The sequence below is a fragment of the Pseudomonas sp. v388 genome, assembly GCF_003935425.1.
In the GTDB taxonomy this organism is placed as follows: domain Bacteria; phylum Pseudomonadota; class Gammaproteobacteria; order Pseudomonadales; family Pseudomonadaceae; genus Aquipseudomonas.
This window is the reverse complement of the sequence record NZ_RHQN01000003.1, coordinates 340120-397790: the sequence shown is the minus strand read 5'-3', so window position 1 is coordinate 397790 and position 57671 is coordinate 340120. Positions and strand designations below refer to the sequence as shown.

Below are 57671 nucleotides of genomic sequence, written 5' to 3'. Positions count from 1 at the left end.
CGGCGAGCTGGTGGGTGCGGTGATTACCGTTCCTGCGTATTTCGACGATGCCCAGCGCCAGGCCACCAAAGACGCCGCGCGCCTGGCCGGTCTCAATGTACTGCGCCTGCTCAACGAGCCTACTGCGGCTGCCGTTGCCTATGGGCTCGACCAGAAGGCCGAAGGCGTCGTGGCAATCTACGACCTGGGCGGCGGTACATTCGATATCTCGATCCTGCGCCTGACCGGCGGTGTGTTTGAAGTGCTGGCCACCGGCGGCGATACCGCGCTGGGCGGCGACGACTTCGATCATGCCATCGCCAGCTGGATTGTTGCTGACGCCGGCCTGTCCGCCGACATGGACCCGTCCGTGCAGCGTCGCTTGCTGCAAATCGCCTGTGACGCCAAGGAAGCCCTGACCGACGCCGAGTCGGTCGAAGTGGCTTACGAGGGCTGGGCCGGCGTGCTGACCCGCGACGCCTTCAATGCCCTGATCGAGCCGATGGTCGCTCGCAGCCTGAAGTCCTGCCGTCGTGCGGTGCGCGACTCCAACGTCGAGCTGGATGAAGTCAAGGCCGTGGTCATGGTCGGCGGTTCCACTCGCGTGCCCCGCGTTCGCGAGGCGGTCGCCGAGTTGTTCGGTCGCCAGCCGCTGACCACCATAGACCCGGATCAGGTGGTCGCCATCGGCGCCGCGATCCAGGCCGACACCCTGGCCGGCAACAAGCGTGACGGCGAAGAATTGCTGTTGCTCGACGTGATTCCGCTCTCGCTGGGGCTGGAAACCATGGGCGGGCTGATGGAAAAGGTCATTCCCCGCAATACCACCATTCCGGTGGCGCGCGGTCAGGAATTCACCACGTACAAAGACGGCCAGACCGCCATGATGATTCATGTGCTGCAGGGCGAGCGCGAGCTGATCAGCGACTGCCGTTCCCTGGCACGCTTCGAACTGCGTGGCATTCCGGCCATGGTGGCAGGTGCGGCAAAGATTCGTGTCACTTTCCAGGTCGACGCCGATGGCCTGCTCAGCGTTTCGGCGCGCGAACTGGCATCGGGCGTCGAGGCGAGCATTCAGGTCAAGCCGTCCTACGGGCTGACCGACGGGGAAATCACCCGCATGCTCAAGGATTCCTTCGAGTACGCCGGCGACGACAAGGTTGCCCGCGTGCTGCGTGAACACCAGGTCGATGCCGAACGCCTGCTCGAAGCTGTGCAGGGCGCCATGGACGCCGATGGCGAGCGCCTGCTCGATGAAGAAGAGCGCATGGTGATCAACCTGGAGATGGACCAACTCCGTGAACTGATGCACGGCACCGATGGCCATGCCATCGAGCAGCAGACCAAGCGTCTGTCGCAGGTGACCGACGCATTTGCCGCCCGACGCCTTGATTCGACGGTCAAAGCCGCGTTGGCCGGGCGCAACCTGAATGAAATCGAGGATAACTGATGCCGCAGGTCATTTTTCTGCCCCACGCCGTGCTCTGCCCGGAAGGGCTGGTTGTAGAGGCCGAGCCCGGCATCTCTGTTCTGGAGCTGGCTCATGAGCACCATATCGAGATCGAAAGCGCCTGCGGCGGCGTCTGCGCCTGCACCACCTGCCACTGCATCATCCGCGAGGGCTTCAACTCCCTGGAAGAAGCGGACGAGCTGGAAGAAGACATGCTCGACAAGGCCTGGGGCCTGGAGCCGCAGTCGCGTCTGTCGTGTCAGGCGGTCGTCGGAAATGAAGACCTGACGGTTGAAATTCCCAAGTATTCGCTCAACCATGCGGCCGAAGCCCCGCACTGACAAGGAGCTGTCACATGAGTCTCAAATGGGTCGATGTGCAGGAAATCGCCATCCAGCTGGCCGAACGGCATCCGGATATCGATCCGCTGTCGGTGAACTTCGTCAAGCTGCGCAATCTGGTCATGGAGCTGCCTGAATTCGACGACGATCCGGCCCGCGGCGGGGAAAAAGTCCTCGAAGCGATCCAGACGCTCTGGATCGAAGAGGCCGATTGAATCAGTAACGCATGCAAGTTAGGCAATACACCGGAACCCGCGTATAATTCGCGGGTTTAATTTTTCGCTTCAATCACTGTTTCTGGAGTTTCACCATGGCTGTTCAACGTACTTTCTCCATCATCAAGCCTGACGCCGTTGCTAAAAACGTAATCGGCGAGATCACCACTCGTTTCGAAAAGGCCGGTCTGCGCGTCGTTGCTTCCAAGCTGAAGCAACTGTCCAAGGCTGAAGCTGAAGGTTTCTACGCTGAGCACAAAGAGCGTGGCTTCTTCGGTGACCTGGTTGCCTTCATGATCTCCGGTCCTGTTGTCGTTCAGGTTCTGGAAGGTGAAAACGCTATCGCTCTGAACCGCGAGCTGATGGGCGCTACCAACCCTAAAGAAGCTGCTGCCGGCACCATCCGTGCTGATTTCGCTGAGTCCATCGACGCCAACGCTGTTCACGGTTCCGATTCGGAAGCAGCCGCTGCTCGCGAAATCTCGTACTTCTTCGCAGCTACCGAGGTAACCACTCGCTAAGGTCTGCCGACCTGCGAGTGAAGGGTGAATTCATGATTGCATCGACTGGTAAAACTAACCTGTTGGGTCTGACTCAGCTGGAAATGGAAAAATTCTTCGACTCTATCGGGGAGAAGCGCTTCCGTGCCGGTCAGGTCATGAAGTGGATTCACCACTTTGGCGTCGACGATTTCGACGCCATGACGAACGTCAGCAAGGCCCTGCGCGAAAAGCTCAAGGCCTGTGCCGAAGTTCGTGGTCCCGAAGTGGTCAGCGAGGACATTTCCAGCGACGGCACCCGTAAGTGGGTGGTGCGCGTGGAGTCCGGCAGCTGCGTCGAGACCGTCTACATCCCCCAGGGCAAGCGCGGCACCTTGTGCGTTTCGTCCCAGGCGGGCTGTGCCCTGGATTGCAGTTTCTGCTCCACTGGCAAACAAGGCTTCAACAGCAACCTCACCGCCGCCGAAGTCATCGGTCAGGTGTGGATTGCCAACAAATCCTTCGGCAGCGTCCCGGCAACCGTCGACCGTGCCATCACCAACGTGGTGATGATGGGCATGGGCGAGCCGCTGCTCAATTTCGATAATGTCATTGCCGCCATGCATCTGATGATGGATGACCTGGGCTATGGCATTTCCAAGCGCCGGGTGACGCTGTCCACCTCCGGCGTGGTACCGATGATCGACGAGCTGTCCAAGCACATCGACGTCTCGCTTGCCCTGTCGCTGCACGCGCCCAACGACGCGCTGCGCAACCAGCTGGTACCGATCAACAAGAAGTATCCGCTCCAGATGCTGCTCGAGTCGTGCCGCCGCTACATGTCCAGCCTGGGCGAGAAGCGTGTGCTGACCATCGAGTACACCATGCTCAAGGACGTCAACGACAAGGTCGAGCACGCGGTCGAGATGATCGAGCTGCTCAAGGACACGCCTTGCAAGATCAACCTGATCCCGTTCAACCCGTTCCCGCACTCCGGGTACGAACGTCCGAGCAACAACGCAATCCGTCGCTTCCAGGATCTGCTGCATCAGGCCGGCTACAACGTGACCGTGCGTACCACGCGTGGTGAAGACATCGATGCCGCCTGCGGCCAGCTGGTCGGTCAGGTCATGGACCGCACCCGTCGCAGCGAGCGCTACATCGCGGTGCGTGAGTTGAGCGCTGATGCCGATCTGGCTTCAGGCGCAGCCACCCGAACCTGACTGCGAACCTGACTGAGAGGGACCCCATGTCTGTGCGCATTCCATTGGTGCTATGTCTCGTCATCTTGCTGGTGGGCTGCGTATCGACAGGCAACGTCAACCCGCTCTCCACCAGTCAGGGCCGCGATCAGGCACGCGACGCGTATGTGCAGCTTGGGTTGGGTTACTTCCAGCAAGGGCAGACCGAGCGGGCCAAGATCCCGCTCAAGAAAGCCCTGGAGCTTGACAGCTCCGATCCGCAAGCCAATGCCGCCCTGGCGCTGGTGTTCCAGACCGAAATGGAACCTGAACTCGCCGATCAGTACTTTCGCAAAGCCCTTTCCGCCAGCGGCAACGACGCGCGGATCGTCAATAATTACGGCAGTTTCCTCTACGAACAGCAGCACTATCCCGAAGCGTATGAGCGTTTTGAACAGGCAGCGGCCGATAACCTGTATCCTGAGCGGTCCCGGGTGTTCGAAAGCCTTGGCATGACGGCGTTGAAGCTGGGCAAGCGCGATGTGGCCCGCGAGCATTTCACCAAGGCCCTGCGTCTTGACCGCCAGCAACCGCGTTCACTGCTGGAAATGGCTGAGTTGTCTTACGAAGACGGGCAATATGTGCCGGCGCGTGATTTCTACGACCGTTTCAGCCAGTTGAGCGAGCAGAACGCACGCAGCCTGTTACTCGGCACCCGGTTGGCCAAGGTCTATGAAGACCGTGACAAGGCAGCCAGTTTTGGTTTGCAATTAAAAAGACTTTATCCCGGTACGCCGGAATATCAGCAATACCTGTCGGAGCAAAGATGAAAGCGGCGCATCCCGAAGTTGTGGCAACCACTCGCCTGAATCCTGGAGAAACCCTGCGCCAGGCCCGTGAGAGCAAGAACTGGTCGCTGCCAGATGTCGCTCTGAGGATGAACCTTACCGTGGCGTCCCTGGGCAACCTGGAAAACGGTCAATTCGAAAAGCTGCCGGGCCATACCTTTGCCCGCGGCTACGTTCGCGCCTACGCCAAGTTGCTGGGCCTGGATCAGGCCGCGCTGGTCGATCAGTTCGACCAGTACACCGGCACCGACGGCAAGGGCAGTTCGGTCCATGCGCTGGGTCGTATCGAAGAGCCGGTGCGCCTTTCCCACAATATCCTGCGTATCGTCAGCCTGTTGTTGTTGCTGGTACTGGTGGGTGGCGGTTTCCTGTGGTGGCAGGATCAGGCCACGTTGCGCGGCAAGGACTCCGGCCTGAACCTTGAGCACGTTGAAGTCGAGAGCGCCGATGGCACGACCCAGATCCACCCGCTCGACGAGCCGGAAGATCAGGCCGTGGTCGAGAACCAGAACACCAACGAAGCGCCGCTCGCATTGACGCCGAGCACGCCGCTGGCCGATAGCCCTGCGCCATCGACCAGCGCCTCGGCGCCGTCGACACCTGCCCAGTTGCCTGCTCAGGTCCCGACTCCAGCGCCCGCGCCCTTGACGCCTCCGGCAGCCACCGCCACCGCGCCTGCCACGCCGGCCGTGCCGGTCACGCCGCCGGTCGAGCAGGAAGCGCCGACGCCGGTCCTGGCCGGTTCCGGTCAGGTCAAGGTTCAGTTCACCGCCGATTGCTGGACCCAGGTCACGGACGGCAACGGCAAGGTCCTGGCCAGCGGTCTGAAACGCAAGGGCGAGAGCCTGGACATCAGCGGCAAGCCGCCGCTGTTGCTGCGCCTGGGCTATGCCCGCGGAGCGCAGGTCAGCTATAACGGGCAGCCTGTTGATGTGGCCCCTTTCACCAGCGGCGAAACTGCTCGCCTGAAGCTAGGGCAATAATTCATGCACGGCCAATCCCCAATCAAGCGTCGCGAATCCCGAAAAATCTGGGTCGGTTCCGTGCCGGTCGGCGGCGATGCCCCGATCGCCGTCCAGAGCATGACCAACAGCGACACCAATGACGTCGATGCGACCGTCGCGCAGATCAACCGGCTCGAAGCTGCCGGCGTGGATATCGTGCGTGTCTCGGTTCCCGACATGGATGCCGCCGAAGCGTTCGGCCGCATCAAGCAGCGCGTCAAGGTGCCGCTGGTTGCCGACATCCACTTCGACTACCGCATCGCATTACGGGTCGCCGAACTGGGCGTGGACTGCCTGCGCATCAATCCGGGCAACATCGGCCGTGAAGACCGCGTTCGTGCGGTGGTGGATGCCGCTCGCGACCGTGGCATCCCGATTCGTATCGGCGTCAACGCCGGTTCCCTGGAAAAAGACCTGCAGAAGAAGTATGGCGAGCCAACGCCCGAAGCGCTGGTCGAGTCGGCCTTGCGCCACGTCGAGCACCTGGAACGGCTGAACTTCCCTGACTTCAAGGTCAGCGTGAAAGCGTCCGACGTGTTCATGGCTGTCGCCGCCTACCGCCTGCTGGCCAAAGAGATCGTCCAGCCGCTGCACCTGGGCATTACCGAAGCGGGTGGCTTGCGCTCCGGCACGGTGAAATCCGCAGTCGGGCTGGGTATGCTGCTTGCCGAAGGAATTGGCGATACTATCCGCATCTCGCTGGCCGCCGACCCGGTCGAAGAAGTGAAGGTCGGCTACGACATTCTCAAGTCGCTGCACCTGCGTTCCCGTGGCATCAACTTCATCGCCTGCCCGAGCTGTTCGCGGCAGAACTTCGATGTGGTCAAGACCATGAACGAACTGGAAGGGCGTCTCGAGGATCTGCTGGTCCCGCTGGACGTCGCCGTGATCGGCTGCGTGGTCAACGGCCCCGGCGAAGCCAAGGAAGCGCATATCGGCCTTACCGGCGGTACGCCCAACCTGATCTACATCGACGGCAAGCCGGCGCAGAAGCTGACCAATGACAATCTCGTGAATGAGCTGGAACGCCTGATTCGTGAGAAAGCGGCCGAAAAGGCCGCAGCCGACGCCTCGGTCATCGTGCGCGGCTAACCCAGATTGCTAAGGATTTTTTGTGAGTAAGTCTCTGCAAGCCATTCGTGGCATGAACGATATCCTGCCCGAGCAGACTCCGTTGTGGCGTCACTTCGAAGGCACGGTCGCGGGTCTTCTGGATAACTACGGCTATCGCCAGATCCGCATGCCGATCGTCGAGTTCACCGACCTGTTCAAGCGCTCCATCGGCGAAGTGACCGATATCGTCGAGAAGGAGATGTACACCTTCGCCGACCGTAACGGCGACTCCCTGACCTTGCGCCCCGAAGGCACCGCCGCCTGCGTGCGTGCAGTGCTGGAACACGGCATTACCGGCGGCGGCCAGGTTCAGAAACTGTGGTATATCGGCCCGATGTTCCGCCACGAGCGTCCGCAGAAAGGCCGCTATCGCCAGTTCCACCAGATCGGCGTGGAAGTGTTCAACCTCGACGGTCCGGACATCGACGCCGAGCTGATCGTGATGACCTGGCGCCTGTGGGGCCTGCTGGGCATCCGCAATGCCGTCAAACTCGAACTCAACAGCCTGGGCACCAGCGAAGCCCGTGGTCGCTATCGTGAAGCGCTGGTCGAATACCTGACTGCGCGCCTCGACCAGCTGGACGAAGACAGCCAGCGTCGCCTCAAGACCAACCCTTTGCGGGTGCTGGATACCAAGCACCCTGAAACCCAGGCCGTGCTGGTTGACGCGCCGAAGCTGGCCGATTACCTGGATGACGAATCGCGCATCCATTTCGACGGCCTCAAGGCGCGGCTCGATGCGGCCGGTATTCCGTACGTTATCAACCCCAAGCTGGTGCGTGGCCTGGATTATTACAGCAAGACGGTCTTCGAGTGGGTGACCGACCAGTTGGGTGCCCAGGGCACGGTGTGTGCGGGTGGTCGTTACGACGGCCTGGTCGAGCAGATGGGCGGCAAGCCTACCGCAGGCGTTGGTTTCGCCATGGGCATCGAGCGTCTGGTGCTGCTGCTTGAAACCCTGGAACAGATCCCGGAAGAGATTTCCCGCCAGATCGACGTCTACGTCTGCGCCTTCGGCGAAGCGGCCGAACTGGCCGCCTTGACCCTGACCGAACAGGTACGTGACCGGTTGCCGCAGCTGCGTCTGCAGGTCAATGCCGGCGCGGGCAGCTTCAAGAGCCAGTTCAAGAAAGCCGACAAGAGCGGCGCGTTGTATGCGTTGATCCTTGGCGAAGAAGAACTGGCCCAGCGGATCATCGGTGTCAAACCCCTGCGCGGGCAGGGCGAACAACAGAATATTGCCTGGGATGCTCTGTCCGAGCACCTGGCCTCCTGCGTCGTGCAGGGTTGAAGCTGATTAACAGCCGATTTAGCGAATAGGAGTATTGGGGTGTCGGGTACTGAAGATGATGAGCTGGCGGGAATGAAGGACTGGTGGCAGCGTAACGGCAAGCCTCTGGTGACCGGTGCTCTGCTGGCGTTGATCGTGGTCCTGGGCTGGCAAGCCTGGCAGCGATACCAGACCAACCAGTCGCAGGGCGCCTCGATCCTTTACCAGCAACTGCTGGAAACCGCGCTGACGCCGAGCGGCCAGGCCGATACCGCGCAGGTTGCGCAGATCGCCGGCAAGCTCAAGAGCGAGTTCGGTGGAACCACCTACGCGCAATTTGGTAGCCTCTTCGTCGCCAAGGTGGCGGTGGACAACGGCAAGCTCGATGACGCCGCGGCGGAACTGAAGGCCGTTGCCGACAAACCGGCCACCGCAACGCTGGGCGAAATCGCCCGTCAGCGTCTTGCCCGGGTACTGGCCGCGCAGAACAAGGCCGAAGAAGCGCTCAAGCTGCTCGCCGGTGACGCCGATAAAGCGTTCCTGGCCGGCCGTGAAGAACTCAAGGGTGACCTGTTGGTACAACTGGGTCGTACCGACGAGGCACATGCTGCATACCAAAAGGCCAAATCCGCCCTGTCTGAAGAAGCAGCGGTAGGCGGCCTGCAAATGAAGCTCGACGATCTGGCGAAAGGGGATGCGTGACGTGATTCGTTGGAAACATGCAGCATTGCTGGCTCTGGCCATTCTGGCCGCGGGTTGCAGCAGCAACAGCAAGAAGGAACTTCCGCCGGCCGAGCTGACCGACTTCCAGGAAGAAGTCGTCCTGCAGAAGCAGTGGAGCCACTCGATCGGTGACGGTCAGGGCGAAACCTACAACATGCTGGTCCCGGCCATCGAAGGTGACCGCATCTACGCCGGTGATGTGAACGGTCTGGTGGAGTCCCTGGACCGCCTGACCGGTGACGTGATCTGGAAGAAAGACCTGGAACTGCCGGTTTCCGGTGCCGTTGGCGTTGGTTACGGCATGGTCATGATCGGCACGCTCAAGGGTGAAGTGGTGGCCCTGGACGCGTCGTCCGGTGAAGAAAAATGGCGCGCCCGCGTGACCAGTGAAGTCCTGGCTCCGCCTGCGACCAATGGTGACGTGGTGGTCGTGCAAACGCAGGACGACCGCGTGATCGGACTCGATGCCGCCACCGGCAGCCAGCGCTGGATCTACGAAAGCACGCCTGCCGTCCTGACTCTGCGTGGCACCGGTGCTCCGCTGGTCACCAATCGTCTGGCGATTGCCGGCCTTTCGACCGGTAAAGTCGTGGCGCTGGATACTGCCAACGGTGTTCCGGTCTGGGAACAGCGCGTTGCCGTTCCCCAGGGTCGTTCGGAACTGGAGCGCGTCGTCGACATCGACGGCGGTCTGCTGCTGTCCGGCGGCACCCTGTACGTGGCCAGCTATCAGGGCCGCGTAGCGGGTCTGGATCTGGAAAGCGGCCGGGTACTCTGGCAGCGTGACGCTTCCAGCTACTCGGGTGTAGCGCAGGGCTTTGGCAGTGTCTATGCGACACTGGCGTCCGGCACGGTCGAAGGCATCGACGAGCGTTCTTCGAGCGCGCTGTGGAGCAACGAATCGCTGGCGCGTCGCCAATTGGGCGCACCGGAAGTGTTTTCCAGCTACGTGGCGGTCGGCGACATGGAAGGCTATCTTCACCTGTTGAGCCAGGTGGATGGTCGTTTCGTGGGCCGCGAGCGCATTGACAGCGACGGCCTGCGTGCGCGTCCGCTGGTAGTTGGCGACATGATCTACGTGTATGGCAACAGCGGCAAACTGGAAGCCCTGACCATCAAGTAAGGATTGTCCAGGCCCGGCGCTTCGCGTGCCGGGCGACCTTGCTTATGCAAGGCTGCGGCCCCTGTTGGTGCCGCTCCGAACTCCGGCCGCTGCCCCGCAGCGGCTTTTGTATTTTCTGAAATAACGAAGTGGAGAGCCGCATGGTTCCCGTAATCGCCCTGGTGGGTCGACCGAACGTCGGCAAGTCCACCATGTTCAACCGCCTGACCAGGACCCGCGACGCCATTGTCGGCGATCTGTCCGGTCTTACCCGTGATCGCCAATACGGAGAGGCGAAGTGGCAAGGGCGCTCCTATATCCTGATCGACACCGGCGGTATTTCCGGCGACGAGCATGGCATGGACGAAAAGATGGCCGAGCAGTCGCTGCTGGCCATTGAAGAAGCCGATGTCGTGCTGTTCCTGGTGGATGCCAAAGCTGGCTACACCGCTGCGGACCAGATGATTGGCGAGCACTTGCGCAAGCGCAACAAGCGTTCCTACGTGGTTGCCAACAAGATCGACAACATCGACGAGAACCTGGCACGCGCCGAGTTCAGTCCGATGGGTCTGGGCGATGCGATTCCGGTCGCCGGCGCTCACGGTCGCGGCATCTCGCAGATGCTGGAAATTGCCCTCAAGGAATTTCCACGCGATGACGACGATCTTGAAGACGGCGAGATCGAAGACGTCGCCGAAGGCGAGGAGGCCAAGCGCATTCCTGGCCCAAGCGAGAAAGACGGCATCAAGATCGCCATCATCGGCCGCCCGAACGTGGGCAAGTCGACACTGGTCAACCGCATGCTCGGTGAAGACCGGGTCATCGTGTACGACCAGCCGGGCACCACACGGGACAGCATCTACATCCCGTTCGAGCGCAACGAAGAGAAGTACACGCTGATCGACACCGCCGGTGTGCGCAAGCGCGGCAAGATCCACGAGGAAGTCGAGAAGTTCTCGGTGGTCAAGACGTTGCAGGCCATCAAGGATGCCAACGTGGTGATTTTCGTGATGGACGCCCGCGAAGGCGTGGTGGATCACGACCTGAACCTGCTGGGCTTTGCCCTGGAATCGGGCCGCGCCATCGTGATCGCGCTGAACAAGTGGGACGGCATGCTGCCGGGCGAACGTGACTACGTGAAGACCGAGCTGGAACGCCGCCTGTTCTTCGTTGACTTCGCGGACATCCACTTCATCTCCGCTCTGCACGGCACCGGCGTGGGCAACCTGTACAAGTCGGTACAGAACTCCTTCATGTCCGCCGTGACCCGCTGGCCGACCAGCCGCCTGACCCAGATTCTGGAAGACGCCGTCAGCGAACACGCCCCGCCGATGGTGGGCAGCCGCCGCATCAAGCTGCGTTACGCTCACCTGGGTGGCGCCAACCCGCCGTTGATCGTGATTCACGGTAACCAGGTCGAGAAAGTGCCCAAGTCGTATGTGCGCTATCTGGAGAACACCTACCGTCGCGTGCTGAAGCTGGTGGGTACGCCGATCCGTATCGAGTTCAAGGGCGGCGAAAACCCCTACGAGGGCAACAAGAACACGCTGACAGACCGCCAGGTCAACAAGAAGCGTCGGATGATGTCCCACCACAAGAAGGCCGACAAGAAGCGTCGCGACAAGCGTTGATTTCTTAGGGCCTCTCATGAAAAAGGCGTCTGGCACTGTGCCGGACGCCTTTTTTTATGCTCGCGCGATGGGCTATTCTGCCTGACCCCGTGCCGTTCTGTTGCCGGGCGGATTGCAGGGAAGAGGCTCTTCATGATCGACAGCAAGCTGCCCAATGTGGGCACCACCATCTTCACCGTCATGTCGCAATTGGCGGCCGACACCGGCGCCATCAATCTGTCTCAAGGCTTTCCCGATTTCGACGGCCCGCAAGCCTTGCGCGAAGCGCTGGCCCGACGCGTAGCCGAAGGCTTCAACCAGTATTCCCCGATGACCGGCTTGCCCGTCTTGCGCCAGCAGGTGGCGGCCAAGATCGCCCGCAGTTATGGCCGCCAGGTCGACTCCGATAGCGAAATCACCATCACGCCCGGTGCTACTCAGGCGATTTTCTGCGCGATCCAGACGGTGATCCGGCCTGGCGATGAAGTGATTGTTTTTGACCCGTGCTACGACAGCTACGAGCCATCGGTCGAACTGGCCGGCGGGCGCTGCGTTCACGTGCAGCTCAACCCTCGAACGTTCGCCATCGACTGGCAGAAACTCAGCGATGCATTGAGCCCGCGCACGCGCATGATCGTCATCAATAGCCCGCATAACCCCAGTGGTGCGTTGATTACCCGGGCCGATCTGGATCAACTGGCGACGCTGATCGCCGAACGCGATATCTACCTGATCAGCGACGAGGTGTATGAGCATCTGGTGTTCGACGGCGTGAGCCATGCCAGTGTGCTGAGTCACGAAGCGCTGTATCAGCGAGCGTTCGTGATCAATTCATTCGGCAAGACCTACCACGTCACCGGCTGGAAGACCGGCTACGTGGTAGCGCCGCCTGCGCTGACCGCCGAGCTGCGCAAGGTTCATCAGTATGTGAGCTTTTGCAGCGTGACCCCGCTGCAATATGCCTTGGCCGATTTCATGGCCGAGCAGCCGCAGCATGTCGAGGAGCTGCCAGGGTTCTATCAGGCCAAGCGGGATTTCTTTTGCGATCAACTTGCCGCATCGCGCTTCAGCTTCACGCCCTCGGCGGGCACCTATTTTCAATTGGTGGACTATTCGCAGATTCGTCCGGACCTCAACGACGTGGACATGGCGTTGTGGATGACCCGTGAACACGGTGTGGCGAGCATTCCGATCTCGGTGTTCTACCAGACTCCACCCCAAGGGCAGCGCTTGATCCGGCTGTGTTTTGCCAAGCGAGAGGAGACGCTGCGTCAAGCGGCGGAAAAGCTATGCGCGATCTGAGCCAACTACCCAACCTGAATATCGCCCTGATCCAGACCACCCTGGCGTGGCACGATCGCGAGGCCAATCTCGAGCATTTTGAGCACCTGCTGGATCAGGCGGCGAATGCCGAACTGGTGATCCTGCCGGAAATGTTCACCACCGGTTTCTCCATGGAGTCCGAAACGCTGGCAGAGCCTGAAGGCGGCCCGACGTCGGTATGGCTGCTCACCCAGGCCAAGCGCATCGACGCGGTGATCACCGGCAGCGTGATCGTTCGCGCCGCCGACGGCAGCTACCGCAATCGCCTGCTCTGGGCGCGTCCCGATGGCAAGTTGCAGCACTACGACAAACGCCACCTGTTCCGCATGGCCGATGAACATGAGCATTACAGCGCGGGTGAGGAGCGGGTGATCTTCGACCTCAATGGCTGGCGTATTCGGCCGCTGATTTGCTATGACCTGCGTTTTCCGGTCTGGAGCCGGGCGGTGCAGGACACCGACCTGCTGATTTACACCGCCAACTGGCCGGGTGCGCGGCGGCAGCACTGGAACCGCTTGTTGCCTGCACGGGCCATTGAAAACCTGTGTTACGTCGCGGCGGTCAATCGGGTCGGCACCGATGGCAAGGGCTTCGAGTACACCGGCGACAGCCAGGTGCTGGATTTCCAGGGTGACACCCTGCTCAGCGTGGCGGAAGCCGATGGCGTGTTTCAGGCGACCCTGAGCAGCGCAGACCTGCATGGCTATCGCACGCGCTTTCCGGCGCATCTGGATGCCGACCGCTTCGACATCGGATGAAATGCTTCAGAATATTACGGGCCGGTCGATACAGGGTGCAGACCAACAGGAGTTCGACATGACTACCATCAACACGTCTTCGCTTAGCCCATACAATGCTTCGCTTTCGCTGACCGTGAAGAACCAGGCGGCGCAAGAGCAGGCGGCTACCGGCACCAGCACTGAGAAGGCCGGCGCTACCGTTTCCCTGGCTGGCGCACAGGCAGGCGGTAAAGCGGGCGGCGCGGCCGGTGGCGGTTCTGCGACCTCTTCATCGACCGAAGAAACCATCGCCAAGATCAAGGAGCAGATCGAAGCAGCCAAGAAGGAATTGGCCAAGCAGCAGGCCCAACTGAGCGCTGCGCAGAACGGCAGCGGCACCGATGAAGAAAAAGCGCAGAAGGTGATGGCGATTCAGGTGCAGATCTCGTCGACCAATGCGACGATCCAGACGCTGCAGGCCACTTTGATTACCCTGACGACTCAGGGTGGGGTCAGCACGACGGCCTGATAGCGGGCGGGTGTTCGAGCAAAAAAACGCCCGGCTGATATCCGGGCGTTTTTTATGCGGAACATGCAGAGGTCAGGCTACTCGTTCACATTCATGAATTTCTTCGCCCACTCCACATAATCCTGCGGCTGGGTGTAGGTGTGGGTCAGTTCGGTGGCGCTCATGTCGGTGGCGCTGGTCAGAATCTGCCGTTGTTCTCTCAGGCAGTCGTAAGTGGCCTTGATGGCCGCGAAGTACGCGGCGTGGCCATCCACGCAAATGCGCACGCCCATTTCTGCCAGGCGCGCATTGTCGTGCAGTTCGGGGTTGCCGTAGGTCACCAGCATCAACGGCACGGTCACGCCTTCGGACAACTGCGCCAGGTGCTCGAAATCGCGCACGCCGACGATGGTGATGCCATCCGCGCCCGCAGCCTGATATTGCTGAACACGGCTGACCGCTTCCTGCACCGGAATGATCGCCGCGTTGGTGCGGGCGAAGATCGACAGTTCCGGGTCAACCCGTGCTTCCAGCGCCGCACGAATCTTGCCCACGCCTTCGGCGGTGGTGATCAGGTCCGTCGACTTGCGGCCGAACTGCGCCGGCAGCAACGTGTCTTCGATGGTCAACGCCGAGATGCCGGCGCGTTCCAGCTCGATGACGGTGCGCATGACGTTCAGGGCGTTGCCGTAGCCGTGGTCGGCGTCGGCGATGACCGGCAATTGTGCGACGCGCCCGATGCGCGTGGCCTGCTCGACGAATTCGCTGAGGGTGATCAAGGCGAAGTCGGGGGCGGCGAGTACCTGCAGGGAGGCGACCGAACCGCCGAGGATGCCGACTTCAAAGCCCAGGTCTGCGGCGATACGCGCAGACATGGGGTCGAACACGGAAGCTGTGTGAAAGCAGGAATTCGAGGAGGTCAGCGCGCGAAAGTCACGGCGCAGATCCTGATGGGAAGCCTTAGGCATAATCGCTCCAAATGTGATTGGATCAGCTCAGCGTTACCGAGGCCGATGGGTTCTTCAATGCATGGGTGGTCGGCCCGCGCATTCTTTTCGTCCGGATATCAAAACAATAGTCGTCGTGGTGTTTGGAAAAAGATTGCTGCTCAAAGAGGCAGTCGTTCAGGCCCCGACGGCGAATGATTTGCCGTCGACACTACTCTGTACAGAGTGCCCGAACCAGGTAAAGGCAGCATGCTACCACAGCATAAATGAAAAAGATTATGCCGAAATGGGCGCTGTTATGCGGATCATGCAAGACCGTAATGGCCGGGGTTTGGCAGGGCAGGACGGGGGTTGGCGAGGACAAGGAGATCGACGGGCGGGCGCCCGCCGACCTGTGCAAAGACCGTCAGGCAGCCTTGGCTTGCGCTTGGCTCAAGGAGCGATTCAGCGCGCTGAACAGTGCGCGGAAACTGGCGGTGGTGATGTTTTCATCGATGCCCACGCCGTGTACCGCACGGTCGCCATTGACCCGCAGTTCGATGTAGGCCGCAGCCTTGGCAGTGGTGCCCGAACCGATGGCATGTTCGTTGTAGTCCATGATTTCCACGGAAACCGGCAGGCCGGCAACCAGCGCTTCCAGCGCGCCCTTGCCCTTGCCGCGCCAGTGCTGGGTTTCGCCGTCGACATGCACTTCGGCATCCACCGCGCTGTTGCCGTTCTCCTCTTGCAGCCTGTGGCTGATCAAGGCGTAAGGCGTGTTGGCCTGCAGGTATTCACGGCGCAGCAGCGAGTGGATCTGCTCGGCGGTCATTTCCAGGCCCAGGCGGTCGGTTTCGCCTTGAACCACCTGGCTGAACTCGATCTGCATGCGGCGCGGCAAGGAGATGCCATATTCCTGCTCCAGCAGGTAAGCGATGCCGCCCTTGCCGGACTGGCTGTTGACGCGAATCACTGCTTCATAGCTGCGACCGATATCGGCCGGGTCAATCGGCAGGTACGGCACCTCCCACAGGGTGCCTTCCTTCTGCTGGGCAAAGCCTTTGCGGATAGCGTCCTGGTGAGAGCCGGAGAACGCGGTGTGCACCAGGTCGCCGACGTAAGGCGCGCGCGGGTGAACCGGGATCTGGTTGCACTCTTCGACGACCTTGCGCACGCCGTCGATGTCGGAAAAGTCCAGTTGCGGGTTGATGCCCTGGGTGTAGAGGTTCAGCGCCAGGGTGACCAGATCCACGTTGCCGGTGCGCTCGCCGTTGCCGAACAGGCAGCCTTCGACACGGTCTGCGCCGGCCATCAGGCCCAGTTCGGTGGCAGCCACGCCGGTGCCACGGTCGTTGTGGGTGTGCAGGCTGATGATCACGCTGTCACGACGGTTGACGTGGCGGCAGAACCATTCGATCTGGTCGGCGTAGACATTGGGCGTCGACACCTCAACGGTGGCCGGCAGGTTGAGGATGATCTTGTTGTCCGGCGTCGGGTTCCAGACGTCGATCACCGCGTCGCAGACCTCCTTGGCGAACTCCAGCTCGGTCGCGCTGAAGGTTTCCGGCGAATACTGGAACGTCCACTGGGTTTCAGGCTGCTGGGCGGCGTACTTCACAAACAGCCTGGCGGCATTGACTGCGATCTCCTTGACGCCGGCCTTGTCCTGATTGAACACGATGCGGCGGAAGGACGGGCTGGTGGCGTTGTACAGATGCACGATGGCCTTCTTGGCGCCGCGCAGGGATTCGAACGTGCGAGCGATCAGGTCTTCGCGGGCCTGGGTCAACACCTGGATGGTGGTGTCGTCCGGGATGTGGCCTTCTTCGATCAGCGAGCGCACGAAATCGAAGTCGGTCTGCGAGGCGGAAGGGAACGACGCTTCGATTTCCTTGACGCCGACCTTGACCAGGGTCTTCCAGAAACGCAGTTTCTTGGCTGCGTCCATCGGCTCGATCAGCGATTGGTTACCGTCGCGCAGGTCAGAGCTGCACCAGATCGGCGTCGCGGTAATGGCCTTGGAGGGCCAGGTGCGATCAGGCAGATCGATGGTTGGAAAAGCACGGTACTTCGTCGAGGGATCTTTGAGCATGGTCATGGACGGAATCCTTTGTACTGAATGGGCCGATAAGAGGCGGCCAACCATAGAAGGGCAATGCAGGGTCGAGGCACCGCGATCTAGCCCGGCAGTCGTGCGCTGACCAGGCTGAGGCACCGATGCTGGCGCGAAATGATGAGGGTATGGGACGTATTCATGAGGCCAACCGTAACCATTGGCCCGAAGGTTGGCAAGCACTTGGAAAAAATTGAGATAAATCCTCGAAAAAGAGGTTTTTCGGGATTTATCTGTCGCATTAAGTCGGTGTGTTGATTTTTAATTGTTGTGCAGTATTAGCGTGCGCAATGTGTGGCTGGACGAATACTGCTATCGGTGGGAGCGACCTTGGTCGCGAAGAGGCCCGGAACAGGCGCAGCATCTGTCTTGGCATTCCATTGTCTTCGCGGACGAGTCCGCTCCTACACGAGAGTGTGTACGCCGTTACTGCTAAGGCTGAAACGCGCCAATGAAAATTGCCGGATCGACCCGCGCGTCATTAAGGCTGACGTTCCAGTGCATGTGCGGGCCGGTGGCGCGGCCGGTGGAGCCGACTTTGCCGACTACGCCGCCACGCGCAACGCTGTCGCCGGTCTTCACGTCGATCTTCGACATATGGCAGAACATGCTGATGAAGCCCTGGCCGTGGTCGACGAACACGGTGTTGCCGTTGAAGAAGTAATTGCCGATCAGAATCACCTTGCCTGCCGCAGGCGACTTGATGGGGGTGCCGGCCGGGACCGCAAAATCGAGGCCTGCGTGAGGGTTGCGCTCTTCGCCGTTGAAGAAACGGCGCACGCCGAATTTGCTCGACAATGGGCCGTTGACCGGCTTGTCGAGAATCAGATTGCTGGGCGTACCTGCACTGAAGCTGCGGTAAGCGCGGATCTGCTCGGCCAGTTCGCCCTCGATGCGCTTGACGTCATCCGGATTCGGATTCACCTGACGCTTGTTCTTCAAGGTGATGCGCTGCTCCGGGTATTTCTTGCTGCCCACCGTGAAGCTGAGTGCGCGGCCGCCTGTAGACAACTGTTCGGTGCCCGGTTTGACCGTCAACGGGATGCCGACAATCGCCAGCCAGCGAACGCCTTGCTCCTTGACCACCATCACCGGCTTGCCTTGATACGTGGCTTTGGGCGCCTGCGCGCCGGTTCCCAGATCGATGACCGCCACACCGCCCGGCACCGGTTTGTTAAGGGCGCGGGTGATGAAGCTGTCGGCCTGCGCAGGCAGGCACAGCAGCAGAGCGAACAGGGGAGCAATCAGACGAAGCATCGGTCAGTCCAGTAGGGAAAGGGTCACGGGTGTGAGGTGGTTGTCTTCGACCCGCACTTGCAGCTCGCCTTCGCCAAGCTTTGCGGTCAGCCGTTGGCCGGTGCGGGTTTGCGAGGCGGCGCGGATCGCGTGGCCGCGCTCGTCGAGCAGAATGCTGTAGCCACGACCCAGCGTGGCCAGCGGGCTGACCACGTGCAACGTCTGCACTTGGCTTTGCAACTGCAACTGGCGAGTCTTGAGCCCTTCGCGCATTGCGCGGGGCAGGCGGTCGGCCAGGCCGTTCAGACGCTGACGTAGAAAACCCAGAGTGCGCCCTGGATGCTGGGCGGCGAGTCGGCTCTCCATATGCGCCAGACGCACCTGACGCTTGTGCATGCTTTGCTCGAAAGCGCGGCGCATGCGCATGTCCAGATCGTCGAGGCGTTGTGCCTGTTGGCGCAGACGTTCGCCAGGGTGACGCAGGCGACGGGACAGACCTTCCAGGCGCAGCCGCTCACGCATCAGGCGGTCCTGCATGCGGCTGACCAGCCGGCGGTGCAGGTTATCCACCCGGCGATGCAAGTCACTGGAGTCGGGTGCGAGCAGCTCGGCGGCGGCCGACGGCGTGGGCGCGCGGACGTCCGCCACGAAATCACTGATAGACACGTCGGTCTCATGGCCGACCGCGCTGACGATAGGCGTGACGCACGCGTCGATGGCGCGGGCCACGGCCTCTTCGTTGAAGCACCACAAATCTTCCAGCGAACCGCCGCCGCGGGCCAGGATCAGTGCATCGAAGCCGCGTGAATCGGCCAGTTCGAGGGCGCGAACGATCTGATTGATGGCTTCACGGCCTTGCACGGCGGTGGGAATCAACGTCAGTTCCACCCGGGGCGCACGGCGCCGGAATACGCTGATGATGTCGCGAATCACGGCACCGGTCGGCGAACTGATGATGCCGATACGTTGCGGATGCAGCGGCAGCGCAACCTTGCGCTCGGCGCTGAACAGGCCTTCTTCGCTGAGCTTGGTTTTCAGCGCGTCGAACGCCAGCCGCAGAGCGCCGTCGCCCGCTGGTTCAACCGTGTCGAGAATCAGCTGGTAATCGCCGCGTCCTTCGAACAGCGAAACCTTGCCGCGGACCTTGACCTGCAGGCCGTCGCGCAGCGCCTGGCGTACCCGCGCGGCGCTCTGGCGAAACAGCGCACAACGCACTTGCGCGCCGGCGTCCTTGAGGGTGAAGTACACGTGCCCGGAAGCCGGTCGCGACAGGTTGGAAATCTCGCCTTCCACCCAGATGCCGCTGAACACATCTTCCAGCAACACCCGGGCACGCCCGTTGAGCTGAGTGACGGTCAGGACTTCCCGGTCAAGGCCAAGTCTTGCGAAGGGGTCTTTAATCATGTGGGCATCATAATGGCAATGCCGCCGTAGCGCACTGATCCGAATCCATGGAGGAAAAATTGGCAAACATCGATGTTGTCGCAGCGTTCGGGCTGTTGGGCTTCACCCCGCTGGACTGGCTGCTGATCGAGCTGACGCTGGTCGCCGCTTATATCGTGTTCGGCATCGCCGGGTTTGGCACGGCGCTGGTTGCCGGTCCCATTCTGGTCCACTTCATGCCGCTGTCGCGGATCATTCCTTTATTGGTGCTGCTCGATTTCCTGGCGGCATTCGGCAACCTGCTGCCGTCGCGTCACGCGGTGGTGCGCACCGAGCTGCTGCGGCTGTTGCCCTGCATGGCGGTGGGTTGTGCGTTGGGTGTGACGTTTCTGCTCACTCTCAAATCTGACCTGCTGCTTCTTTTGATGGGGCTGTTCGTCACCGCCTATGCCCTATACAGCCTGGCCGTAAAAATACGACCCACCCAACTTGCTGCCGGTTGGTCGATTCCGCTGGGGACGGTGGGCGGGCTGTTCGGAGCGTTGTTCGGCAGCGGCGGATTCCTCTATGCGATCTACCTCAACAGTCGGCTGACCGACAAAAATCAGGCACGGGCCACGCAAAGCGCATTGATCAGCTGCAGCGCCATCGTGCGCCTGAGCCTGTTTCTGATTGTCGGGGTGTACGCCGACATTCCATTGCTGCTTCTGGCGATCTGCCTGCTGCCGGCCATGCTGCTGGGCTCGCTGTTCGGCCGTCACCTGACCATGAAGATGTCCCGCGAAGCCTTCGTGCGGCTGGTGACCTGGCTGGTGCTGGTCAGCGGCGTGGCGTTGATCGCGCGTTATGTCAGCGGCTGAGCGATTGGGCTTGACCTGTCTCCATGGCTGATTAAGCTGCCGCACTCGACCAGCCGCCAGCGACACGCCGCCATGAACACCCAGAGCATCATCGTCCCGCAAATCTCCACGTTCCCCGGACATGAGGCCAGGGCGCGCCTGATTCTGCGCTGGCTCACCAAGATCAACGTGGTCGAGCCGGAACTGACCACCTGCGGCCGCACCGGCAACAAGATGGCCTACGCCATTGCGCCGGGCGCACGCCGGGTCGTGGAAAACCCGCAGGCGCTGCCTTTCGGCGAAACCATCAACGGCCTGGAAGTGGTGACCAGGCGCTGTATCTATACACCGCTGAAGGATTTCGCCGAGGAGGCCGGGTGCCCGGAATGTCGCCGGGAAATCGGCGAAGTGCTGTTCGACAGTCTGGAAGACTGGATGCCCGGCCACACCGATAACTTCACCTGCCCGCAATGCCGTCACGAAGACGATATCAACGGCTTTCTGTTCCTGGACGCGTGCGGGTTTTCCAACCTGGGTTTCATCTTCAACAACTGGCTGGACGCCTCGTTCACCCAGAGTTTTCTCGACGACTTCGCCGAACGGCTGGATCGCCCGGTTTCTTTCGTCAAAGTACGGCTTTAGGCCGGTTTGAGATTGGCCTCAGGTTTGCATTGAGAAGGCAGGGGTGTATGGGTATAATGGCGCGCTTCCAATTTTCCCTCCCGGGAGCCCCCGCGATGCTGCGTATCAGTCAAGAAGCTCTAACATTCGACGACATTCTCCTAGTGCCTGGTTATTCCGAGGTGCTACCCAACGAAGTCAGTCTGAAAACCCGTTTGACCCGTGGCATCGAGCTGAATATTCCTTTGGTCTCCGCTGCAATGGACACCGTTACCGAAGCCCGTCTGGCCATTGCCATGGCTCAGGAAGGCGGTATCGGTATCATCCACAAGAACATGACCATCGAGCAGCAAGCTGCCGAAGTGCGCAAGGTCAAGAAGTTCGAAGCCGGTGTCGTCAAGGATCCAATCACCATCGAGGCTGATGCCACGGTGCGTGACCTGTTCGAGCTCACCCGCCTGCACAACATTTCCGGCGTACCCGTACTGCATGATGGCGACCTGGTCGGCATCGTGACGTCCCGTGACGTGCGTTTCGAAAACCGTCTGGACGTGCCGGTCCGCGAAGTGATGACGCCGAAAGAGCGCCTGGTCACTGTACGCGAAGGCGCCGACAAGAATGAGGTTCGCGAGCTGCTGCACAAGCATCGTCTCGAGAAAGTCCTGATCGTCGACGGCAAGTTCGCCCTTAAGGGCATGATGACCGTCAAGGACATCGAAAAAGCCAAGGCCTATCCGCTGGCGAGCAAGGACGACCAGGGTCGTCTGCGTGTCGGCGCTGCCGTCGGCACCGGCAAGGACACCGGCGACCGCGTGACCGCACTGGTTGCCGCCGGGGTTGACGTGGTGGTGGTCGACACCGCCCACGGTCACTCCAAAGGCGTGATCGACCGCGTTCGCTGGGTCAAGGAAAACTTCCCGGAAGTCCAGGTCATCGGCGGCAATATCGCCACTGGCGCTGCTGCCAAGGCGCTGGCCGCTGCTGGCGCCGACGCCGTCAAGGTCGGCATCGGTCCTGGTTCGATCTGCACCACCCGTATCGTTGCTGGTGTCGGCGTTCCGCAAATCAGCGCCATCGCCAACGTGGCGGCTGCGCTGGAAGGCACCGGCGTTCCGCTGATCGCCGACGGCGGCATCCGTTTCTCCGGTGACCTGTCCAAGGCCATCGTGGCGGGTGCGTCCTGCGTGATGATGGGCTCGATGTTCGCCGGTACTGAAGAAGCGCCGGGCGAAATCGAACTGTTCCAGGGTCGTTCCTACAAGGCTTACCGCGGCATGGGCTCGCTGGGCGCCATGTCCCAGTCCCAGGGTTCTTCGGACCGTTACTTCCAGGATTCGTCCGCCGGTGCCGAGAAACTGGTACCGGAAGGCATCGAAGGCCGCGTGGCTTACAAAGGCCCGCTGGCTGCCATCGTCCACCAGCTGATGGGCGGCCTGCGTTCCTCGATGGGCTACACCGGTAGCGCCGATATCGAAGAAATGCGCACCAAGCCCGAGTTCGTCCGCATTACCGGCGCCGGCATGGCTGAATCCCACGTCCACGACGTGCAGATCACCAAGGAAGCGCCGAACTATCGCGTTGGTTGATCCGGTTTGCGTCGTGGTTTCTGCCGCGACGCATCCCGACATGCTTTATAGCCGGGGCTGTTGACGCAGCCCCGTGTCGTTTCTGTTTTTTGACGAGAATGAGTCATGGCCCTCGACATTCACGCCCACCGTATCCTGATCCTCGACTTCGGTTCCCAGTACACCCAGCTGATCGCCCGCCGCGTGCGCGAAATCGGCGTGTATTGCGAACTGCACCCGTTCGACATGGATGACGAAGCGATTCGCGAATTCGCCCCGCGCGGGATCATCCTGGCCGGCGGCCCCGAGTCCGTCCACGAAGCCGACAGCCCGCGCGCGCCACAGGCCGTGTTCGACCTGGGCGTACCGGTCTTCGGTATCTGCTACGGCATGCAGACCATGGCTGAACAGCTGGGTGGCCGCGTTGCCGGTTCCGACCTGCGTGAGTTCGGTTACGCCCGCGTCGACGTCGTCGGCAAGAGCCGCGTGCTCGACGGTATCGAAGACCATATCGACGCCGACGGCGTGTTCGGTCTCGACGTCTGGATGAGCCATGGCGACAAGGTCACCGAAATTCCGGATGGCTTCCACGTCCTGGCCAGCACCCCGAGCTGCCCGATCGCCGGCATGGCCGACGACACCCGCGGCTACTACGGCGTGCAGTTCCACCCGGAAGTGACCCACACCAAGCAGGGCGGTCGCATCCTGTCGCGCTTCATCCTCGACATCTGCGGTTGCGAAGCCTTGTGGACGCCGTCGCACATCGCCGACGACGCCATCGCCAACATCCGCGCCCAGGTCGGCACCGACAACGTGCTGCTGGGCCTGTCCGGCGGCGTCGATTCGTCCGTGGTTGCAGCGCTGCTGCACAAGGCCATCGGCGACCAGCTGACCTGCGTCTTCGTCGACAACGGCCTGCTTCGCTTGCACGAAGGCGAGCAAGTGATGGCCATGTTCGCCGAGAACATGGGCGTCAAGGTGATCCGCGCCAACGCTGAAGAGCAGTTCCTCAACAACCTGGCTGGCGAGAGCGATCCAGAGAAGAAGCGCAAGATCATCGGTCGCACCTTCATCGAGGTGTTCGATGCCGAATCCTGCAAGCTGGACAACATCAAGTACCTGGCGCAAGGCACCATTTACCCGGACGTGATCGAGTCGGCTGGCGCGAAAAGCGGCAAGGCTCACGTGATCAAGTCGCACCACAACGTGGGCGGCCTGCCGGAGGAAATGAACCTCAAGCTGGTCGAGCCATTGCGCGAACTGTTCAAGGACGAAGTCCGTCGCCTCGGCCTGGAGCTGGGCCTGCCGTACGACATGGTCTACCGCCACCCATTCCCAGGCCCTGGCCTGGGCGTGCGGATCCTGGGTGAAGTGAAGAAGGAATACGCCGACCTGCTGCGTCGCGCGGACCACATCTTCATCGAAGAACTGCGCAAGGCCGACTGGTATCACAAAGTCAGCCAGGCATTCGTCGTGTTCCAGCCGGTGAAATCTGTCGGTGTGGTCGGCGACGGCCGTCGCTACGCCTGGGTCGTGGCCCTGCGTGCCGTGGAAACCATCGACTTCATGACCGCCCGTTGGGCCCACCTGCCTTACGAGCTGCTGGAAACCGTCAGCGGCCGCATCATCAACGAGATCGAAGGCATCTCGCGAGTGACCTACGACGTGTCGAGCAAGCCGCCGGCGACGATTGAGTGGGAGTGACCCCAAGCCCCGGCTTTATGATTAAGCCGTAGCCCGCTACACAAAGGCCGGAGACAACCCTAGGGTTTTCTCCGGCCTTTTTGCATTTACTTGGTCACATCAGCCGTCACGTCCTTCATGCCCATCAGTTTGAGCGCATCGGTCAACTGTCCCAGGTTGTCGAAAGGCCGGGCGCTGATTGCTGGCCATCTGGGCCGTTCGATGAAGAATTTGTTGTGGCTGGTCTTGATCGGCGTTCGCACCACAGAGCCTTCGGAGGCGCGGTGGATCAACAGCGGCTTGCCTGCGTTGGTATCGATGAGGAACATGCCCGGACTGAAGAGGCGTTCTTCGACGGGTAGCTCCGGATAGATCCGGCTGACGGCCATTTGCAGTCTGAAATCGCTTTTGACCAGGCTCGAAGGTGTGCCGATTTCGCCCGCCATGACTTCTCCGGGATCGGCCGAGAAGCCTTGCGGATGGTTCAGGCTGACATCCTCGACCCGGATGCCGAGGGTGCCTTCCAGTTCGCTGATACCGGGCACGCCGTTGAAGGTGTTGGCGTGGGCGTTGCCGACCAGTGCCACCCATTTGTCTGCTGGGCTCAGGTTGACGGCATCGGTGCGAATCTCGGTGTGGGCGTAGTAGTTCATCATCCTGATGCGCAGCAAGTGGTCCGGGTCATCCATGCCGGCGAGGCGATAACTGGCCATGCAGTCGATGGGCTGAATCCGGATGTGATTGTCGACGGCGGCTTTGACCAGCTCCAGAAACGTGTACTGGCCCATCGGGTCGGTTCGGTGGCCGCGGTCGAGGATCTTCAGATACTTCTCCAGGTTCTCGGGCATGCGGCCCGTTCGGGCGAAGGCTTTCAGGTCGGTCAGGTGGAAATCGTTGAGCAGGTGCTCCAGATACAGGGTGCGGACGTTGAGCTTGCTCAACAGTCGCATGTTGTCGATGAGGAATTTCTTGCTGCCGATATCGGCGTGGCTTTCGCCGATGACCAAGCCGGGAGCGTCGGCGAGCAGTTTGCGCAACGCGGCTTTGTTGGTGTCGCTGACGGCCAGCTCGGGTATGGCTGGGCGGCGTGGTAATTCCAGCTCGCGGAAGAACGTCACGGCGTCGCTGCGCAGCCGTTCCCTGATAGCCCTGAAATCCTCATAGGGATCGTGCGGTGCATCGCGTCTCATCCAATCGCCCTGCAGAACTTTGCGGTCGCCGCCGTTGGCGGCATCGAGGAGGCTGTCCTTCATGCTGTCGGGGACGTCGTAGAGGCTGGCTCTGTTCGGGTAATCGACCCGGGCTTGGCCCAGGCGCGAGGCTGCCGGGCCGCCGCCGCGCAGGCCGGTGCTGGCTTGCGCTTCCCACTGGCCGGCAGCGTTGAGGCGTATTCGCACGTTGCGGTAGAACGAAAACGGGTTGTTCGGATCGATAACGGCCCAGCTGTTCATTTCGTTGATGTATCGAACCTGATAGGCCGCGCCCCTGAGGGAAACGTAGGTGCTACCGTCGGCCAGTCGATAGATGCCGTGCATTCGCCCGCTTTCGGTCATGGGCGTCAAGCCGCTGAGCTGGACGCCGGCTTGCAGGCCGTCGAGCGGGTCGAGCTGTTCAACGGGCGCTGCATCTGGAATTGGTGTGGGCGCAGCGGGGTGAGGGCCTGCATCCGCCGCCATGGTCGGCGCGACGTCGGTTTCCGCCGTCGGCAGTTCCGGTTTGGCAGCGCCGCCCAGCAGGAAAAGACTGTTGAACAGAACGTCTACCGCGCTGGTGATGGCTCCGATCACGCCGGCCTTGCGCTCGGCGGTGGTGTGCCCGTTGACGGCCTGATCAATGTTCAAGCCCATGTCTGCCAGCCCCGCGCCCACCACTGCTAGTGCAATGGGCCAGTCAATCGCCGCCAAAGGGCCGAGAACTCTGGAGAACGCATTTAGATAGCCGATCCACATCTGCTTGCGCAGATCGCCGTTGGAGCGCAGGTACAGCTCGGCGTCGGCGTTCATGCGCTGGCGCGCCTTGTCCCTGAGCCAGGTGAACGCATCCGTCCCCAGGTCACGGTCGTGCTTGTTGAGTAACGAGGCATCGGTGGTGGGCAGCAGGTCCAGCAGGTGCTCCAGGCCAACGTCGTTGTCGCTTTCATGGCGCAATGACAGCGGAAAGTGCAAGAGGAAACGCGCCCGGTCATCCAGCTTCGCCGTTTCGCTGATAAGCCAGTCATTCAATTGGCGGTGGTCGTGGAATACATGAATTGCAACGGTTTCGCCGGGTATGTAGAGAATCTGCTTTCCGTGAGGCGTGACGATACGCAGGATATCGCTGGCTTCGTAGCCACCGATGTCGAATGCAGTGATGCGCAGGCCTGGGGATGGGGTGGCTGTCGCGCGCAGCATCGAGAACTGAACCGGCACCAGGAAGTCTCTCGCGACACCGTCGAGGATCGTTTGGAAATCGACGTCGGCCAGATGACCGCTGTGCCGCTCCTCAAGGGCCTTGGACAGGAAGTTGGCCTTGGCCAGGGCGCGGAAGTCCTCGGCGCAGGTTTGCCAGAAGTGTTCGAGTTTCGCTCGGTACTGTGCGCTGAAATCCAGCGCCCACAAATCGTTCATGACGCTCGCTGCATGCATCTTCACTTCGTTGTGTTCATCGAAGCTGTCTGTTTGCGGTCCTGCGGTGTAGAAGCCGCCTATCGAATCCAGCTCATCCCAGTAATCCTGTGCCTGGGCATCGAACCGATGCAGGACCAGCTGTGGCAAGGTCATGGACTCCAGTGGCGGGCCTGAATGCCGCCAGCCGGTAAAGGTCGCGGAGCTGCTGACGGATGAGGAAAAACGGTGCCAGTAAACGGTATCGGGCGCGATCTCCTGGCCGGTATGTTTCTTGATAATGCCACTGGCGATGTCCTGGGCCTGTTGTCGCATGTCGGGGCAGAGTTCGGCCAGTTGGCGTGCGATGGCGATCAGCCCTGTGCGGGCGCTGTCGATGCAAGATCTGGTGGGAGAAGGGGTCAAGCTCACGGCAATTACCTCAAATATGAAATGGCCCCAAGCGTGTCGCGTTTTACTGCCTCGACAGCGATACATAGTTAACGCAGCCTGCGTGGGTATAAGCCTGCCGACCTCGGATCGAGGTCGGGTGCGACAGGCTCGCCCTTATCTTTATGCGGATGCAGGTGTATCGTATTCGCCCCTCGCATCTGCTCTCAGGTGCGCCCGGCAGTCGTTCTTCGAGGTCCAATCATTCATGTCCTTTACCCGTCGACAATTCATCGGAGGTTTGGCCGGTCTTGCCGTCGTGGGGCTTGGCGCAGGGGGCGCATCGCGTTATTGGCTGGGGCGGCGCGGGCCGTGCGATGGCCATGATTTCGAATTGATCGCAGCGCCGCTGGACGTTGAGCTGGTGGCGGGATTCAAGACCCCGGCCTGGGCGTTCGGCGCTTCGGCACCGGGCACCGAGCTGCGGGTGCGCCAGGGTGAGTGGCTGCGCTTGCGCTTCATCAACCGGTTACCGGTGGAAACCACCATCCATTGGCATGGTATCCGCCTGCCGCTGGAAATGGACGGCGTCCCTTATGTATCGCAGCTGCCGGTCAAGCCGGGGGAATATTTCGACTACACGTTTCGCGTGCCCGATGCCGGCAGTTACTGGTATCACCCCCATGTCAGCAGCAGTGAAGAACTGGGGCGCGGTCTGGTGGGGCCGCTGATTGTCGAAGAGCGCGAACCGACCGGCTTCCTGCATGAGCGCACGGTCAGTCTGAAAAGCTGGCATGTGGACGAGCAGGGCGCATTCACCGAGTTCAGCGTGTTGCGTGAAGCGGCGCGGGAAGGGACTGCCGGGCGGCTCTCGACCCTGAACGGAATTCCCCAGGCGGTGATCGATCTGCCGGCCGGACAGATTACTCGGGTACGCTTGCTCAACCTGGACAATACCGTCACCTACCGGATCAACCTGCCCGGTGCCGAGGCGCGCATCTATGCCCTGGATGGCAATCCGGTCGCACCTCGGCCTTTCGGCAAGGACTACTGGCTGGGGCCGGGCATGCGCATGTGTCTGGCCATCAAGGCCCCGCCGGTCGGCGAGGAAATCGCCTTGCGCAATGGACCGGTGCGTTTAGGGACATTCTGCTCAGTCGCGAGCAGCGATGCGCCTGCCCAATGGCCGCCGGAATTGCCGGCCAATCCGGTGGCCGAGCCGGATCTGGCAAACGCCGAGAAGATCAATTTCAATTTCGAGTGGGTCGGCTCGATGTCGGTCAATACCGACAACGGCAAGCCACCGAGCCTATGGCAGGTCAACGGCCAGGCGTGGGACATCACCGACAAGACCTGCGCCGACCGACCGATCGCCAGACTGAAGCTTGGCAAGAGCTACATCTTCGAGATGCGCAACATGACCCAGTACCAGCACCCGATCCACCTTCATGGCTTGAGTTTCAAAGTGATCGCTTCCAATCGCCGCAAGATCATCCCTTATTTCACCGACACCTTTCTGCTGGGCCGAAACGAGCGGGCGCGGGTGGCGCTGGTCGCTGATAATCCGGGTGTCTGGATGTTCCACTGTCATGTGATCGATCACATGGAAACCGGCCTGATGGCCGCCATCGAGGTAGCGTGATGAGGCAGCCGCAGATCATCGATCGCAGTCGCGACCAGGATTTCATGCGCCAGGCGCTGGAGCTGGCTCGGCAGGGCGCCGTGCTGGGCGAGGTGCCGGTGGGCGCGGTGCTGGTGCAGAACGGCGAGATCGTCGGCCGAGGCTTCAACTGCCCGATCAGCGCCAGCGATCCCAGTGCGCATGCGGAGATGGTCGCCATCCGCGATGCCGCCAGGGCGCTGGACAATTACCGCCTGCCCGGCAGCACGCTGTATGTGACGCTGGAGCCGTGCAGCATGTGTGCGGGCCTGATCGTCCATTCGCGGGTGGCTCGGGTGGTCTACGGCGCGCTGGAACCCAAGGCCGGCATCGTCCAGAGCCAGGGGCAGTTTTTTACCCAGGGCTTTCTCAACCATCGAGTGCTGTATGAAGGCGGTGTGCTGGGCGAGGAATGCGGGACGATGTTGAGTGAGTTTTTCAGGCAGAGAAGAGCAGCAGGGAAGGGGTAGCGGACCCGGAACGCCTGTGGTAGCCAGCTTGCCGGCGAAATGGCCGGCACATCCACAAGAGATTTATTGCCTGCAATACCGTCTTCGCCAGCAAGCTGGCTACCGTTCGGCATTCCATCGTCGGGGCAGGCGGATGCTCAGGGCGCAGGCTGCGGCTGATTGGTCTGGGGAGACTGCGCGGGCCTGGTCTTGTCGACGGCAGGTACATGCAGGTTGCCGTCGGCGACCTGGTCGCCTTCAAGCTGCGGCTGGGTGACCCAGGTCAGGATGTCGTAGTAGCGGCGGATGTTGGCCACGAAATGCACCGGCTCACCGCCCCTGGCATAGCCGTAGCGGGTTTTGCTGTACCACTTCTTCTGGGAAAGACGCGGCAGCATCTTTTTCACGTCCAGCCATTTATCGGGATTGAGCCCCTCACTCTGGGCGAGTTTGCGGGCGTCTTCCAGGTGCCCGCCACCGATGTTGTAGGAGGCCAGCGCCAGCCAGGTGCGATCAGGCTCCTGAATCGAATCAGGCAACTGCTCCTTCACGTAGGCGAAGTACTTGGCGCCGCCTTGAATGCTCTGCCTGGCATCCAGCCGGTTGGAAACCCCCATCGCTTGCGCCGTGTTCTGGGTCAGCATCATCAGCCCGCGCACGCCGGTCTTGGACGTGACCGCCGGCTGCCACATCGATTCCTGGTAACCGATGGCGGCCAACAGCCTCCAGTCCACCTGTTCCTTCTTGGCGTACGCCTGAAAATGCTTTTCGTATTTGGGCAGGCGTTCCTGCAAGTGCTGGGCGAAGGTGTAGGCGCCGACATAACCCAGGACATCGACGTGCCCGTAGTAGCGGTCCTTCAAACGTTGCAGGGTGCCGTTCTTCTCGACCTTGTCGAGGTAGGCGTTGATCTCGTTGATCAGACTGTTGTCTTCCCCAGGGCCGACGGCCCAACGCTGCTGACGCGCATCGCCCAGGTCGAAAGCGACCCGCACGTTGGGAAAATACACCTGGTTCATCGCCAGTTCGTTAGAATCGACCAGCGTCAGGTCGATCTGGCCTTCGTCCACCATGCGCAGCAGGTCAACGACCTCGACTGCGTCGGATTCTTCATATTCCAGGCCCGGATTCTTCGCTTTCAGCTCCGCCAGTTGCTCGGCATGGCTGCTGCCCTTGAGCACCACGATGCGCTTGCCCACCAGATCACCCGGATCGGTCGGCCGGTTGCGCCCGTTGCGGTAGATGACCTGCGGGGTAACGTCCAGGTAGGGGTGGGAAAAGCGCGCCTGCAATTTACGCTTGGGGGTGTCTATCAGGCCGGCGGCGCCCAGTACCGGGCCGCCTGGCTTGTTGATCTGGTCGAAAAGGTCGTCGAGGTTGTCGGCGGTTTCGATCTTCAGGTCTACGCCCATGTCCTCGGCGAACCGCTTGACCAGTTCGTACTCGAAGCCGGTTTCACCGTTGCGATCCTGGAAGTAGGTCGCCGGGCTGTTGCGGGTGATCACGCGCAGGACGCCATCCTCCTTTACCCGCTCCAGTGTGTTGGGTTTATCCACACAGGCGCCGAGCATCAGGAAGAGTCCGGTTGCGATGAGCCATCTGGCGCAACGAGGGCGGAAATCTGATTGGGAGAACATCGGTGCAGTATACGCAAAGCGCACCCAGCGCCATATCTCGACAGTTCAGCCTGCGTCTGATAGGCGAGGGCTTTTTCCTGCATACGGACAGCGGTTTGGACACGGCGCGACATTCGGCCCTGTTCAATGCAGCCGTTATGAGTGCTCAAAGGCACGCTTTAGGCTAGAATGCGTGGCCTCAAAGCACACCCCCTTCCCGAGGCTGTCCCGAAGATGTTGACCCTGCGCGGTGCTCCTGCCCTTTCTGCCTTCCGCCACAGCAAATTGCTCGAGCAACTGAAACAAAAAGTTTCAGCTGTCAGTGGCTTGTACGCTGAATTTGCCCACTTCGCTGACGTCACTGGCGCTTTGTCCAGCGAAGAGCAGCAGGTACTCGACCGCCTCTTGAAATACGGCCCGAGCGTGCCGGTTCAAGAACCCAGCGGCCGTCTGTTCCTGGTGATTCCGCGATTCGGCACGATTTCGCCCTGGTCGAGCAAGGCCAGCGACATCGCCCGTAACTGCGGTCTGGCGAAAATCCAGCGCATCGAGCGCGGGATTGCTTTCTATGTGCAAGGCCAGTTCAGCGACGTCGAGGCGCAGGCCATTGCCGACAGCCTGCACGACCGCATGACCCAACTGGTCCTGGGCAACCACGAACAGGCCGCCGGTCTGTTCAGTCATGCCCAGCCCAAGCCGCTGACGGCCGTGGACATCCTGGGCGGCGGTCGCGCGGCGCTGGAAAAGGCCAACGTCGAACTGGGCCTGGCCCTGGCCGAGGACGAAATCGATTACCTGGTCACCAGCTTCAACGGGCTGGGTCGCAACCCTCACGACATCGAATTGATGATGTTCGCCCAGGCCAACTCCGAACATTGCCGTCACAAGATCTTCAACGCCAGTTGGGATATCGACGGCGAGAGTCAGGAAAAAAGCCTGTTCGGCATGATCAAGAACACCTACGTGATGCACAGTGAAGGCGTTCTGTCCGCTTATAAGGACAACGCTTCGGTCATCGTCGGCAGCGTGGCCGGCCGTTTCTTCCCGGACCCTGAAACCCGCCAGTACGGTGCGGTGCAGGAGCCGGTACACATTCTGATGAAGGTCGAGACCCACAACCACCCGACCGCGATCGCGCCGTTCCCGGGCGCTTCCACCGGTTCCGGTGGCGAGATCCGCGACGAAGGTGCCACCGGTCGCGGCGCCAAGCCCAAGGCCGGCCTGACCGGTTTCACTGTGTCCAACCTGAACATTCCGGGTTTCGTGCAGCCGTGGGAAAAACCATACGGCAAGCCCGAGCGCATCGTGACCGCGCTGGACATCATGATCGAAGGCCCGCTGGGTGGCGCTGCATTCAACAACGAATTCGGTCGTCCGGCGCTGACCGGTTACTTCCGTACCTTCGAACAGTCCATCTCCACGCCCCACGGCGACGAAGTGCGCGGCTACCACAAGCCGATCATGCTCGCCGGCGGTATGGGCAACATCCGTGAAGATCACGTGCAGAAAGGCGAGATTACCGTCGGCTCCAAGCTGATCGTGCTCGGCGGCCCGGCGATGCTGATTGGCCTGGGCGGCGGCGCTGCCTCGTCGATGGCCACCGGCACCAGCTCGGCGGACCTGGATTTCGCTTCCGTTCAGCGGGAAAACCCTGAAATGGAGCGTCGTTGCCAGGAAGTCATCGACCGTTGCTGGCAGCTGGGCGACAAGAACCCGATCAGCTTCATCCACGACGTGGGCGCCGGTGGCCTGTCCAACGCGTTCCCCGAGCTGGTCAACGATGGTGGCCGTGGCGGCCGTTTCGAACTGCGCAACGTGCCCAACGACGAGCCGGGCATGGCCCCGCTGGAAATCTGGAGCAACGAATCCCAGGAACGCTACGTGCTGGCGGTCGGTGTCGAGGACTACGAGCGCTTCAAGGCCATCTGCGAACGCGAGCGTTGTCCGCACGCGGTTGTCGGTGAAGCCACTGCCGAGCCGCAACTGACCGTGACCGACAGCCATTTCGGCAACAGCCCGGTGGACATGCCGCTGGAAGTGTTGCTGGGCAAGGCGCCGCGCATGCACCGTTCGGTGGAGCGCGAAGCCGAGATCGGCGACGACTTCGACCCAAGCACGCTGGACCTGGAAGAAAGCGTACAGCGCGTGCTGCGTCATCCTGCCGTCGCGAGCAAAAGCTTCCTGATCACCATCGGTGACCGCAGCATCACCGGCCTGGTTGCCCGCGACCAGATGGTCGGCCCGTGGCAGGTTCCGGTTGCCGACGTGGCCGTGACCGCTACCAGTTTCGACGTCAACACCGGCGAAGCCATGGCCATGGGCGAGCGCACGCCGCTGGCGCTGCTGGATGCTCCGGCGTCCGGGCGCATGGCGATCGGCGAAACCCTGACCAACATCGCGGCTTCGCGCATCGAGAAGCTGTCCGACATCAAACTGTCGGCCAACTGGATGTCGGCTGCCGGTCACCCAGGTGAAGATGCGCGCTTGTACGACACCGTAAAAGCGGTCGGTATGGAACTTTGCCCAGAGCTGGGCCTGACCATTCCGGTGGGCAAGGACTCCATGTCCATGAAAACCCGCTGGAGCGACGAAGGCAGCGAGAAGAGCGTGACCTCGCCGCTGTCGCTGATCGTGACCGGCTTTGCGCCGGTGGTGGACATTCGCCAGACGCTCACCCCTGAGCTGCGCATGGACAAGGGCATCACCGACCTGATCCTGATCGACCTGGGGCGCGGCCAGAACCGCATGGGCGCCTCGATCCTGGCTCAGACCCACGGCAAGCTCGGTCGCAGCGCGCCGGACGTCGACGATGCCGAGGATCTCAAGGCGTTCTTCGCCGTGATCCAGGGCCTCAATGCCGACGGCCATATCCTGTCCTACCATGACCGTTCCGACGGTGGTCTGCTGGTCAGTACCCTGGAAATGGCGTTCGCCGGTCACTGCGGCCTGAACCTGCACCTCGACGGTCTGGCTGAAAACGCCGCCGAACTCAACGCAATCCTCTTCAACGAAGAGCTGGGTGCGGTCATTCAGGTTCGTCAGGACGCCACCCCGCTGGTGCTGGCACAGTTCAGCGCTGCCGGCCTGGAAGACTGCGTTGCGGTCATCGGCCAGCCGGTGAACAACGACAACGTCTCCATCAGCTTCCAGGGCGAGCCGGTATTCAGCGGCCAGCGCCGTCTGCTGCATCGCCAGTGGGCTGAAACCAGCTACCAGATCCAGCGTCTGCGCGACAACGCCGAGTGTGCGGATCAGGAATTCGACACCCTGCTGGAAGAAGACAACCCTGGCCTGACCGTCAAGCTGGGCTTCGACGTCAACGACGATATCGCCGCGCCTTACGTCAAGAAGGGCGTGCGACCTCAGGTTGCGGTCCTGCGCGAGCAGGGCGTCAACGGTCAGGTCGAGATGGCGGCTGCCTTCGACCGTGCCGGTTTCAACGCCATCGACGTGCACATGAGCGATATTCTCGCCGATCGCGTCGACCTCAACGACTTCAAGGGCATGGTTGCCTGCGGTGGTTTCTCGTACGGTGACGTACTGGGTGCCGGTGAAGGCTGGGCCAAGTCGGCGCTGTTCAACAGCCGCGCTCGCGACGCGTTCCAGGGCTTCTTCGAGCGCACCGACAGCTTCACGCTGGGTGTGTGCAACGGTTGCCAAATGCTGTCTAACCTGCACGAGCTGATTCCGGGCAGCGAATTCTGGCCGCACTTCGTGCGCAACCGCTCCGAGCAGTTCGAAGCGCGCGTGGCGATGGTGCAGATCCAGGAATCGCCGTCGATCTTCCTGCAAGGCATGGCCGGTTCGCGTATGCCGATTGCCATTGCTCACGGTGAAGGTCATGCCGAGTTCAAGCACAGCGATGCACTGCTGGAAGCTGATGTGTCCGGCACCGTGGCGTTGCGCTTCGTCGACAACCACGGCAAGGTCACCGAAACCTACCCGGCCAACCCCAACGGCTCGCCTCGCGGTATCGGCGGCATGACCACGCTGGACGGTCGCGTCACCATCATGATGCCGCACCCGGAGCGTGTGTTCCGTGCCGTGCAGAACTCGTGGCGCCCTGAAGAGTGGAATGAGGACGGCGCGTGGATGCGCATGTTCCGCAACGCTCGCGTGTGGGTGAACTAAGCACCATGTACAAGCTCGCCTTCTTCGTGCCGGCGAGCCACGTGGATGTGGTCAAGAGCGCCGTATTCGCTGCTGGGGCAGGGCGGATCGGCGATTACGACCACTGCGCGTGGCAAGTGCTCGGTCAGGGCCAGTTCCGCCCGCTGGAGGGCAGTCAGCCGTTTATCGGACAGAGTGGTCAGGTCGAGTATGTGCAGGAGTGGAAGGTCGAGATGGTCGTGGCCGACGAACTGATCCGTCAGGTCGTCGCTGCGCTCAAACAGAGCCACCCTTACGAAACGCCTGCCTATGAGGTGTGGCGCCTGGAAGATTTCTAGGCTTCACGTGTGCTGGCGATAAAACAGGCTGTCTTCCGGTTGCTGCCGCTGTGCGGCAGATCGCGAGCAAGCTCGCTCCTACAGGATCCGTTTGCTGCAGATTACGGCCTGATCTCGATCATCGTCCCGTCTTTCACCAGATCCCAGACTTCGCGCATGTCGTTGTTCTTCATGCCGATGCAGCCGTTGGTCCAGTCCAGAGTATGGAAATACCACTCCGGGTATTCCTCGTCCACCGGCGTGCCGTGAATCATGATCATGCTGCCCGGTTTCACCCCTTCCCGACGTGCCCGTGCCGCATCCGAAACGTTCGGATAGGAAATGTGCATCGACAGGTTGTAGTTGGTACTGGTCTTGCGCCAGTCCAGCCAGTAAAAACCTTCCGGCGTGCGCTGGTCGCCTTCCCTGAGCTTGGTGCCCAAAGGGTTTCTGCCCAGGGAAATGCGGTAGGTCTTGAGTGCTTCGCCGGCGCTGATCAATTGCAACTGACGGGCGCCCTTGAGCACCAGCACCTTGTCGATCTTGCGCTCGGACAGGCGTTCCAGGTTGATGACCTTGTCGTTGACGATCTTCTGTTCGCTGCCCTTGGGCACGATCGTCTGGGTGAAAGCAGCGTGTGACAGCGGCATGAACGTAAAGCAAAGAAAAGCGAACAACCAGCGCATTTACGGTATCCCTGATGACTCGCAGCGCGCGAGTCGATCTTGTGGTTAGGTGTCGAGCGTGGGGCGTGACGGCGGCAGGGCGCTGGTGTGAACCGGGTAAACCTGCCGTTGCCGATCTGCGAAGTAGCATTCTAGGGTACGCCTGACCGTCATGAAAGCCAGCTCTGACCACGGAATGTCAGCCTCGTCGAACAACTGCACTTCCAGGCTCTCGATGCCGGCCGCGAACTGTGTACCGCTCAGTCGGGCCCGATAAAACACGTGCACCTGATTGATATGCGGTACGTCGATCAGTGAATAGAGGTGCAACTCTTCAAGTTCGGCGCAGGCTTCCTCGACCGTTTCGCGACGCGCTGCCTGTTCCACCGTCTCGCCGTTTTCCATGAAGCCGGCCGGCAGCGTCCAGTAACCCAGGCGCGGCTCGATGGCACGGCGGCACAACAAGACCTGATCGCCCACCGTCACCAGGCAGCCTGCGACGATATTGGGGTTCTGATAATGAACGGTGTGACACTGCTCGCAGACGTAGCGCAGACGGCTGTCGCCCTCTGGAATGCGCTGGATGACCGGGTTGCCGCACTGGCTGCAGAATTTCATGGCATGGTTCGATGACTGAAGGCAGTCGCTATCTTGGCCTGTCCCCAGTCGTATCGGCAAGCTGATCTGTGGTTTGACTGTCCTACAAAGGCTTGGGCACTTGCCCGCTTTGGTGCATGATGCCAGGCAGGCAACAGATCGAGATTTCCCATGCTGGATGAGCTACTTCGCCGTGTAGGCAGTCACACGCCAGACACCCTCGTGACGGATCGGCCCTTTCCCGAGGCCGCCGTACTGGTGCCGATCACACGCAGTGACGAACCTGAGTTGATCCTGACCCTGCGCGCCAGCGGGCTTTCCACCCATGGCGGCGAAGTTGCGTTTCCGGGTGGCCGTCGCGATCCGGAAGATCCGGATCTGGTGTTCACCGCGTTGCGTGAAGCGGAAGAGGAAATCGGCCTGCCACCCGGGCTGGTGGAGATCATCGGTCCGTTGAGCCCGCTGATCTCCAAGCACGGCATCAAGGTCACGCCTTACGTGGGTGTGATTCCCGATTTTGTCGAGTACCGGCCCAACGACGGCGAGATCGCCGCAGTGTTCAGTGTGCCGCTGGAGTTCTTCCGCCAGGACACCCGAGAGCATACTCATCGCATCGATTACGCGGGTCGCAGTTGGTACGTTCCCAGCTATCGTTATGGCGAGTACAAGATCTGGGGGCTGACGGCCATCATGATCGTCGAGCTGATCAACGTGCTGTATGACAGCCGGATCAGCCTGCATCATCCACCGGAGCGCTCCACCACCTGAAGTGCCATCCATAACGAGCCGGGCGTATCAGCCCGGCCGACAGCCTGAGGAAACCGCATGAAATATCGCCTGGGGGATGCCCGCGTCCAGACCGATCCTGACAGTTGGGTGGCGCCCAACGCCGTGTTGATCGGCAAGGTCAAGCTGGAAGCGGGCGCCAGTGTCTGGTTCAACGCCGTGTTACGAGGCGATAACGAACTGATCCACATCGGTGAGAACAGCAACGTCCAGGACGGTACGGTCATCCACACCGACATGGGCTCGCCGCTGGAAGTGGGCAAGGGCGTGACCATCGGCCATAACGCCATGTTGCATGGCTGTACGGTGGGCGACTACAGCCTGATCGGCATCAACACGGTGATTCTCAACGGCGCGAAAATCGGCAAGTACTGCATCATCGGCGCCAACTCGTTGATCGGCGAAGGCAAGGTGATTCCCGACGGTTCGCTGGTGATGGGCTCGCCCGGCAAAGTGATCCGCGAGCTGACCGAGATCCAGAAGAAGATGCTTGAGGCCAGCGCCGCGCATTATGTCCAGAACGCCCGGCGCTATGCCCGTGATCTGGTGGAGCAGGAAGAGTGAGTGACGCCGTTTCTGTCAGTGAAAGACCGGTTCGCTCTCCATGCGTGAGTATCTGCGCGTTGGACGATGACGACATTTGCACCGGCTGCCAACGCAGCGGCAATGAAATCACCCGCTGGGGCCGCATGAGCAATGACGAACGCCGTGCGGTGCTGGTCCGGTGCCATGAACGCGCCAAGGCCAGCGGGATGATCCTCTAACCGCGCCAGATCGACCGCCTTCGCCAGCAAGACGGATCGCCGCCCGCGGGCTCCTACAAAATCAGCGCACCGTGTTCCTGTAGGAGCCAGCTTGCTGGCGAGTTGCCGCAGGTACTCGGCCCCACAGTCTGGCTCTCTACTGCTACCATTGGCGCCCAAATTTTTCCAGGCGCTGTTCCCATGCTTTTCCTGATCGCGTACATCGCCAGCGTTGTGTTGATCAACTTCGCGTTTTCCGCCGCTCCGCATCTGGATATCATCTGGTCGGCCTGGGGCGGCCTGGTATTTGTGTTGCGCGACATGGTCCAGACCCGCTTTGGCCACGGCGCCATCCTCGCCATGCTGGTGGCGCTGGTGCTGTCCTATATCACCAGCGACCCGACCATCGCCCTGGCCAGTGCCACGGCATTCGCGGTGTCGGAATGCATCGACTGGCTGGTGTTCACCATCACCCGCCGTCCGCTGCGGGACCGGCTGTGGATCAGCTCGGCGCTGAGCATCCCCATCGACACCTTCATCTTTTTCGGCATGATCGATGCCCTGACCGCACCGGTCTTGCTGACTGCCCTGGGCTCCAAGTTCGCCGGCGTGACGGCGGTGTGGCTGATCATGACCTGGCGTGAACGCAAGCGCGCGTTCGCCGGCTGAAGCCCCGCACGCCGGGGGTTCGTGGTAAATTGCGCGCTTTTCTCCACAGCGGTCGCTCGCATACGGCGAGCTGCCCTCGATATCTGCTCCACGAGGACCTGAGATGACTCAAATCGGAACTCCACTGTCGCCCACCGCGACTCGCGTACTGTTCTGCGGCAGCGGCGAGCTGGGCAAGGAAGTCGTGATCGAGCTGCAACGCCTGGGCGTCGAAGTGATCGCTGTTGACCGCTACGCCAACGCACCGGCCATGCAGGTTGCGCACCGCAGCCACGTGATCAACATGCTCGACGGCGCCGCGCTGCGTGCCGTCATCGAGGCCGAGAAGCCGGACTATATCGTCCCGGAAATCGAAGCCATCGCCACCACCACGCTGGTCGAGCTGGAAGCCGAAGGCTTCACCGTCATCCCGACCGCACGTGCCGCGCAACTGACCATGAACCGCGAAGGCATTCGCCGCCTGGCGGCTGAAGAGCTGAACCTGCCCACCTCGCCGTACTTCTTCGCCGACACCTTCGAGGCCTACAGCAAGGCCGTTGAAGACCTGGGCTTCCCCTGCGTGGTCAAGCCGGTCATGAGTTCATCGGGCAAGGGCCAGAGCCTGCTCAAGAGCACCGCCGATGTGCAAAAGGCGTGGGATTACGCTCAGGAAGGCGGTCGCGCCGGCAAGGGCCGGGTCATCGTCGAAGGCTTCATCGATTTTGACTACGAGATCACCTTGCTGACCGTCCGCCACGCTGGCGGTACGACCTTCTGCGCGCCGGTCGGCCATCGTCAGGAGAAGGGCGACTATCAGGAATCCTGGCAGCCACAGGCCATGAGCCCGGCAGCACTGGCGGAATCCGAGCGCGTTGCCAAGGCGGTGACCGAAGCATTGGGTGGTCGCGGCATGTTCGGCGTCGAGCTGTTCATCAAGGGCGATCAGGTGTGGTTCAGCGAAGTATCGCCGCGCCCGCATGACACCGGTCTGGTGACCCTGATTTCCCAGGACTTGTCGCAGTTCGCACTGCACGCCCGGGCGATTCTTGGCCTGCCGGTTCCGTTGATCCGCCAGTTTGGTCCGTCGGCTTCAGCGGTGATTCTGGTCGAAGGCCAGTCCACGCAGACTGCATTCGGCAACCTGGGCGCCGCGCTGGCAGAGCCTGACACGGCCCTGCGGTTGTTCGGCAAGCCGGAAGTCAACGGCCAGCGCCGCATGGGCGTAGCCCTGGCTCGCGACGAGTCCGTCGAAGCCGCCCGCGCCAAGGCAACCCGCGCATCGCAGGCAGTGAAAGTCACGCTGTAAAGCACTGTTCAACCTTCGCCAGCGGGCGGCGATCCGTCTTGCCGGCGAAGGGGTATCGCTTAACCCACCTGACTCAAATCCTCATCCCGCGTTTCCTTCAGGCACAGCACTGCCAGCACGCTGAGCAGTGCCGCTGCCGACACGTACCCGCCGACCCAGCTCAAGCCCCCCATCGCCACCAGTTTCTGCGCGAAGAATGGAGCCACCGACGCGCCGACGATTCCGCCCAGGTTGTAGGCAGCAGACGCGCCGGTGTAGCGCACATGCGTGGGAAACAGCTCCGGCAGCAGTGCGCCCATCGGTGCGAAGGTCACGCCCATCAGGAACAGCTCGATGCACAGGAACAGCGCCACGCCCCAGGTCGAGCCGTGGGTCAGCAACGGTTCCATGAGAAACCCCGACAGGATCGCCAACACGCCGCCGGCAATCAGCACCGGCTTGCGTCCGTAGCGGTCGCTGGCCAATGCCGCCAGGGGCGTGGCTGCGGCCATGAACAACACCGCAAAGCACAGCAGTCCCAGGAACGTCTCGCGGCTGTAACCCAGCGTCGACACCCCGTAGCTGAGGGAAAACACCGTCGAGATGTAGAACAGCGCATAGCAGACCACCATCGAAGCGGCCCCCAGCAGCATCGGCCGCCAGTGCTGGCTGAACGTTTCGACGATGGGCATCTTGACCCGTTCCTGGCGGGCGATGGCTTTGGCGAACACGGGCGTCTCTTCCAGCTTCAGCCGCACGTACAGCCCGACCATGACCAGCGCCGCACTGAGCAGGAACGGAATGCGCCAGCCCCATGAGCGGAACTGTTCGTCATCCAGCGTCAGGGCCAGGGTCAGGAACAGGCCGTTGGCGGCCAGAAAGCCAATGGAAGGCCCAAGCTGCGGGAACATGCCGAACCAGGCGCGCTTGCCCTTGGGCGCATTCTCGGTGGCCAGCAGTGCAGCGCCGCCCCATTCGCCGCCCAGCCCCAACCCTTGGCCGAAGCGCAACACGCATAACAAGATGGGTGCCCAGGCACCGATGGTGGCGTAACCCGGCAACACGCCGATCAGCGTGGTGCAGACGCCCATCAGCAGTAGCGACGCCACCAGTGTGGACTTGCGGCCGATGCGGTCACCGAAGTGGCCGAACAGCGCCGAGCCCAGCGGGCGTGCGAGAAAGGCGATACCGAAGGTCAGGAACGCCGACAGCATCTGTGCGGTGCCGGACGTCTGTGGAAAGAACACCGGCCCGATCACCAGAGCGGCCGCCGTGGCATAGACGTAGAAGTCGTAGAACTCGATGGCGGTGCCGATGAAGCTGGCGGTGGCGACGCGTGTCGCGGAATTGGCGGGTGGGGCCTGTTCGTCGTCTTGATCGCGAAAGGTAGATGTGCTCGTCATGCGGATTTTCCCTGTCTGCTTGCTCGGCGTCGCATGACGCGGCAAGGCCTCGTTATTGTGATTGTGTCCGGGAGTGCAGCACTGAGCAGGATAGCCCGGTAGGGCAAAGACGACGGCGTCGCTGGGGATAAGGCGCGCCGGTCGGGAGAAACGGGGCTTCAGGCTGACCGGCCACCTACGCTCGGTGCGGGTAGCACGCGTGATGGCTGGGCTGGGTAAGCCTGCGAAGTATAGGAACGCATCGGCCGCCACCACAAGAGGCCGGTGGCGTGCGTGGGGTCAGTTGAAAACCAGGTTCGAAGCGTTCTGCCACATCAGCACACGCTTGACGCGGTTGTCTTCGGTTTCCAGGATTTCCAGGCGGTACGGTCCGATCTTCAGGCATACCGGCGCCTCGGGAATGGTCTCCAGGGCTTCGGTGACCAGCCCGTTCAGGGTCTTGGGGCCATCCGAAGGCAGGCGCCAGCCCAGGCATTTGTTCAGGTCGCGGATCGACGCCGCGCCCTCGACTTCAAGGCGGCCATCTTCCTGGCGGGTGATATGCGGATTATCCAGCGCCTGTTCGCTCTCGAATTCGCCGACGATTTCTTCGAGGATGTCTTCCAGGGTCACGATTCCCAGCACTTCGCCGTATTCATCCACCACCACGCCAAGGCGCCGCTGTTGCTTGTGGAAATTGAGCAGTTGCAGTTGCAGAGGCGTGCTTTCCGGGACGAAGTAGGGTTCGTAGCAGACCGCGAGCAATTGTTCCTTGGTCAGCTCGCCGCGCGGCAGCAGATGGCTGATGTCGCGGGTGTTGAGGATGCCCTGCACCTGATTGATATCGTTGTGGTAGACCGGCAGCCGGGTATGGCGCGAAACGATCAGGCGATCGATGATCAGCGCGATGGGATCGTCCAGATTGACGCCGTCCACTTCACTGCGCGGGATCAGGATGTCATTGACCGTGATGCTGTCCAGCGCCTGGATGCCGGACAGTACGTTGGCGCGCGGGTGATATTCGTTGACACCGTCAGTGTGCGGTTGCGGATGGTCGACAGGGTCGTGGTCTGGCGAGGCCGACTTGCCGGGCAGGAACGGTCGCAGCAAGCCCTTGGCGACCGAGTCCAGTGCCCAGGCCAGCGGCCAGAGCAGTTTCATCGGCAGGCGCAGGATGGTGTTGCCGAGCATCAGGGTTGCTTCGGGGTAACGGGTGGCCAGGCGTCGTGGGAGGTACTCGACGAACACCAGCAGGATCGCGGCGCTGCCGACCCAGGCCAGGGTCGGGCCGTTGTACAGCCAGTAATCGATGGCCACCAGGGTCGCGATCACCGTGATCAGCACCGTGACCAGCGTGGTGGCCAGGACCAGGCAGCGAGGCTCGAAACTCAGTTCGGGGAAGGTGGCGGCTTCCTGGGGGTGGCGGCCGGCGCGCAGCACCTTGACCTGGGCGTGGGCGATTTCCACCGCCCTGAACAGCCCCGACCAGAGTATCAGCAGGGTCAGCACACCGAGCAGCGGGCCGATGGGCAGGTTATCCATGATCGAAGCCCGTTAAATATGCAGGATGAATTCGCGTACCAGCTTGCTGCCGAAATAGGCCAGCATCAGCAGGCAGAAACCGCCCAGGGTCCAGCGGATGGCCTTGTGCCCGCGCCAGCCGAGGCGATTGCGCCCCCACAGCAGCACGCTGAACACCACCCACGCCAGGCAGGCCAGCAGGGTCTTGTGTACCAGGTGCTGGGCGAACAGGTTCTCGACGAACAGCCAGCCGGACAGCAACGACAGCGACAACAGGATCCAGCCGGCCCAGAGAAACCCGAACAGCAGGCTTTCCATGGTTTGCAGCGGCGGGAAATTCTTGATCAGTCCTGAAGGATGCTTGTGCTTGAGCTGGTGATCCTGCACCAGCAGCAGCAAGGCCTGGAACACCGCGATGGTGAACATGCCATAGGCTAGCAGCGACAGCAGGATATGGCTGAGAATGCCGGGCTCTTCCATGATCGGCTGCACCGTACCGCTGGGCACGAACTGCGCCAGCAGGGCGGTGATGGCGCCGAGGGGGAACAGCAGCACCAGCAGATTTTCCACCGGGATGCGGGCCGTGGCGATCAGTGTCACGACAATCACCGATACGGCGATCAGGCTGGCCGAGTTGAAGAAGTCCAGGCCAAGGCCGGCGGGGCGCGCCAGTTGCGAGAAAAGCCCCACGGCGTGGGCGATGACCGCCAGCGCACCAAGCAGACAAAGCAGCCGCTTGTCGGGTTTGGCGGGCTGGCTCAGGCGGACGCCCTGATAGACGGTCGCAGCGGCATAGAGACTGGCGGCGGCGAGGCTGGGAAGCAGGCTGGGTGGCAAAGGGAACATAGATCCTGATGAACGGGCCTGAAAAGACGCTGAGTTTGGCATAGAACCGACATTCCACGAAAGACCACAGAAGCAGTCAGCGTGGTGTCCGTACCGCGGAGTCTTCGCTATAATCCGCGACCTGCTCAAGCCGCAGGCTCGTCGAGCGCCATTTTATTGCGGGCCGGGCCGCACCAACCGGGGTTCTACCAGAGCCTGAAAGGATCGCGCATGTTTGAAAACCTGACAGACCGCCTCTCGCAGACGCTGCGCCATGTGACTGGCAAGGCGAAGCTGAACGAGGACAACATCAAAGACACCCTGCGCGAAGTGCGCATGGCTTTGCTTGAAGCCGACGTCGCTTTGCCGGTGGTCAAGGACTTCGTCAATAACGTCAAGGAACGTGCGGTCGGCACCGAGGTGTCGCGCAGCCTGACGCCGGGCCAGGCGTTCGTGAAGATCGTCCAGGCCGAACTCGAAAGCCTGATGGGCGCCGCCAACGAAGACCTGGTGCTGAATGTCACGCCGCCGGCGGTCGTGCTCATGGCCGGTCTGCAGGGCGCGGGTAAGACCACCACCGCCGGCAAGCTGGCGCGCTTCCTCAAGGAGCGCAAGAAGAAAACCGTGATGGTGGTATCGGTCGACGTCTACCGTCCGGCCGCCATCAAGCAGCTCGAAACCCTGGCCAACGATATCGGTGTGACGTTCTTCGCCTCCGATATCAGCCAGAAGCCGGTCGACATTGCCCGCGCTGCTATTAAAGAAGCGAAGCTCAAGTTCATCGATGTGGTGATCGTCGACACCGCCGGTCGTCTGCACATCGACGCCGAGATGATGACCGAGATCCAGGCGCTGCATGCCGAGGTCAAGCCGGCCGAGACGCTGTTCGTGGTCGACGCCATGACCGGTCAGGATGCCGCCAATACCGCCAAGGCCTTCGGCGATGCGCTGCCGTTGACCGGCGTGATCCTCACCAAGGTCGACGGTGATGCCCGTGGCGGTGCCGCACTGTCGGTCCGTGCCATCACCGGCAAGCCGATCAAGTTCATCGGCATGGGCGAGAAGAGCGAGGCGCTGGAGCCATTCCACCCGGATCGTATCGCGTCGCGCATCCTGGGCATGGGCGACGTGCTCAGCCTCATCGAGCAGGCCGAGCAGACCCTCGACAAGGAAAAAGCCGACAAGCTGGCGAAAAAGCTCAAGAAGGGCAAAGGCTTCGACCTCGAAGACTTCCGCGACCAGCTGCAACAGATGAAGAACATGGGCGGCCTTGGCGGCCTCATGGACAAGCTGCCGAGCATCGGGGGCGTCAACCTGTCGCAAATGGGTAACGCTCAGGGCGCTGCCGAGAAGCAGTTCAAGCAGATGGAAGCGATCATCAACTCCATGACCCCTGCCGAACGTCGCGACCCGGAGCTGATCAGCGGTTCGCGCAAGCGCCGCATCGCCATGGGCTCGGGCACCCAGGTGCAGGATATCGGGCGTCTGATCAAGCAGCACAAGCAGATGCAGAAAATGATGAAGAAGTTCTCCACCAAGGGTGGCATGGCAAAAATGATGCGCGGCATGGGTGGAATGCTCCCCGGCGGCGGCATGCCGAAGATGTGATTGCGTGGCGTGCGGGCTTTCCGCGCGCGACCCTTGCGCAGGGCAACCTGCGCTAAACCCGCGTTCTGCGGGTCTCCACTTGCTGTCGAAATGACAGCTTCCTTGCAAATCTGATGGCACGCCGGCGGTCGCCGGAAAAAGTCATTTGCAAAAGGCGGGATATTCCTTAGAATATGCGGCCTTTCGGGCACCTATGCCCGCTGTGCATCTTAGATTTGCAGCACCGACTACAGGAACGATGTTCAATGCTAACTATTCGTCTTGCCCTGGGCGGCTCCAAAAAGCGCCCGTTTTACCACCTGACCGTTACCGACAGCCGTAACGCTCGTGACGGTTCCCACAAGGAACAGGTTGGTTTCTTCAACCCGGTTGCTCGTGGTCAGGAAATCCGTCTGTCCGTGAACGAAGAGCGCGTCAACTACTGGTTGAGCGTTGGTGCTCAGACTTCCGAGCGCGTTGCCCAGCTGCTCAAAGAGCACAACAAGGCTAAGGCCGCGGCCTGAGTCTTATGAGCGCGACGCCAGCATCTGCCGACGATCTGATCGTCATTGGCAAGATTTACTCGGTTCATGGCGTTCGCGGCGAAGTAAAGGTCTTTTCCTTTACCGATCCGATTGGAAACCTGTTGGACTACAAAACCTGGACGCTTCGGCGCGAGGGCAGTGTCGACAAACAGGTGGAGCTGGTCAGCGGACGCTCGCAGAGCAAGTTCCTGGTCGCAAAGCTCAAAGGTCTCGATGATCGTGAAGAAGCGCGTCTTCTGTCCGGTTACGAAATCTGCGTGCCGCGCAACCTGTTCCCTGATCTGGACGATGGCGAGTACTACTGGTACCAGCTTGAAGGCCTCAAGGTCATTGACCAACTCGGGCAATTGCTCGGGAAGATCGATCACCTGCTCGAAACCGGTTCGAACGATGTAATGGTTGTAAAGCCCTGCGCGGGTAGCCTGGATGATCGCGAACGCCTGTTGCCCTATACGGAGCAATGCGTGTTGGTAGTCGACCTGGAAGCCGGCGAGATGAAGGTGGATTGGGATGCGGACTTCTGAATGCCATGGCCAGCCTACGCATAGAAGTCATCAGTTTGTTCCCGGAGATGTTCTCCGCCATCAGTGAATACGGCATTACCAGCCGTGCGGTGAAACAGGGGCTGATGCAGCTTACCTGTTGGAATCCGCGGGATTACACCACTGATCGCCATCACACTGTGGATGATCGCCCATTTGGCGGTGGTCCGGGCATGGTGATGAAGATCAAGCCCCTTGAAGATGCTCTGGTTCAGGCCAGGCAGGCGGCAGGGGATGCGGCGAAGGTGATTTACCTGTCGCCACAAGGCCGCAGGCTGGATCAGTCGGCGGTACGCGAACTGGCGAAAGAGGAAGCGATTATCCTCATTGCCGGTCGTTATGAAGGCATTGACGAGCGTTTTATTGATGCTCATGTCGATGAAGAGTGGTCGATTGGTGACTATGTATTGTCTGGCGGCGAGCTGCCGGCAATGGTGCTGATTGACGCGGTTACGCGACTGCTGCCTGGAGCTTTAGGGCATGTGGACTCCGCGGAGGAAGATTCCTTCACGGACGGTCTGCTGGATTGCCCGCACTACACCCGACCTGAGGTGTATGCGGATCAGCGTGTTCCCGACGTGTTGCTAAGTGGCAATCACGCGCACATCCGGCGTTGGCGTTTGCAGCAGTCCCTTGGGCGGACCTACGAACGACGCGCTGATCTTCTGGAAAGCCGCTCGCTTTCTGGAGAAGAGAAGAAGCTGCTGGCGGAATACATCCGCGAGCGGGACGATAGTTAACGTATCGATGGTTGATCCATACGGATTGCCTTAGGAGCACCAGCATGACTAACAAAATCATTCTTGCCCTCGAAGCAGAGCAGATGACCAAAGAGATCCCTACCTTTGCCCCGGGCGACACCGTTGTCGTTCAGGTAAAAGTAAAGGAAGGCGACCGCGCTCGTCTGCAAGCCTTTGAAGGTGTTGTAATCGCCAAGCGTAACCGTGGCGTGAACAGTGCGTTCACTGTTCGCAAAATCTCCAACGGCGTTGGCGTTGAGCGTACTTTCCAGACCTACAGCCCGCAAATCGACAGCCTGGCTGTGAAGCGTCGCGGTGACGTTCGCAAGGCCAAGCTGTACTACCTGCGTGACCTGTCCGGTAAAGCAGCTCGCATCAAGGAAAAACTGTCCTGATACAGTTTTTCGATGCAAAAAAAGCAGCCTGAGGGCTGCTTTTTTATTGCCTGCTGTTTGATGATTGATTCCCCGCTGTGACCCGAACCGAGTAACCATGCCTGCCATCGACCACCCTCTGATAGACCGCTTTCTGGATGCACTCTGGCTGGAAAAGGGTTTGTCCGATAACACGCGTGACGCCTACCGCAGCGACCTGGCGCTCTTTCACGGCTGGTTGCAGGAGCGCAACGTGGACCTGGCTGACGCCGGTCGCGACGCGATACTCGATCATCTGGCCTGGCGTGTGGATCAGGCCTACAAGCCGCGCTCCACGGCGCGCTTTCTCTCCGGTGCGCGGGGTTTCTACCGCTATCTGTTGCGCGAAAAGCTGATCGCGGTCGACCCGACCTTGCAGATCGACATGCCGCAACTGGGCAAGCCGCTGCCCAAGTCATTGTCGGAGGAGGATGTCGAGGCATTGTTGGCCGCGCCCGATCTGAGCGAGCCTATCGGCGAGCGTGATCGCGCCATGCTGGAAGTGCTGTACGCGTGCGGCCTGCGGGTGACCGAACTGATCAGCCTCACCCTGGAACAGGTCAATCTGCGCCAGGGTGTGCTGCGGGTGATGGGCAAGGGCAGCAAGGAGCGGCTGGTGCCCATGGGCGAGGAGGCCATCGTCTGGGTTGAGCGCTATCTACGCGGTGCCCGGGACGAGCTGTTGGGCGGCAGGCCCAGTGATGTGCTGTTCCCCAGCCTGCGCGGCGAGCAGATGACCCGCCAGACGTTCTGGCACCGGATCAAGCATCAGGCGGCGGTCGCCGGTATCGGCAAGGCGTTGTCGCCGCATACCCTGCGGCATGCATTCGCCACCCATCTGCTCAATCACGGCGCGGATCTTCGCGTGGTGCAGATGCTGTTGGGCCACAGTGATCTGTCGACCACTCAGATCTACACCCATGTCGCCCGCGCCCGGTTGCAGGAAATGCACGCCAGACACCATCCGCGCGGCTGATTTCCATCGTAAATTGCGCCGAGTCTTACGTCACTCCGGGTCGGTGTTACAGGGCTTATGTGATAGGCTTTGCCGGTTTCGCAGATCGAGACCGGCATCCTTCGTCCTGATCATTGCCGGTCTGTCCGCCGCTATAGGAGTTTCCATGCGTTTGCCCCAGATTTTCGCCGCTGCCATCGTCGCGCTGGCCGGCACCTTCAGTACCTTGGCCCTGGCCGCAGCGGCGCCTGAACAAGCCATCCGCAAGACCCTTGAATCGCTTCAGCTTGAAGTGCCGGTCGAAAGCATTGCCGCCAGTCCGCTCAACAACCTGTACGAAGTCAAGCTCAAGGGCGGCCGCGTCCTGTACGCCAGTGCCGACGGCCAGTTCGTCATGCAGGGCTACCTGTTCCAGATTCAGGACGGCAAGCCGGTCAATCTGACCGAGAAGACCGAACGCCAGGCCATTTCCAAGACCATCAACGCCATTCCGGCGGGTGAGATGGTGGTCTATCCGGCGGTGGGCGAAACCAAGTCGCACATCACCGTCTTCACCGACACGACCTGCCCGTACTGCCACAAGCTGCACGAGGAAGTCGCCCAACTGAACAAGATGGGTATCGAAGTCCGCTACCTGGCATTCCCGCGCCAGGGACTGGGTTCGGCAGGCGATCAGCAGTTGCAGGCGGTATGGTGCTCCAAGGACCGCAAGGCGGCCATGGACAGCATGACCGACGGCAAGGAAATCAAGGCGGCCAAGTGCGAGAACCCGGTCAGCAAGCAATTTGAAATGGGCCAGTCCATGGGCGTCAACGGCACGCCGGCGATCATCCTCGCCGATGGCCAGTTGATCCCCGGCTACCAGCCGGCCGCTCAGGTCGCCAGGCTCGCGCTCGGCGCCAAGTAACGACATTCGTTGTCGCACGCAGACGTGCGGCTGTTTTCACGGTCGATCCAGGGTCGGCCGTTTTACGGGGAGTACATCAGTGAAACCGGTCAAAGTAGGCATTTGTGGGCTGGGTACTGTCGGTGGCGGTACCTTCAACGTGCTTCAGCGTAACGCCGAAGAGATTGCCCGTCGTGCAGGGCGCGGAATTGAAGTCGCGCAGATTGCCGTTCGTACGCCAAACCCCAACTGCCAGATTACCGGTACCCCGACCACCGCGGACGTCTTCGCCGTGGCGACCAACCCCGAGATCGACATCGTCGTCGAGCTGATCGGTGGCTACACCGTCGCCCGTGAGCTGGTGCTCATGGCCATCGACAACGGCAAGCATGTCGTGACCGCCAACAAGGCGCTGATCGCCGTACACGGCAACGAGATCTTCGCCCGAGCGCGGGAGAAGGGCGTGATCGTGGCGTTCGAGGCGGCGGTCGCAGGTGGCATTCCGGTCATCAAGGCGATTCGCGAGGGGCTGTCGGCCAACCGCATCAACTGGGTAGCCGGGATCATCAACGGCACCGGCAACTTCATCCTTACCGAAATGCGTGAGAAGGGCCGGACCTTCCCGGACGTGCTGGCCGAAGCCCAGGCGCTGGGCTACGCCGAGGCCGATCCGACCTTCGACGTCGAAGGCATCGATGCCGCGCACAAGCTGACGATCCTGGCTTCCATTGCGTTCGGTATTCCGCTGCAGTTCGACAAAGCCTACACCGAAGGCATCACCAGGCTGACCACCGCCGACGTGAACTACGCCGAAGCGCTGGGCTACCGCATCAAGCACCTGGGCGTGGCGCGCAGCACCGACAAGGGTATCGAGTTGCGGGTTCACCCGACGCTGATCCCGGCCGACCGCCTGATCGCCAACGTCAATGGCGTGATGAATGCGGTCATGGTCAACGGTGATGCGTCCGGTTCGACCCTGTTCTACGGCGCCGGTGCCGGCATGGAGCCGACCGCTTCGTCGGTGGTCGCCGACCTGGTGGACGTGGTTCGCGCCATGACCTCCGATCCGGAAAACCGCGTGCCTCACCTGGCTTTCCAGCCCGATTCGCTGTCCGCGCACCCGATCCTGCCGATCGAAGCCTGCGAAAGCGCGTACTACCTGCGCATTCAGGCCAAGGACCACCCGGGCGTGCTGGCCCAGGTGGCGAGTATCCTGTCCGAGCGCGGTATCAACATAGAGTCGATCATGCAGAAGGAAGTCGAGGAACAGGACGGTCTGGTGCCGATGATCCTGTTGACGCACCGCGTGGTCGAGCAACGCATCAACGACGCGATCACGGCCCTGGAGGCCTTGCAGGACGTGGTTGGCCCGGTTGTGCGCATCCGCGTGGAACACCTGAATTAATCGATTAGCTGCAAGCGGTAAGCCGCAAGCGGCAAGTCAGAAGCCCCATCCGCTCTGACTTGCAGCCTGCAGCTTGTCACTTGAAGCTCAAACCACAGCCCAAAGGTTTGAAGAAAATGCGCTATATCAGTACCCGCGGCCAAGCGCCTGCATTGAATTTCGAAGACGTGCTGCTGACCGGCCTGGCCAGCGATGGCGGCCTGTATGTCCCGGAAAACCTGCCACGCTTCACCCAGGAAGAGATCGCGTCCTGGGCCGGCTTGCCGTATCACGAGCTGGCGTTCCGGGTGATGCGCCCGTTCGTCACCGGCAGCATTCCCGACGCCGACTTCAAGAAAATCCTCGAAGAAACCTATGGTGTGTTCACCCACAGCTCGGTGGCGCCACTGCGCCAGCTGGGCGGTAATGAATGGGTGATGGAGCTGTTCCACGGCCCGACCCTGGCGTTCAAGGATTTTGCGCTGCAACTGCTCGGTCGCCTGCTCGACTACGTGCTGGAAAAGCGCGGCGAGCGCGTGGTGATCATTGGCGCAACCTCCGGTGACACCGGCTCGGCGGCCATCGAAGGCTGCCGTCGTTGCGACAACGTCGACATCTTCATCCTGCACCCCAACAATCGAGTGTCGGACGTTCAACGCCGCCAGATGACCACCATCTTCGGCGACAACATCCACAACATCGCGGTGGAAGGCAACTTCGACGACTGCCAGGAAATGGTCAAGGCCAGCTTCGCTGACCAGGGCTTCCTGAAAGGCACGCGTCTGGTTGCGGTCAATTCGATCAACTGGGCGCGGATCATGGCCCAGATCGTCTACTACTTCCATGCCTCGCTGCAGCTCGGTGGCCCGGCACGCTCCGTAGCGTTCTCCGTGCCGACCGGCAACTTCGGCGACATTTTCGCCGGCTACCTGGCGCGCAACATGGGCCTGCCGATCAGCCAGCTGGTCGTGGCGACCAATCGCAATGACATCCTGCACCGCTTCATGAGCGGCAACCAGTACGTCAAGGAAACCCTGCACGCCACCCTGTCGCCGTCCATGGACATCATGGTGTCATCCAACTTCGAGCGTTTGCTGTTCGACATGCACGGTCGCAATGGCGCCGCCATCGCCGGGCTGATGGATACCTTCCGCCAGGGCGGCGGTTTCAGCGTCGAGGAAGATCGCTGGACCGAAACCCGCAAGCTGTTCGATTCCCTGGCGGTCAGCGACGAGCAGACCTGCGAAACCATTGCCGATGTGTTCGCGAAAACCGGCGAGCTGCTCGATCCGCACACCGCCATCGGCGTCAAGGCTGCGCGGGAATGCCGCCGCAGTCTGGACACACCGATGGTGGTGCTGGGCACCGCGCATCCGGTCAAGTTTCCGGAAGCGGTTCTCAAGGCAGGCGTCGGCAAGGCGCTGGAACTGCCGGTCCACCTGGCCGATCTGTTCGAGCGTGATGAGCGCTGCACTGTGCTGCCCAATGACCTGAAAGCCATCCAGGCCTTCGTCAGCCAGCACGGAAATCGCGGCAAACCGCTCTGACAGAATCGTTGTGTAACAACTTTAGGCCCGCCACTTGGCGGGCCTTCCCGTTCTGGCGTGCCACACTTCGGGCGTGACATTTCATACGAGTGGGTCAGTGGTTGTGAAGCAGGTAAGCACGCAGGACGGTGTCAGGAAGACCAGCACTTTGACGATGGAAAAGGCATGGCGTGCGACATGGCTGCTACTGCTGCTGTGCATCACTCAGCAGGCTTGGGCGGCATACAATCTGCCCTTCAAACTGGGCGCTCCCTTCATCTCGCTTCCCGACCTTGAGCTGGATCAGGCCGATCGCCGATGGCTCGATGAGCGCAAGGTCCTGCGGGTCGGCATCGCCATCGCCGACTACGAACCGATCGACATCACCAGTGACCGCAATCGCTACCAGGGCATCAGCGCCGATTACCTGAGCCTGATCGGTGACGCGCTGAACATGCCGATGCAGGTGGTGGGCTACATCAGGCGGGAAGAAGGCATCTCCGCGCTGCGTGACGGTGGCATCGACATTCTGACCAGCGCCAATGGTTTCGAGCGCGGCGTCACGGGCCTGGCGTATTCCACCGAGTACATGCCCGATCGCTCGGTGGTGGTCGGTCGTGGCGACGATCAGAGCATCCTGTCCAGGCTGACGGACAAGAAGGTTGTCTTGCTCGACGGCTACGCCGATTCATCGGTGGTCCACAGCGTCTACCCCAACAGCGAAGTGATCATCGCGCCGAACCTGCACAGTGCAATGGAAGCGCTCAGTCAGGGCGAGGTAGATGCCTTCATCGGCAACGAGGTGATCGTACGCTCCTACATTGCCTTGCGTCCTTACCTGGGTTTGCAGATCAAGTCGGAAAGCGCACTGCCGCCGGTGGGCTTTGCCTTTGCCGTGCGTAACGACGAGCAGCGTCTGCTGGGCCTGATCGATCAGGCGCTGGCGGGTCTGGATGCTTCGGTGCGTCGCGAGGTCATGGCGCGCTGGACCATCGGCCTGGGAGCCGATGTGGTCGGCCAGCGGCTGATGCTTTCGGGCGGTGAGCGGGCCTGGCTGCGTCGGCGCCCGGCGGTAACCATCGTGACGACCCAGCAACCGCCCTACATTTACAAGGACCGGAACGGCCACTGGGTCGGCCTGAACGTCGACATCGTGTCACGCATCTCGCGCATGACCGGCCTGCGGTTCACCTATACGGAGGCGCAGTCCACCGAAGCGTCCCTGAACATGTTGCGCAGCGGGGAAGGGGTGATGAACACCACCCTTGCCGAAAACGCAGAGCGCCGCGAGTTTCTGGATTTCACCTACTCGTTCGGCGGTAACAGTTGGGTGTTCGTGGTGCGGGCCGACGACACCTCCAGGGTGTCGTTGAGCACCCTGCGCGGCAAGGTGTTGGCGTTGCCGGCCAAACATGCACTGGAAGAATCGATCCGGCGTGAATACCCGCAGATACGACTGCGCCAGGTCGCCACTTACGACGATGCGCGCCGGTTGGTGGAAAGCGGTGAAGCCGACGCCACGATCCAGAACGAGACGGGCGCCTATCTGTATCCGTCGGGCGGCTTGAAAGTGGGACGCAGCGTGGACGGCAAATGGTCGCCGGACCGGTTTTCGGTGGTCAAATCCCAGCCCGAATTGCTGAGCATCCTGAACAAGGCGCTGGAAGAGTTCCCCGTGGCGGAGATGCGCTCCATCCGCATGAAATGGTTGGGAGCGGTGCTGCCGCAACCGTCGCTGTGGAGCCGAATCCCGCCGTGGGCCATTTGGGTGGTGGCGCTGGCCTTGCTGGTCGGGTTGGTGTCGCTGGTGTGGAGCAGCCGCCTCAAGGTGCAGATTCGCCAGCGGTTGAAGGCCGAGCAGCAGCTTAACGACCAGCTCGCATTCAAGCGCGCGCTACTCGATGGCATGCCGACGCCCATCTATGTACGCGACCTGCAGGGCCGGCTGATTTCCTGCAATCGCAGCTACGAAGAAAGCTTCGGGGTCAGCTTCGCGCAGATGCAAGGGCGGCGTTTGACCGATGTCGACGTCATCCCCCGGCCGGTCGCCGAACAGATGCATGCCGACTACCTGAGGCTGCTGGACGACGAGCGTCCGGTATTCGCCGACCGCACCATGGAACTGAACGGCAAGCGACTCGATGCCTGGCAATGGACCGTGCCGTTTTTTGCCGCCGACGGCCAGTTACAGGGACTGCTTGGCGGATGGGTCGATATCACTGAGCGCAAGCACCTGGAAATGCAGTTGGAGCAGGCGTTGCATGATGCCGATCAGGCCAACGAAGCCAAGAGTGCCTTTCTGGCCAGTATGAGTCATGAAATCCGCACTCCCATGGGCGCCATCATCGGCCTGCTGGAGCTTGAATGCGCGCAGGCACTGCAAGACGGCAAGACACCGCCCCATGGCTTGCAGGTGGCGCACAGGTCGGCGCAGCAGTTGGTCGCCCTGATCGGCGACAGCCTGGATCTGGCCAGGATCGAAGCGGGCGGCATGCAACTGGCGCTGGCCGTGACGCCGCTGCGCGACCTGCTGGAGGAAGTCGTCGAGCTGTTCTCGGCCCAGGCGCAGGAAAAGGGTCTGGGCCTGCGCCTGGATTTCGATGAGCAGGCAGCCGGCAACTATTGGCTGGATGCCATGCGCTTGCGCCAGGTGTTGCACAACCTGCTGGGCAACGCGATGAAGTTCACCGAACGCGGCTCTGTGACCCTGAGCGTTGCTGTCATCGAACGGGCTGACGAGACATCGCGGTTGCGATTGAGTGTGCGCGACACCGGCAGCGGGATCGAACCGGATCGCCAGCAGCAGGTGTTCCAGCCGTTCACCCAGGCCAGCGACAGCACCGCTGCGCGCTATGGGGGAACCGGGCTGGGCCTGAGCATCTCGCGGCAACTGGTGGAACTGATGAAAGGCGAACTCAGCCTGCTCAGCGAGCCGGGCCAAGGCACGGAAGTGGTCATCGTGCTGACGCTGGCACGGGTCACCCGCAGCCCATCCCGCGAGGATCCGCTCAAGCAACCGACGGCGGGGGTGCGAAGCCTGCGGTTGCTGGTGGTCGACGATCTGTCCGCCAACCGTCTGGTGCTGACCCGGCAACTGGAGTTCCTCGGCCATCAGGTGCATCCCGTGGACAGCGGCGAGGCGGCATTGCAGGCCTGGCGTGAACAGGATTTCGATGCGGTGATCACCGACTGCAACATGCCCGGCGTCACCGGCTACGCCTTGACCCAAGCCATCCGCGGGATCGAGGCGCAGGAGATGCGCGAGCACTGCCCGGTCATCGGCTGCACGGCCAACGCCATGAGCGACGAAGGGGATCGCTGCCGGCGTGCCGGGATGGATGGCTTGCTGATCAAACCCCTGTCGCTGGAACGCCTGGCCAATGAACTGGACGCGCTGGTCCGCGAGCGCCTGTTCGATATTCGCACCCTGCGGCGTATGACCCAGGCCAACGAAGAGCAGATGCAGCGCTTGCTGACCGAACTGTGGAAAAACCTGGGTGACGAGCGGGACACGTTACAGGCTGCCGTCGATGAGGTGGACTGGGCCACGCTCGGCGCCGCATTGCATCGCCTCAAGGGTGCCGCCTGCCTGGTGGATGCCGTGCCGCTGGCCAAGGCATGCGCCGCGCTGGCCGGCTGTGTCGGGCAGGAAGCCCAGGCCACGCTCGCCCGGCACTGGGCTGTGCTGGCGTCGGCCATCGCCGACCTGCTGGCCGACATCGAACCGCACCTGCACCACACGCCTCGGCGCCAGCTGCAGCGATAATCGCTTCGCGCGTTTCGGACTTGTCCTATGGGGCTGTGCTGCGCGGTTGGCTAGAGTGCGCGCCACTCAGCCGGACGGCTGTCACTCGATAGGCAAGATCGTGCGCTCACTCAAAGTTCTGATCCTCGAAGACAATCCATTCCAGCTGATGGCGCTGCATCAGATGCTCAACGCCAATCAGGTATTTGATGTATTGACTGCCGACAGCGTCGACGCCGCCAAACGCGCCTTGTGCAATCGGGGAAGTGTCGACATCGCGATCTGTGATCTGCAGATGGATGGTCCGGACGGCCTGGAATTCATTCGTTACCTGGCGCAGACCCGACAAGCCCGTGGGCTGTTGGTGCTCAGCAGTGCTGCCGACAGCGTGATCGAGGCTGTCGGGCGACTGGCGCAAAGCCAGGGGCTGGAAGTCCTGGGTTGCCTGCAGAAGCCGTTATCGGCCAGCGTGCTGGGTGATCTGCTCGCCAAAGGGCTGTGGCACACCCGTCAGGAAGATGAGCCTGATCAATCGCAGCCCTGGCTGCCGCTGACCCGCGAGCAGTTGCTGACGACCGATGCCGGTAGCCAACCCGACCTGGCGGCCCTGACCGAGCAATGGACGGTCCATTATCAGCCCAAGGTGAATCTGGGCGGCGATGTGGTGGGTGTCGAAGCGCTGGTGCGCTGGCAGCACCCGCTGCTGGGACTGCTGGCGCCGGGGCGTTTCATGTCGATCGTCGAGCGCCATGGGCTGATCGAACCCTTGACCTGGCGGGTGCTGGACCAGGCCCTGACCTTTTCCGCGACCATGATGCAGCGCCACGGCGAGCCCATGCCCGTGGCCGTCAACATCGCTCCGCAGATGCTGGAACTGCCGGGGTTCGCCGAGCAGGTTCTGGTGCGGCTGGTCGAACATGAGCTGCCGGCCAGCGTGCTGACTCTGGAAATCGTCGAACAGGCCGCTGCCGATCCAGGCCATCTTCAGCTGGAAGAATTGCTGCGACTGCGCTTGCAGGGCTGCAAAGTATCAATCGATGATTTCGGCACCGGAGCATCGAACATCCAGCGCCTGCTGCAGATGCCGTTCAGCGAATTGAAGATACCCGCCGAGTTCGTGCGCGGTATGGGTGACGATCCTCGCAAGGCGGCAGTGGTCGCCGGAGCCATGCTCATGGCGCGCCGCCTGGCACTGGACGTGGTGGTCGAGGGCGTGGAGACTCTCGATGATTTTCACAGCGTGATGACCCTCGACGCGCCGACCCTGCAAGGGTATTTCATCGCCCGCCCGATGTCCGAGGAAAACCTGACACGCTGGCTGGCCGAGCGCGTGCCCGATGCCGGGCGCCCGGTCCTGCGGCACACGTTGGCTCAGGACAATCCGTGCTCCTGCAGGTAAATGAACAGTGCCGCTTCGTTGGCCAGGCCCAGTTTGCGCATGGCGCTGACTTTCTGGCTGCTGACCGTCTGTTTGCTGCGACTCAACTGCCCGGCAATTTCGCCCACCGTCTTGCCCGCCGCAAGCAGGCGCACCACTTCCA

At 61.5% G+C, this 57671-nt stretch carries 51 protein-coding genes (2 of these 51 only partly in view); 39 read left to right on the top strand and 12 right to left on the bottom strand.

All coding sequences use genetic code 11. The annotated features are described in order from the left end of the window. The 15 genes from hscA to EGJ27_RS09390 form a co-directional block, all read left to right on the top strand. On the top strand, window positions 1-1429 hold the 3' portion of the coding sequence (gene hscA / locus EGJ27_RS09460; protein ID WP_125830464.1) for a Fe-S protein assembly chaperone HscA. Its footprint begins 437 nt before the window's first position; only the last 1429 of its 1866 coding nucleotides appear in the window; the start codon falls outside the window, past its left edge; its stop codon occupies window positions 1427-1429. Then, window positions 1429-1770: an ISC system 2Fe-2S type ferredoxin gene (gene fdx, locus EGJ27_RS09455; protein WP_125830463.1), complete on the top strand. Its 342-nt coding sequence runs from the start codon at window positions 1429-1431 to the stop codon at window positions 1768-1770. The genes hscA and fdx overlap by 1 nt, the downstream gene beginning before the upstream one ends. 14 nt (window positions 1771-1784) lie before the next feature. After that, on the top strand, window positions 1785-1985 hold the full coding sequence (iscX, locus tag EGJ27_RS09450; RefSeq protein WP_125830462.1) for a Fe-S cluster assembly protein IscX: 201 nt from the start codon (window positions 1785-1787) through the stop codon (window positions 1983-1985). A 95-nt stretch (window positions 1986-2080) separates the two neighbouring features. Then, complete coding sequence (gene ndk / locus EGJ27_RS09445; RefSeq protein ID WP_007964426.1) at window positions 2081-2506, top strand: nucleoside-diphosphate kinase; 426 nt, start codon at window positions 2081-2083, stop codon at window positions 2504-2506. A 32-nt stretch (window positions 2507-2538) separates the two neighbouring features. Beyond that, on the top strand, window positions 2539-3687 hold the full coding sequence (gene rlmN / locus EGJ27_RS09440; RefSeq protein ID WP_125830461.1) for a 23S rRNA (adenine(2503)-C(2))-methyltransferase RlmN: 1149 nt from the start codon (window positions 2539-2541) through the stop codon (window positions 3685-3687). A gap of 26 nt (window positions 3688-3713) precedes the next feature. Next, the gene (pilW, locus tag EGJ27_RS09435) at window positions 3714-4475 is read left to right on the top strand and encodes a type IV pilus biogenesis/stability protein PilW (protein ID WP_125830460.1); all 762 of its coding nucleotides are present in this window, start codon (window positions 3714-3716) and stop codon (window positions 4473-4475) included. Continuing rightward, window positions 4472-5476 carry a RodZ family helix-turn-helix domain-containing protein gene (locus EGJ27_RS09430; RefSeq protein ID WP_125830459.1) on the top strand — a complete coding sequence of 335 codons (1005 nt, stop codon included), beginning with the start codon at window positions 4472-4474 and terminating at the stop codon, window positions 5474-5476. Before pilW ends, EGJ27_RS09430 begins: the two co-directional genes overlap by 4 nt. A 3-nt stretch (window positions 5477-5479) precedes the next feature. After that, a complete protein-coding gene (gene ispG / locus EGJ27_RS09425; RefSeq protein ID WP_125830458.1) occupies window positions 5480-6589 on the top strand; it encodes a flavodoxin-dependent (E)-4-hydroxy-3-methylbut-2-enyl-diphosphate synthase in 1110 nt (369 codons plus the stop codon). Between the two features lie 22 nt (window positions 6590-6611). Then, on the top strand, window positions 6612-7901 hold the full coding sequence (gene hisS / locus EGJ27_RS09420; protein ID WP_125830457.1) for a histidine--tRNA ligase: 1290 nt from the start codon (window positions 6612-6614) through the stop codon (window positions 7899-7901). Window positions 7902-7973: 72 nt separating this feature from the next. After that, the gene (locus EGJ27_RS09415; RefSeq protein WP_177522997.1) at window positions 7974-8582 is read left to right on the top strand and encodes a tetratricopeptide repeat protein; all 609 of its coding nucleotides are present in this window, start codon (window positions 7974-7976) and stop codon (window positions 8580-8582) included. Then, entirely contained in the window at window positions 8575-9726 is a 1152-nt protein-coding gene (gene bamB, locus EGJ27_RS09410; RefSeq protein WP_125830455.1) for an outer membrane protein assembly factor BamB, read from the top strand. Before EGJ27_RS09415 ends, bamB begins: the two co-directional genes overlap by 8 nt. A gap of 140 nt (window positions 9727-9866) precedes the next feature. Then, the gene (gene der, locus EGJ27_RS09405) at window positions 9867-11336 is read left to right on the top strand and encodes a ribosome biogenesis GTPase Der (protein WP_125830454.1); all 1470 of its coding nucleotides are present in this window, start codon (window positions 9867-9869) and stop codon (window positions 11334-11336) included. Window positions 11337-11468: 132 nt separating this feature from the next. Continuing rightward, window positions 11469-12617, top strand: a complete 1149-nt coding sequence (locus EGJ27_RS09400) for a pyridoxal phosphate-dependent aminotransferase (RefSeq protein WP_125830453.1) — start codon at window positions 11469-11471, stop codon at window positions 12615-12617. Further along, on the top strand, window positions 12605-13396 hold the full coding sequence (locus EGJ27_RS09395; RefSeq protein WP_125830452.1) for an amidohydrolase: 792 nt from the start codon (window positions 12605-12607) through the stop codon (window positions 13394-13396). The genes EGJ27_RS09400 and EGJ27_RS09395 overlap by 13 nt, the downstream gene beginning before the upstream one ends. 58 nt (window positions 13397-13454) lie before the next feature. Continuing rightward, complete coding sequence (locus EGJ27_RS09390; protein ID WP_125830718.1) at window positions 13455-13886, top strand: FlxA-like family protein; 432 nt, start codon at window positions 13455-13457, stop codon at window positions 13884-13886. 77 nt (window positions 13887-13963) lie between these two features. Here EGJ27_RS09390 and EGJ27_RS09385 read toward each other — a convergent pair whose 3' ends face one another. From EGJ27_RS09385 to xseA, 4 genes are all read right to left on the bottom strand, one after another. Beyond that, window positions 13964-14833 (bottom strand): oxaloacetate decarboxylase, encoded by an 870-nt coding sequence (locus EGJ27_RS09385; protein WP_125830451.1) that lies wholly within the window; start codon window positions 14831-14833, stop codon window positions 13964-13966. A gap of 385 nt (window positions 14834-15218) precedes the next feature. Next, a complete protein-coding gene (gene leuA / locus EGJ27_RS09380) occupies window positions 15219-16889 on the bottom strand; it encodes a 2-isopropylmalate synthase (protein WP_125830450.1) in 1671 nt (556 codons plus the stop codon). A 447-nt stretch (window positions 16890-17336) separates the two neighbouring features. Further along, window positions 17337-18161: a peptidoglycan DD-metalloendopeptidase family protein gene (locus tag EGJ27_RS09375; RefSeq protein ID WP_125830449.1), complete on the bottom strand. Its 825-nt coding sequence runs from the start codon at window positions 18159-18161 to the stop codon at window positions 17337-17339. A gap of 3 nt (window positions 18162-18164) precedes the next feature. After that, entirely contained in the window at window positions 18165-19544 is a 1380-nt protein-coding gene (gene xseA, locus EGJ27_RS09370) for an exodeoxyribonuclease VII large subunit (protein ID WP_125830448.1), read from the bottom strand. 59 nt (window positions 19545-19603) lie between these two features. Between xseA and EGJ27_RS09365 the strand changes: the two genes are divergently transcribed. The 4 genes from EGJ27_RS09365 (at window position 19604) to guaA (ending at window position 24252) form a co-directional block, all read left to right on the top strand. Further along, the gene (locus EGJ27_RS09365) at window positions 19604-20383 is read left to right on the top strand and encodes a sulfite exporter TauE/SafE family protein (protein WP_177522988.1); all 780 of its coding nucleotides are present in this window, start codon (window positions 19604-19606) and stop codon (window positions 20381-20383) included. Between the two features lie 72 nt (window positions 20384-20455). Next, window positions 20456-21004: a sugar ABC transporter ATPase gene (locus EGJ27_RS09360; protein ID WP_125830446.1), complete on the top strand. Its 549-nt coding sequence runs from the start codon at window positions 20456-20458 to the stop codon at window positions 21002-21004. A gap of 95 nt (window positions 21005-21099) precedes the next feature. After that, a complete protein-coding gene (gene guaB, locus EGJ27_RS09355) occupies window positions 21100-22569 on the top strand; it encodes an IMP dehydrogenase (RefSeq protein ID WP_125830445.1) in 1470 nt (489 codons plus the stop codon). Between the two features lie 105 nt (window positions 22570-22674). Next, the gene (guaA, locus tag EGJ27_RS09350) at window positions 22675-24252 is read left to right on the top strand and encodes a glutamine-hydrolyzing GMP synthase (RefSeq protein WP_125830444.1); all 1578 of its coding nucleotides are present in this window, start codon (window positions 22675-22677) and stop codon (window positions 24250-24252) included. A gap of 86 nt (window positions 24253-24338) precedes the next feature. Here the strand turns inward: guaA and EGJ27_RS09345 are convergent, their stop codons facing one another. Next, complete coding sequence (locus tag EGJ27_RS09345; RefSeq protein WP_158619344.1) at window positions 24339-27245, bottom strand: membrane-targeted effector domain-containing toxin; 2907 nt, start codon at window positions 27243-27245, stop codon at window positions 24339-24341. 226 nt (window positions 27246-27471) lie between these two features. Between EGJ27_RS09345 and EGJ27_RS09340 the strand changes: the two genes are divergently transcribed. Continuing rightward, window positions 27472-28845, top strand: coding sequence for a multicopper oxidase family protein (locus tag EGJ27_RS09340; protein ID WP_125830442.1), 1374 nt, complete (start codon window positions 27472-27474; stop codon window positions 28843-28845). Then, window positions 28845-29333 (top strand): tRNA adenosine(34) deaminase TadA, encoded by a 489-nt coding sequence (tadA, locus tag EGJ27_RS09335; RefSeq protein WP_125830441.1) that lies wholly within the window; start codon window positions 28845-28847, stop codon window positions 29331-29333. Before EGJ27_RS09340 ends, tadA begins: the two co-directional genes overlap by 1 nt. Before the next feature lie 137 nt (window positions 29334-29470). Here the strand turns inward: tadA and mltF are convergent, their stop codons facing one another. Beyond that, the gene (gene mltF / locus EGJ27_RS09330; protein ID WP_125830440.1) at window positions 29471-30949 is read right to left on the bottom strand and encodes a membrane-bound lytic murein transglycosylase MltF; all 1479 of its coding nucleotides are present in this window, start codon (window positions 30947-30949) and stop codon (window positions 29471-29473) included. Between the two features lie 213 nt (window positions 30950-31162). Here mltF and purL point away from each other — a divergent pair, with 213 nt between their 5' ends. Then, window positions 31163-35059 (top strand): phosphoribosylformylglycinamidine synthase, encoded by a 3897-nt coding sequence (purL, locus tag EGJ27_RS09325; protein ID WP_125830439.1) that lies wholly within the window; start codon window positions 31163-31165, stop codon window positions 35057-35059. A gap of 5 nt (window positions 35060-35064) precedes the next feature. Beyond that, a complete protein-coding gene (locus EGJ27_RS09320) occupies window positions 35065-35376 on the top strand; it encodes a YqfO family protein (protein WP_125830438.1) in 312 nt (103 codons plus the stop codon). Between the two features lie 101 nt (window positions 35377-35477). Here EGJ27_RS09320 and EGJ27_RS09315 read toward each other — a convergent pair whose 3' ends face one another. Together EGJ27_RS09315 and EGJ27_RS09310 are read right to left on the bottom strand one after the other, a co-directional pair. Next, complete coding sequence (locus EGJ27_RS09315) at window positions 35478-36041, bottom strand: murein L,D-transpeptidase family protein (RefSeq protein ID WP_125830437.1); 564 nt, start codon at window positions 36039-36041, stop codon at window positions 35478-35480. Window positions 36042-36086: 45 nt separating this feature from the next. Next, complete coding sequence (locus tag EGJ27_RS09310; RefSeq protein ID WP_125830436.1) at window positions 36087-36638, bottom strand: NUDIX hydrolase; 552 nt, start codon at window positions 36636-36638, stop codon at window positions 36087-36089. Between the two features lie 150 nt (window positions 36639-36788). Here EGJ27_RS09310 and EGJ27_RS09300 point away from each other — a divergent pair, with 150 nt between their 5' ends. From EGJ27_RS09300 to purT, 5 genes are all read left to right on the top strand, one after another. Then, window positions 36789-37385 carry a CoA pyrophosphatase gene (locus EGJ27_RS09300; RefSeq protein WP_125830435.1) on the top strand — a complete coding sequence of 199 codons (597 nt, stop codon included), beginning with the start codon at window positions 36789-36791 and terminating at the stop codon, window positions 37383-37385. A 57-nt stretch (window positions 37386-37442) separates the two neighbouring features. Continuing rightward, on the top strand, window positions 37443-37967 hold the full coding sequence (locus tag EGJ27_RS09295) for a gamma carbonic anhydrase family protein (protein ID WP_125830434.1): 525 nt from the start codon (window positions 37443-37445) through the stop codon (window positions 37965-37967). Continuing rightward, window positions 37964-38167: a DUF1289 domain-containing protein gene (locus tag EGJ27_RS09290; RefSeq protein WP_125830433.1), complete on the top strand. Its 204-nt coding sequence runs from the start codon at window positions 37964-37966 to the stop codon at window positions 38165-38167. The genes EGJ27_RS09295 and EGJ27_RS09290 overlap by 4 nt, the downstream gene beginning before the upstream one ends. Before the next feature lie 180 nt (window positions 38168-38347). Next, window positions 38348-38815 carry a preQ0 transporter gene (locus EGJ27_RS09285; RefSeq protein WP_125830432.1) on the top strand — a complete coding sequence of 156 codons (468 nt, stop codon included), beginning with the start codon at window positions 38348-38350 and terminating at the stop codon, window positions 38813-38815. Window positions 38816-38918: 103 nt separating this feature from the next. Further along, window positions 38919-40100, top strand: a complete 1182-nt coding sequence (gene purT / locus EGJ27_RS09280) for a formate-dependent phosphoribosylglycinamide formyltransferase (RefSeq protein ID WP_125830431.1) — start codon at window positions 38919-38921, stop codon at window positions 40098-40100. A 59-nt stretch (window positions 40101-40159) separates the two neighbouring features. On the opposite strand, the gene EGJ27_RS09275 is transcribed toward purT, so the two are convergent. The 3 genes from EGJ27_RS09275 to EGJ27_RS09265 all read right to left on the bottom strand — a co-directional run bounded on the left by EGJ27_RS09275 (window position 40160) and on the right by EGJ27_RS09265 (window position 43828). Continuing rightward, window positions 40160-41482: an MFS transporter gene (locus tag EGJ27_RS09275; RefSeq protein ID WP_125830430.1), complete on the bottom strand. Its 1323-nt coding sequence runs from the start codon at window positions 41480-41482 to the stop codon at window positions 40160-40162. Between the two features lie 279 nt (window positions 41483-41761). Beyond that, the gene (locus EGJ27_RS09270) at window positions 41762-43003 is read right to left on the bottom strand and encodes a transporter associated domain-containing protein (RefSeq protein WP_125830429.1); all 1242 of its coding nucleotides are present in this window, start codon (window positions 43001-43003) and stop codon (window positions 41762-41764) included. A gap of 12 nt (window positions 43004-43015) precedes the next feature. Beyond that, on the bottom strand, window positions 43016-43828 hold the full coding sequence (locus EGJ27_RS09265; protein WP_125830428.1) for an inner membrane protein YpjD: 813 nt from the start codon (window positions 43826-43828) through the stop codon (window positions 43016-43018). Between the two features lie 210 nt (window positions 43829-44038). On the opposite strand from EGJ27_RS09265, the gene ffh reads away from it, so the two are divergent. The 11 genes from ffh (at window position 44039) to EGJ27_RS09210 (ending at window position 57529) form a co-directional block, all read left to right on the top strand. Further along, entirely contained in the window at window positions 44039-45415 is a 1377-nt protein-coding gene (gene ffh, locus EGJ27_RS09260; RefSeq protein ID WP_125830427.1) for a signal recognition particle protein, read from the top strand. Window positions 45416-45660: 245 nt separating this feature from the next. After that, entirely contained in the window at window positions 45661-45918 is a 258-nt protein-coding gene (gene rpsP / locus EGJ27_RS09255) for a 30S ribosomal protein S16 (RefSeq protein ID WP_024685933.1), read from the top strand. A gap of 5 nt (window positions 45919-45923) precedes the next feature. Next, the gene (gene rimM / locus EGJ27_RS09250) at window positions 45924-46463 is read left to right on the top strand and encodes a ribosome maturation factor RimM (RefSeq protein WP_125830426.1); all 540 of its coding nucleotides are present in this window, start codon (window positions 45924-45926) and stop codon (window positions 46461-46463) included. Window positions 46464-46468: 5 nt separating this feature from the next. Next, complete coding sequence (gene trmD, locus EGJ27_RS09245) at window positions 46469-47221, top strand: tRNA (guanosine(37)-N1)-methyltransferase TrmD (protein ID WP_125830425.1); 753 nt, start codon at window positions 46469-46471, stop codon at window positions 47219-47221. A gap of 44 nt (window positions 47222-47265) precedes the next feature. After that, complete coding sequence (gene rplS, locus EGJ27_RS09240; RefSeq protein WP_027902605.1) at window positions 47266-47616, top strand: 50S ribosomal protein L19; 351 nt, start codon at window positions 47266-47268, stop codon at window positions 47614-47616. 97 nt (window positions 47617-47713) lie between these two features. Then, a complete protein-coding gene (gene xerD / locus EGJ27_RS09235) occupies window positions 47714-48610 on the top strand; it encodes a site-specific tyrosine recombinase XerD (RefSeq protein ID WP_125830424.1) in 897 nt (298 codons plus the stop codon). Window positions 48611-48755: 145 nt separating this feature from the next. Next, on the top strand, window positions 48756-49496 hold the full coding sequence (gene dsbC, locus EGJ27_RS09230) for a bifunctional protein-disulfide isomerase/oxidoreductase DsbC (protein WP_125830423.1): 741 nt from the start codon (window positions 48756-48758) through the stop codon (window positions 49494-49496). Window positions 49497-49575: 79 nt separating this feature from the next. Further along, window positions 49576-50880, top strand: a complete 1305-nt coding sequence (locus EGJ27_RS09225; RefSeq protein WP_125830422.1) for a homoserine dehydrogenase — start codon at window positions 49576-49578, stop codon at window positions 50878-50880. 116 nt (window positions 50881-50996) lie between these two features. Beyond that, window positions 50997-52406 carry a threonine synthase gene (thrC, locus tag EGJ27_RS09220; RefSeq protein ID WP_125830421.1) on the top strand — a complete coding sequence of 470 codons (1410 nt, stop codon included), beginning with the start codon at window positions 50997-50999 and terminating at the stop codon, window positions 52404-52406. A gap of 154 nt (window positions 52407-52560) precedes the next feature. Next, window positions 52561-56151 carry an ATP-binding protein gene (locus EGJ27_RS09215; protein WP_125830420.1) on the top strand — a complete coding sequence of 1197 codons (3591 nt, stop codon included), beginning with the start codon at window positions 52561-52563 and terminating at the stop codon, window positions 56149-56151. A gap of 100 nt (window positions 56152-56251) precedes the next feature. Further along, on the top strand, window positions 56252-57529 hold the full coding sequence (locus EGJ27_RS09210) for an EAL domain-containing protein (protein ID WP_125830419.1): 1278 nt from the start codon (window positions 56252-56254) through the stop codon (window positions 57527-57529). Here the strand turns inward: EGJ27_RS09210 and EGJ27_RS09205 are convergent. Continuing rightward, a protein-coding gene (locus EGJ27_RS09205; protein ID WP_125830418.1) for a response regulator transcription factor crosses the window boundary here: on the bottom strand, window positions 57502-57671 show its end. 493 nt of this gene lie beyond the right edge of the window; 170 of the gene's 663 nt are visible here — the last part of the coding sequence; its start codon lies beyond the right edge, outside the window; it ends in the stop codon at window positions 57502-57504. The two genes, EGJ27_RS09210 and EGJ27_RS09205, sit on opposite strands and share 28 nt — an antisense overlap.

What these genes read in the sequence shown, in the direction of transcription:
- fdx (WP_125830463.1), top strand. Translation starts at nt 1,429, where the DNA reads ATGCCGCAGGTCATTTTTCTGCCCCACGCCGTGCTCTGCCCGGAAGGG.
- iscX (WP_125830462.1), top strand. Translation starts at nt 1,785, where the DNA reads ATGAGTCTCAAATGGGTCGATGTGCAGGAAATCGCCATCCAGCTGGCC.
- ndk (WP_007964426.1), top strand. Translation starts at nt 2,081, where the DNA reads ATGGCTGTTCAACGTACTTTCTCCATCATCAAGCCTGACGCCGTTGCT.
- rlmN (WP_125830461.1), top strand. Translation starts at nt 2,539, where the DNA reads ATGATTGCATCGACTGGTAAAACTAACCTGTTGGGTCTGACTCAGCTG.
- pilW (WP_125830460.1), top strand. Translation starts at nt 3,714, where the DNA reads ATGTCTGTGCGCATTCCATTGGTGCTATGTCTCGTCATCTTGCTGGTG.
- EGJ27_RS09430 (WP_125830459.1), top strand. Translation starts at nt 4,472, where the DNA reads ATGAAAGCGGCGCATCCCGAAGTTGTGGCAACCACTCGCCTGAATCCT.
- ispG (WP_125830458.1), top strand. Translation starts at nt 5,480, where the DNA reads ATGCACGGCCAATCCCCAATCAAGCGTCGCGAATCCCGAAAAATCTGG.
- EGJ27_RS09415 (WP_177522997.1), top strand. Translation starts at nt 7,974, where the DNA reads ATGAAGGACTGGTGGCAGCGTAACGGCAAGCCTCTGGTGACCGGTGCT.
- bamB (WP_125830455.1), top strand. Translation starts at nt 8,575, where the DNA reads ATGCGTGACGTGATTCGTTGGAAACATGCAGCATTGCTGGCTCTGGCC.
- der (WP_125830454.1), top strand. Translation starts at nt 9,867, where the DNA reads ATGGTTCCCGTAATCGCCCTGGTGGGTCGACCGAACGTCGGCAAGTCC.
- EGJ27_RS09400 (WP_125830453.1), top strand. Translation starts at nt 11,469, where the DNA reads ATGATCGACAGCAAGCTGCCCAATGTGGGCACCACCATCTTCACCGTC.
- EGJ27_RS09395 (WP_125830452.1), top strand. Translation starts at nt 12,605, where the DNA reads ATGCGCGATCTGAGCCAACTACCCAACCTGAATATCGCCCTGATCCAG.
- EGJ27_RS09390 (WP_125830718.1), top strand. Translation starts at nt 13,455, where the DNA reads ATGACTACCATCAACACGTCTTCGCTTAGCCCATACAATGCTTCGCTT.
- EGJ27_RS09385 (WP_125830451.1), bottom strand. Translation starts at nt 14,833, where the DNA reads ATGCCTAAGGCTTCCCATCAGGATCTGCGCCGTGACTTTCGCGCGCTG.
- leuA (WP_125830450.1), bottom strand. Translation starts at nt 16,889, where the DNA reads ATGACCATGCTCAAAGATCCCTCGACGAAGTACCGTGCTTTTCCAACC.
- EGJ27_RS09375 (WP_125830449.1), bottom strand. Translation starts at nt 18,161, where the DNA reads ATGCTTCGTCTGATTGCTCCCCTGTTCGCTCTGCTGCTGTGCCTGCCT.
- xseA (WP_125830448.1), bottom strand. Translation starts at nt 19,544, where the DNA reads ATGATTAAAGACCCCTTCGCAAGACTTGGCCTTGACCGGGAAGTCCTG.
- EGJ27_RS09360 (WP_125830446.1), top strand. Translation starts at nt 20,456, where the DNA reads ATGAACACCCAGAGCATCATCGTCCCGCAAATCTCCACGTTCCCCGGA.
- guaB (WP_125830445.1), top strand. Translation starts at nt 21,100, where the DNA reads ATGCTGCGTATCAGTCAAGAAGCTCTAACATTCGACGACATTCTCCTA.
- guaA (WP_125830444.1), top strand. Translation starts at nt 22,675, where the DNA reads ATGGCCCTCGACATTCACGCCCACCGTATCCTGATCCTCGACTTCGGT.
- EGJ27_RS09340 (WP_125830442.1), top strand. Translation starts at nt 27,472, where the DNA reads ATGTCCTTTACCCGTCGACAATTCATCGGAGGTTTGGCCGGTCTTGCC.
- tadA (WP_125830441.1), top strand. Translation starts at nt 28,845, where the DNA reads ATGAGGCAGCCGCAGATCATCGATCGCAGTCGCGACCAGGATTTCATG.
- mltF (WP_125830440.1), bottom strand. Translation starts at nt 30,949, where the DNA reads ATGTTCTCCCAATCAGATTTCCGCCCTCGTTGCGCCAGATGGCTCATC.
- purL (WP_125830439.1), top strand. Translation starts at nt 31,163, where the DNA reads ATGTTGACCCTGCGCGGTGCTCCTGCCCTTTCTGCCTTCCGCCACAGC.
- EGJ27_RS09320 (WP_125830438.1), top strand. Translation starts at nt 35,065, where the DNA reads ATGTACAAGCTCGCCTTCTTCGTGCCGGCGAGCCACGTGGATGTGGTC.
- EGJ27_RS09315 (WP_125830437.1), bottom strand. Translation starts at nt 36,041, where the DNA reads ATGCGCTGGTTGTTCGCTTTTCTTTGCTTTACGTTCATGCCGCTGTCA.
- EGJ27_RS09310 (WP_125830436.1), bottom strand. Translation starts at nt 36,638, where the DNA reads ATGAAATTCTGCAGCCAGTGCGGCAACCCGGTCATCCAGCGCATTCCA.
- EGJ27_RS09300 (WP_125830435.1), top strand. Translation starts at nt 36,789, where the DNA reads ATGCTGGATGAGCTACTTCGCCGTGTAGGCAGTCACACGCCAGACACC.
- EGJ27_RS09295 (WP_125830434.1), top strand. Translation starts at nt 37,443, where the DNA reads ATGAAATATCGCCTGGGGGATGCCCGCGTCCAGACCGATCCTGACAGT.
- EGJ27_RS09285 (WP_125830432.1), top strand. Translation starts at nt 38,348, where the DNA reads ATGCTTTTCCTGATCGCGTACATCGCCAGCGTTGTGTTGATCAACTTC.
- purT (WP_125830431.1), top strand. Translation starts at nt 38,919, where the DNA reads ATGACTCAAATCGGAACTCCACTGTCGCCCACCGCGACTCGCGTACTG.
- EGJ27_RS09275 (WP_125830430.1), bottom strand. Translation starts at nt 41,482, where the DNA reads ATGACGAGCACATCTACCTTTCGCGATCAAGACGACGAACAGGCCCCA.
- EGJ27_RS09270 (WP_125830429.1), bottom strand. Translation starts at nt 43,003, where the DNA reads ATGGATAACCTGCCCATCGGCCCGCTGCTCGGTGTGCTGACCCTGCTG.
- EGJ27_RS09265 (WP_125830428.1), bottom strand. Translation starts at nt 43,828, where the DNA reads ATGTTCCCTTTGCCACCCAGCCTGCTTCCCAGCCTCGCCGCCGCCAGT.
- ffh (WP_125830427.1), top strand. Translation starts at nt 44,039, where the DNA reads ATGTTTGAAAACCTGACAGACCGCCTCTCGCAGACGCTGCGCCATGTG.
- rpsP (WP_024685933.1), top strand. Translation starts at nt 45,661, where the DNA reads ATGCTAACTATTCGTCTTGCCCTGGGCGGCTCCAAAAAGCGCCCGTTT.
- rimM (WP_125830426.1), top strand. Translation starts at nt 45,924, where the DNA reads ATGAGCGCGACGCCAGCATCTGCCGACGATCTGATCGTCATTGGCAAG.
- trmD (WP_125830425.1), top strand. Translation starts at nt 46,469, where the DNA reads ATGGCCAGCCTACGCATAGAAGTCATCAGTTTGTTCCCGGAGATGTTC.
- rplS (WP_027902605.1), top strand. Translation starts at nt 47,266, where the DNA reads ATGACTAACAAAATCATTCTTGCCCTCGAAGCAGAGCAGATGACCAAA.
- xerD (WP_125830424.1), top strand. Translation starts at nt 47,714, where the DNA reads ATGCCTGCCATCGACCACCCTCTGATAGACCGCTTTCTGGATGCACTC.
- dsbC (WP_125830423.1), top strand. Translation starts at nt 48,756, where the DNA reads ATGCGTTTGCCCCAGATTTTCGCCGCTGCCATCGTCGCGCTGGCCGGC.
- thrC (WP_125830421.1), top strand. Translation starts at nt 50,997, where the DNA reads ATGCGCTATATCAGTACCCGCGGCCAAGCGCCTGCATTGAATTTCGAA.
- EGJ27_RS09215 (WP_125830420.1), top strand. Translation starts at nt 52,561, where the DNA reads ATGGAAAAGGCATGGCGTGCGACATGGCTGCTACTGCTGCTGTGCATC.